General features: G+C 68.4%; 32 protein-coding genes and 7 pseudogenes. 24 read left to right on the top strand and 15 right to left on the bottom strand.

The features are described 5' to 3' along the window. Positions 1–341: 341 nt before the first annotated feature. Positions 342–516, bottom strand: a pseudogene (locus AB0L56_RS29390) (IS5/IS1182 family transposase); the annotation flags it as partial. A gap of 435 nt (positions 517–951) precedes the next feature. On the opposite strand from AB0L56_RS29390, the gene pqqB reads away from it, so the two are divergent. The 6 genes and pseudogenes from pqqB to AB0L56_RS29360 form a co-directional block, all read left to right on the top strand. Continuing rightward, complete coding sequence (pqqB, locus tag AB0L56_RS29385; RefSeq protein WP_365428574.1) at positions 952–1848, top strand: pyrroloquinoline quinone biosynthesis protein PqqB; 897 nt, start codon at positions 952–954, stop codon at positions 1846–1848. After that, complete coding sequence (pqqC, locus tag AB0L56_RS29380) at positions 1845–2540, top strand: pyrroloquinoline-quinone synthase PqqC (protein ID WP_019524875.1); 696 nt, start codon at positions 1845–1847, stop codon at positions 2538–2540. The genes pqqB and pqqC overlap by 4 nt, the downstream gene beginning before the upstream one ends. Beyond that, positions 2540–2815: a pyrroloquinoline quinone biosynthesis peptide chaperone PqqD gene (pqqD, locus tag AB0L56_RS29375; RefSeq protein WP_365428571.1), complete on the top strand. Its 276-nt coding sequence runs from the start codon at positions 2540–2542 to the stop codon at positions 2813–2815. Before pqqC ends, pqqD begins: the two co-directional genes overlap by 1 nt. Then, positions 2812–3936 (top strand): pyrroloquinoline quinone biosynthesis protein PqqE, encoded by a 1125-nt coding sequence (gene pqqE / locus AB0L56_RS29370; RefSeq protein WP_365428568.1) that lies wholly within the window; start codon positions 2812–2814, stop codon positions 3934–3936. Before pqqD ends, pqqE begins: the two co-directional genes overlap by 4 nt. A gap of 24 nt (positions 3937–3960) precedes the next feature. After that, on the top strand, positions 3961–6483 hold the full coding sequence (gene pepN, locus AB0L56_RS29365; RefSeq protein ID WP_365428565.1) for an aminopeptidase N: 2523 nt from the start codon (positions 3961–3963) through the stop codon (positions 6481–6483). A 111-nt stretch (positions 6484–6594) separates the two neighbouring features. Next, a pseudogene (locus AB0L56_RS29360) lies at positions 6595–7388 on the top strand (IS481 family transposase); the annotation flags it as partial. Positions 7389–7644: 256 nt separating this feature from the next. Here the strand turns inward: AB0L56_RS29360 and AB0L56_RS29355 are convergent. The 3 genes and pseudogenes from AB0L56_RS29355 to purU form a co-directional block, all read right to left on the bottom strand. Further along, a complete protein-coding gene (locus tag AB0L56_RS29355; protein ID WP_365428562.1) occupies positions 7645–8274 on the bottom strand; it encodes an MBL fold metallo-hydrolase in 630 nt (209 codons plus the stop codon). After that, a complete protein-coding gene (locus AB0L56_RS29350; RefSeq protein ID WP_365428586.1) occupies positions 8274–9359 on the bottom strand; it encodes an S-(hydroxymethyl)mycothiol dehydrogenase in 1086 nt (361 codons plus the stop codon). The genes AB0L56_RS29355 and AB0L56_RS29350 overlap by 1 nt, the downstream gene beginning before the upstream one ends. Before the next feature lie 69 nt (positions 9360–9428). Then, positions 9429–9612: pseudogene (purU, locus tag AB0L56_RS29345) on the bottom strand (formyltetrahydrofolate deformylase); the annotation flags it as partial. Positions 9613–9790: 178 nt separating this feature from the next. Here purU and AB0L56_RS29340 point away from each other — a divergent pair. From AB0L56_RS29340 to AB0L56_RS29315, 6 genes and pseudogenes are all read left to right on the top strand, one after another. After that, positions 9791–9990: pseudogene (locus AB0L56_RS29340) on the top strand (hypothetical protein); the annotation flags it as partial. Between the two features lie 576 nt (positions 9991–10566). Beyond that, the gene (locus tag AB0L56_RS29335) at positions 10567–11556 is read left to right on the top strand and encodes a LysR family transcriptional regulator (RefSeq protein WP_365428559.1); all 990 of its coding nucleotides are present in this window, start codon (positions 10567–10569) and stop codon (positions 11554–11556) included. Between the two features lie 98 nt (positions 11557–11654). Then, positions 11655–12632 (top strand): class I fructose-bisphosphate aldolase, encoded by a 978-nt coding sequence (locus AB0L56_RS29330; RefSeq protein WP_365428556.1) that lies wholly within the window; start codon positions 11655–11657, stop codon positions 12630–12632. A 216-nt stretch (positions 12633–12848) separates the two neighbouring features. Then, positions 12849–13811 (top strand): class II fructose-bisphosphatase, encoded by a 963-nt coding sequence (gene glpX / locus AB0L56_RS29325; protein ID WP_365428583.1) that lies wholly within the window; start codon positions 12849–12851, stop codon positions 13809–13811. Between the two features lie 123 nt (positions 13812–13934). Beyond that, positions 13935–14996 carry an HAD-IIA family hydrolase gene (locus AB0L56_RS29320; RefSeq protein WP_365428553.1) on the top strand — a complete coding sequence of 354 codons (1062 nt, stop codon included), beginning with the start codon at positions 13935–13937 and terminating at the stop codon, positions 14994–14996. 147 nt (positions 14997–15143) lie between these two features. Next, the gene (locus tag AB0L56_RS29315; protein WP_365428550.1) at positions 15144–15614 is read left to right on the top strand and encodes a ribose-5-phosphate isomerase; all 471 of its coding nucleotides are present in this window, start codon (positions 15144–15146) and stop codon (positions 15612–15614) included. Between the two features lie 614 nt (positions 15615–16228). Here AB0L56_RS29315 and AB0L56_RS29310 read toward each other — a convergent pair. From AB0L56_RS29310 to AB0L56_RS29300, 3 genes and pseudogenes are all read right to left on the bottom strand, one after another. Next, positions 16229–16366, bottom strand: a complete 138-nt coding sequence (locus tag AB0L56_RS29310) for a hypothetical protein (protein WP_365428589.1) — start codon at positions 16364–16366, stop codon at positions 16229–16231. 218 nt (positions 16367–16584) lie between these two features. After that, positions 16585–16820, bottom strand: a pseudogene (locus tag AB0L56_RS29305) (ISKra4 family transposase); the annotation flags it as partial. A 118-nt stretch (positions 16821–16938) separates the two neighbouring features. Further along, positions 16939–18846, bottom strand: coding sequence for a GAF domain-containing protein (locus AB0L56_RS29300; RefSeq protein ID WP_365428547.1), 1908 nt, complete (start codon positions 18844–18846; stop codon positions 16939–16941). Positions 18847–19004: 158 nt separating this feature from the next. On the opposite strand from AB0L56_RS29300, the gene AB0L56_RS29295 reads away from it, so the two are divergent. The 12 genes from AB0L56_RS29295 (at position 19005) to AB0L56_RS29240 (ending at position 32587) form a co-directional block, all read left to right on the top strand. Continuing rightward, complete coding sequence (locus tag AB0L56_RS29295; protein ID WP_365428544.1) at positions 19005–20120, top strand: FAD-dependent monooxygenase; 1116 nt, start codon at positions 19005–19007, stop codon at positions 20118–20120. Between the two features lie 65 nt (positions 20121–20185). Next, positions 20186–21385 (top strand): FAD-dependent monooxygenase, encoded by a 1200-nt coding sequence (locus AB0L56_RS29290; RefSeq protein ID WP_365428541.1) that lies wholly within the window; start codon positions 20186–20188, stop codon positions 21383–21385. A gap of 54 nt (positions 21386–21439) precedes the next feature. Next, positions 21440–21889 carry a cupin domain-containing protein gene (locus tag AB0L56_RS29285; RefSeq protein WP_365428538.1) on the top strand — a complete coding sequence of 150 codons (450 nt, stop codon included), beginning with the start codon at positions 21440–21442 and terminating at the stop codon, positions 21887–21889. Positions 21890–22039: 150 nt separating this feature from the next. Further along, on the top strand, positions 22040–22924 hold the full coding sequence (locus AB0L56_RS29280) for a xanthine dehydrogenase family protein subunit M (RefSeq protein ID WP_365428535.1): 885 nt from the start codon (positions 22040–22042) through the stop codon (positions 22922–22924). Next, positions 22921–23487, top strand: a complete 567-nt coding sequence (locus AB0L56_RS29275; protein ID WP_365428532.1) for a (2Fe-2S)-binding protein — start codon at positions 22921–22923, stop codon at positions 23485–23487. The genes AB0L56_RS29280 and AB0L56_RS29275 overlap by 4 nt, the downstream gene beginning before the upstream one ends. Beyond that, positions 23487–25925, top strand: a complete 2439-nt coding sequence (locus AB0L56_RS29270) for a xanthine dehydrogenase family protein molybdopterin-binding subunit (protein WP_365428529.1) — start codon at positions 23487–23489, stop codon at positions 25923–25925. The genes AB0L56_RS29275 and AB0L56_RS29270 overlap by 1 nt, the downstream gene beginning before the upstream one ends. Continuing rightward, positions 25925–27046, top strand: coding sequence for an XdhC family protein (locus AB0L56_RS29265; RefSeq protein ID WP_365428526.1), 1122 nt, complete (start codon positions 25925–25927; stop codon positions 27044–27046). Before AB0L56_RS29270 ends, AB0L56_RS29265 begins: the two co-directional genes overlap by 1 nt. A 39-nt stretch (positions 27047–27085) precedes the next feature. Beyond that, on the top strand, positions 27086–27763 hold the full coding sequence (locus AB0L56_RS29260) for an SRPBCC family protein (protein WP_365428523.1): 678 nt from the start codon (positions 27086–27088) through the stop codon (positions 27761–27763). Next, positions 27753–28649 (top strand): MoxR family ATPase, encoded by an 897-nt coding sequence (locus tag AB0L56_RS29255; RefSeq protein ID WP_365428520.1) that lies wholly within the window; start codon positions 27753–27755, stop codon positions 28647–28649. Before AB0L56_RS29260 ends, AB0L56_RS29255 begins: the two co-directional genes overlap by 11 nt. 26 nt (positions 28650–28675) lie before the next feature. Beyond that, the gene (locus AB0L56_RS29250; RefSeq protein WP_365428517.1) at positions 28676–29863 is read left to right on the top strand and encodes a VWA domain-containing protein; all 1188 of its coding nucleotides are present in this window, start codon (positions 28676–28678) and stop codon (positions 29861–29863) included. Positions 29864–29921: 58 nt separating this feature from the next. Then, positions 29922–30908: a GTP 3',8-cyclase MoaA gene (moaA, locus tag AB0L56_RS29245; RefSeq protein ID WP_365428580.1), complete on the top strand. Its 987-nt coding sequence runs from the start codon at positions 29922–29924 to the stop codon at positions 30906–30908. 11 nt (positions 30909–30919) lie between these two features. Next, positions 30920–32587, top strand: coding sequence for an MFS transporter (locus AB0L56_RS29240; protein ID WP_365428514.1), 1668 nt, complete (start codon positions 30920–30922; stop codon positions 32585–32587). Between the two features lie 350 nt (positions 32588–32937). On the opposite strand, the pseudogene AB0L56_RS29235 reads toward AB0L56_RS29240, so the two are convergent. The 8 genes and pseudogenes from AB0L56_RS29235 to AB0L56_RS29200 form a co-directional block, all read right to left on the bottom strand. Continuing rightward, positions 32938–33260 (bottom strand): annotated as a pseudogene (locus tag AB0L56_RS29235) (transposase); the annotation flags it as partial. 29 nt (positions 33261–33289) lie between these two features. Further along, positions 33290–35167: pseudogene (locus tag AB0L56_RS29230) on the bottom strand (DUF1998 domain-containing protein); the annotation flags it as partial. Beyond that, positions 35164–36624, bottom strand: a complete 1461-nt coding sequence (locus AB0L56_RS29225; protein ID WP_365428511.1) for a helicase-related protein — start codon at positions 36622–36624, stop codon at positions 35164–35166. The gene AB0L56_RS29225 and the pseudogene AB0L56_RS29230, both read right to left, overlap by 4 nt. Then, positions 36621–38252, bottom strand: a complete 1632-nt coding sequence (locus AB0L56_RS29220) for a hypothetical protein (RefSeq protein ID WP_365428508.1) — start codon at positions 38250–38252, stop codon at positions 36621–36623. The genes AB0L56_RS29225 and AB0L56_RS29220 overlap by 4 nt, the downstream gene beginning before the upstream one ends. Continuing rightward, entirely contained in the window at positions 38222–40624 is a 2403-nt protein-coding gene (locus tag AB0L56_RS29215; protein ID WP_365428505.1) for a DNA methyltransferase, read from the bottom strand. The genes AB0L56_RS29220 and AB0L56_RS29215 overlap by 31 nt, the downstream gene beginning before the upstream one ends. Then, positions 40621–42150, bottom strand: coding sequence for a helicase-related protein (locus AB0L56_RS29210; RefSeq protein ID WP_365428577.1), 1530 nt, complete (start codon positions 42148–42150; stop codon positions 40621–40623). Before AB0L56_RS29210 ends, AB0L56_RS29215 begins: the two co-directional genes overlap by 4 nt. 1069 nt (positions 42151–43219) lie before the next feature. Then, positions 43220–43810: a hypothetical protein gene (locus AB0L56_RS29205; RefSeq protein WP_365428502.1), complete on the bottom strand. Its 591-nt coding sequence runs from the start codon at positions 43808–43810 to the stop codon at positions 43220–43222. 405 nt (positions 43811–44215) lie between these two features. Beyond that, entirely contained in the window at positions 44216–46630 is a 2415-nt protein-coding gene (locus AB0L56_RS29200; protein ID WP_365428499.1) for a Helicase associated domain protein, read from the bottom strand. Positions 46631–47305: the final 675 nt, after the last annotated feature.

The following is a 47305-nucleotide window of genomic DNA, read 5'->3' as shown; positions in this document are numbered from 1 at the left end:
GCCACCGAGCACAAGATCGGTTACCAACCCTCACAACAATTGCCCACCACCCAAAACCCGGCAACACCCCGCGTCATGCAAAAGCACAATCCCGTGATGCGCACAATAAATAGCCACCCATCACCGTCGGCTGAGTTTTCCGTTTGGATCGCGTGCGGCCGCAGGGCGGGGGAAAGCAGCTTGTCGGATGCCGGCAGCCAGCGCTCCTGCGATGAGCCTTGTTCAGCGTTGGTGTGGGGTGGTTCGCCGCCGGGTGACCGTTTAAGCCCGGTGGTGACCTGGGGCCGGCGCCCTGTTGGGCGCGGTCGGGCCAGGCGGGGACGCCCTGTTGCTCCCGGCCGGCTCGCGTCGCGCGCGAGGGTGTGGTGACGGCGCAGGTGGACCAGGCCGACGAGGGCATGCTGGTGCGGCGGGAGCTTGCAGCGCCGCACCACCCTCACTGGCGACGCCGATGAGCATTGTGACCCACTTGACCAGCGCATGCGGCAGGTCGAGTGCGGCAAACCAGGGGACCAGCCAGGCTCCTGGGCCAACAGACTGAGGCTTCGAACCCCTCACCCATCGGCGTGGGAGCCCTGTGCGTTGCGGGCACCGCGGTCATCACCCGGTCGGTGGCCACGCTGAAAACGCTCAGTGTTTGCAGCAGTCCGCTCGTGGCGGCACGGCAGCCGTCCGTCAGCGGTTCGGTGCCGTTCGTTCGCAGTCGGTTGTCAGGTAGGCGAGGACGAATAAGCTGTGAAAAGAAAAAGGTGAGTCCAGGCCGACTGTAACCGATGGTCGCCCTGACTAAACCCTCGACAGGCAACGGTGCTTGTTGTTGTACGGCCACTGTCGATGGTCGAACTTGAGGAGGACGCCATGAGGTGGGAAACGCCTGTTTTTTCGGTAGTCGATGCGTACTCTGAAGCTGGCGAACGCCTGCGCCGGCGTTAACGGATTGTTTTTCGCGCTGTGTTTATTCATTGCCTCGGGGCGGCGGCAGGCGGAGGTTATCCGCAGTGGAATTGCGCTTGCGCGGGGTGCCGAAAGGCCCGTGTCAAGCCTGAAGTCGCGACGACACACGCAGGGATTGCGGTTTCCGGAGACGGCGAGCGGTGGCTTCTGTTGAATGCCACCCCGGACGTCCATCATCAGATAGCGGCGGATCCCTCTTTGCATCCGGGTCCCGGTATTCGGACGACGCCGGTTGCCGGTGTGCTACTGACGGACGCAGAGTTCGATCACACGATCGGCTTGCTGATGCTGCGTGAGGAGTCGTCGCTGACGGTGTACGGGACGGACCCCGTGCTGGAGGCGCTGACCCGGCGGTTCCCGGTTCGGGAGTTGCTGAGCGACTACGCGGATCTCTCATGGTCTCCGGTTGACATCGGCAAGCCGGTTGACCTGGACGATCGGTTGCGCGCGACTGCCTTCCTGACCGGATCCAAGCCGCCTCGCTACGTAGGAGGTTCAGGGCTTCGCGGGTCGGAGTGGGAGGTGGGCTTCCGCTTGGAGGACAAGGTGACGGGCGGGACCCTGGTGTACGCGCCGACGCTGCCCCGGTGGGACGAGAAGTTCACCGAGCAGGTTGCGTCGGCTGACTGCGTCTTCTTGGACGGCACGTTCTGGACGGACGACGAAATGTCCTGCCAAGGGGCAGGAAGTCGCACCGGACGCTCCATGGGGCACATGCCCATCAGTGGCGACGACGGTTCTGCCCGCGCTCTGGCTGCGCTTCCTGCGAAACGGAAGATCTACACCCACATCAACAACACGAACCCTATCCTCGACGAAGATTCCAAGGAGCGGCGCTGGCTGACGGGCTTGGGTATCGAGGTTGGTCGAGCCGGCTTGGAGGTGGAAATATGAACGCTTGGTCTGCTGAGGAATTCGAAGCGCAACTGCGGTCGATCGGAGAAAAGCGGTACCACCATCTGCACCCGTTCAACGAGCGAATGCACGCGGGCTTGCTGACCGAGGAGGAGTTCCGAGGTTGGGTGCGGAATCGCTTCTATTATCAGGTGAACCTGCCGGTGAAGGACGCTTTCATCCTGACCAAGCTTCCCGGTCGGGAGGACAGGCGCCAGTGGATTCAGCGCATCATCGATCATGACGGGCGAACGGGAGACGAAGGCGGTATCGAAAAGTGGGTCCGCCTCGGTGAAGCTGTCGGATTGACCCGTCGAGAATTGTTCGACGGCGACTCGGTGCTGCCCGGAGTGCGGTTCGCCGTGGACGCCTACGTGGATTTTTGTCACCGGAAGCCGTGGCTGGAGGCCGTGGCGTCGGCCCTGACCGAACTGTTCGCGCCAGATCTGCTCAGCCGTAGGATTGCCGACGTCCAGCAGCACTACCCATGGATCGCAACGGAAGGTTTGGAGTACTTCCGTGCGCGACTGACCCAGCAGCCCAAAGACATTGCGCATCTGCTCGACCTGGTGATCAACCACGCGAAGTCCAGGGAGCAGCAGGACGCCTGCGTACGAGCGCTGGAGTTCAAGTGTGATGTCCTCTGGAGCCTGCTTGACTCCGTGCAACTCGCGTACAGCAAGAAGCCGTGATGGACGAATCCGATCTGACGGCCATTCCTCGGTTGGCGACCAAGGCGATGCTCAGACACGACAGCGTCCGAGACGTGGAGTTGCTGTTGTTGCCGGAGAGGGTCGTGCTCCTGAACAAGTCTGGGGCAGCGATCTTGGGATTGTGCGACGGCAGCCGAACTGTGCGGCAGGTGGTCACTCAGCTTGAGCAAGATTTCGAGGTTGCCGATCTCACGAACGACGTAATGACATTCCTTCATGATGCGCGTGAGCGGGGCTGGGTGGTGGTCACATGAACGGTATGCCGCATCCGTACGCCCTGCTGGCCGAAGTCACGCACCAGTGTCCGTTGCACTGCGTCTACTGCTCGAACCCGTTGGCGTTGCTCGATCGGCAGGATGAGCTCGCGACCGAAGACTGGTTGCGGGTGATCCGCGATGCAGCCGGCCTCGGGGTCGTACAGGTGCACTTTTCAGGCGGTGAACCGCTCGTTCGCGGCGATCTGGAGACGCTGGTCGCCGAGTGTCGTCGCCTCGGCCTGTACACGAACTTGATCACCAGCGGCCTCGGGCTTACGGAGAGTCGTGCGAGGTCGCTCGTTTCGGCGGGGCTCAACAGCGCCCAGCTGAGCATTCAGGGCGACGCCGCTGAGTCGACGAACTTGGTGGCAGCGAGCAAGCGATTCGACAAAAAGGAGGAAGCTGCGCGCATCATCCGCGAGGCCGGACTGCCGTTGAACATGAATGTGGTTCTGCACCGGATGAACCTGCCTCGTCTGGACGCGATCATCGACGTCTGTGTGTCGTGGGGCGCCGAGCGACTGGAGCTCGCCAACACCCAGTATTACGGCTGGGCTCTTCGCAACCGCGACCTGCTGCTGCCGACCAAGGCGCAGCTGGAGGAGGCTGTGGGCGTCTACAAACGCCGGAAGGCCGAGCTGGGGGAGCACATGGAACTCCTCTGGATCCTCCCTGACTACTACGAGCCCTATCCGAAGCCGTGCATGGGCGGATGGGCGCAGACGGCACTGACCGTGGCACCCGACGGCACCGTGTATCCGTGTCCGGTGGCTGCGGAGATCACGACGATGAACTTCTCCTCGGTTCGCGACCACGACCTCGCGTGGATCTGGTCGAAGTCCGAGGCGTTCGAGGCATTCCGGGGAACTGAGTGGATGGCTGATCCGTGCCGTAGCTGTCCTCGCAAGGAGATGGATTTCGGCGGATGTCGGTGCCAGGCCTTCGCCTTGACCGGCGATCCGGCGCGCACCGATCCGGTTTGCATGCACTCACCCGACCACCACTTGGTGCAGGACGCTCTCGTTCGCGCCAATCAGGCGGATGTCGCGGCAGACGGCGAAACGATCCGCGAGGAGCTCGTCTACCGCCGCCCGCACGGGGCGGCGCGCGGTAACTGACGTATGCCAGGCGAAGGTCGTGTCGTGTCCAGAAACGTGCTGACGAAGGGAGAGGCGGCAGCGCGTTCGGCCGAGATCTCCGACGTGCACTACGCGGTGGAACTCGACCTGACCGTGGGTGACCGGAAGTTCGCGACGAGTACTGTGGCTCGCTTCCAGGCCTGTTCGGGGGATGCGTTCATCTTTCTCGACTTCGCGGGGGAGGTCGAATCGGTCGAGTGCAATGGCCGTGCGCTCGGGCCGGACGCGCACGACGGGACGCGTGTCCGGCTCGACGTGCGACCTGGTGAAAACACGGTTCGAGTGGTCGGTTCTGCTTCATATTCGCGAACGGGTGAGGGGCTGCACCGTTTCCGCGACCCGCTTGACGGACAGGTCTACGTACACACCAAATTCGAACCCTTCGCGGCGCACACGGTGTACGCCTGTTTCGACCAGCCCGATCTGAAGGCAACGGTCGACCTGACCGTCACCGCTGACACTCACTGGGTCGTGGTTGCCAACACCGACCACGAGGAGCCGCTGTCGCCCACAGGCGAGGAGCGTTCGACGTGGCGCTTCGGACGCACGCCACCGCTGCCGCCGTATCTGGTGGCCTTCGCCGCCGGCCCGTTCCGGCGACTGCGTTCCAGTCACAGCGGAGTGCCGCTGGCGCTGTACGCGCGGAACTCGCTCTTCGAGGAGCTCGCCGGCGAAGCGCCCGAACTGTTCGACGTGATCGGCCGTGGCCTCGACTACTACAGCGAGTTGTTTGACCTTCCGTACCCGTTCACCAAGTATGACCACGTCTTCGCGCCCGAGTACGCGTTCGGAGGAATGGAACATCCGGGCTGTGTGACGCTCAACGAGGGACTCCTGTTCCGGCATCGTGTCACTGAGGACGCGCGGCGAAGACGAGCCGACGTCTTGCTGCACGAGATGGCGCACATGTGGTTCGGCGACTACGTGACGATGCGCTGGTGGGACGATCTGTGGCTGAATGAGGCCTTCGCGACGATGATGGCGGTCGTCGCACAGGCTGAAGCGACGCGGTACGGGGAAGGCTGGACCGCCTTTGCACACCACGCCCTGCCAATAGCTCGACATGCCGACCAGTTGCCCACCAGCCACGCGATCCGGGTGGAAACCGCCGACACCGATGCTGCGCGGTCGAATCTCGGCCCGATCGTCTACCTGAGAGGCGCAGCGGTGCTGCATGACCTCGCGGAGCGCTTGGGTTGGGAATCTTTCGTCGCCGGTGTGCGGACGTATCTGCGGACGCATGCGTGGGGAAACGCCGGCCTCGATGACTTTGTGGCGGCGCTGCGGCAGGTGTCGAACGAAGATGTGGACCGGTGGGTGGACGAATGGCTGCTGCGCCGCGGTGTCAACACGGTGGAGGTGGTCCGCCATGCGGGTGGCGATCGGGTAGTGCAGTGTCCCGATCCCGACGTTCCGCCGCGTCACCTGAATCTGCGGATCGCTACGTTCGACGACCACGATGCCAAGTTGGTGCTGCGGCAACGCACGCATGTGTCGCTCAGTCCCGGTAGGCGCGAAGGCGAACTCGCCGTCTTCGACGCGAGCCCGGACCTGCTGGTGCCCAATGACGATGCGGTGAGTCATGTCAAGGTCAGGCTGGACCCACGATCTCGACGGACGGCCTTGTGCAGCCTGTCCGCACTGGATGATCGACGAGCGCGAGCAGTCGTCTGGGGAGCGTTGTGGGACGACGTGCTCGACGCACACTTGCCCGCGCGGAGTTACGCAGCCGCGGTTCTCACGCATGGAGTGCTGGAGAGCGATGTCGGCGTCCTCCAAGTGCTCTTGGAGCGGGCGGTGCAGGCGGTGCGGGTCTACGGGGACCCGTTCAGCAGTTGCCGAATGCTCGAGGTCTTGGCGCGCCAAGTACGTGAGCAGTTGGACGGCGCCGCTGCGGGTACCGATCACCAGCTGGTCCTTGCCCGCATCCTCGTGGGTGTCCTCCAGGCCGACGGCCACGCTCTGCTGAGCGAAATAGTGTGTGGGCGGTCCCCCTGGGCAGGACTAGAGGTGGACCGAGATCTGCGGTGGCGGGGATTGCTCCGCCTCGCGTCGACTGGAGGCGACATCGACGGGCTCTTGGACGTCGCGACGGAAGCCGACCCGGGGGACAGCGGCCGCCGGAACGCCTTGTTGGTGGAGGCCGCACGCCCCACCCGTGCCGCCAAAGAAGAAGCGTGGACCCGGTTGTTCAGCGATGGATTTTCGCTTGCGGAACGGAAAGCCATCATGGCGGGGCTGCGGCAACCGGGACAGGAGGCGTTGCTCACTCCGTACGCGGACCGCTACTTGCGGGCCTTGCAGAGCATGGCAGGAACCGCCGAGCCCGAGTTCGTGTTGGCGTTCGCTCGCGCGCTCTATCCTCATTTCACCTACGTTGAGCAAAGCGTGCTGGCGGGTACGGATGACCTGCTGGACAACAAGCTGCTCTCCGCAAACGTGCTGAAGGCCGTCAGAGAGGAGCGAACCGAGCTTCTCATCATGCAGGCAGCACGAGCGTGCGACGCGGCGCACAGAACGGGCTAGGTGTGTTGTGCCGGGACGTTGGTGACACGCGTGCTGGTTGCTTGAACGGGTGAGGGCATTCTGGGTTCGGTGTGGATTGCGACATCTACAACCGGCGTCCAGGAGGCCCTCGTGTGCCGTCGCAATGCCCCGCTGACTCCGACCGGCCGACTACGTCTGGCCCGGTGTGTCGTGGACGACGGCTGGCCGCTGCGCCGGGCAGCGGAACGCTTCCAAGTCAGCCGCACGACACCGGCCCGCTGGGCGGACCGTTACCGGCAGCTGTGCACCGAGGGCATGCATGACCGTTTCAGCCGTCCGCACCACCAGCCGCGCCGCACCCCGGCCGCCGTGGAGCCACGGGTCGTACACCTGCGGCGCGAGCACCGCATCGGACCTGTGCGGTTGGCGGCCGGTGTCGGTATCGCATCCTCCACCGCCTACCGCATCCTGCGCCGCCAAGGCCTGCTTGCGCTTGCCGTGCTGAACCGGCCCACCGGCGACCCCGTCGACGCTACGAACGCGCCCGTCCCGGCGAGCTGGTCCACATCGGCGTCAAAAAGCTGGCCGCATCCCCGACGGCGGCGGCCACAAGGTCCTCGGCCGCCAGGCGGGTCGCGCCAACCGGAAGCGGTCCATGGCCGGCTACGTCTACCTTCCTTCCTCACCCGCGCCACGGCCTGGTTCGCCGACCAGGGCATCAGCCCTCACTGGACCCGGCCCTGGCGGCCGCAGACCAACGGCAAGGTCGAGCGTTTCCACCGCACCCTGCTCGAGGACGGGCCTACCAGCGGCCCTACACCTCCAAGACCGAACGGCAGGCAGCGGTTCCTGACCGGCTGGACCGGTACAACCACCACCGGCCCCACACCGGCATCGACAGCCAGAGCCCAGCCGGCCGCGTCACCAACCTGTCCGGACAACACACCGAGGGCGGGCTGCCACCGGCAGGCGACGCCGAGCTTACGAACAGCAACGACACCGCTACGTCACGGTGTCGCCCCCTGTTCTACTCGCCGGGCCCCTGCCCGGACGGGCCCACCGGCCAACCCGCGTGCCTGTCAGGCGTGGCCTCGCCGCCGCCTCACCCTGCTACAGGAAGCTGGCGACTCGCCACGTGAGACATCTTCGTATTGGGTCTCGCACGGACGGGCCCGTCCCCCCGACACGGGAGGGGCTCAGTCAGGAGCCCTTGGCGAGCAGCTCCCTCAGGTGGGGCGCCTCGGCGGCGAGTGTGGTCGTGTCGCCATGACCCGTATGGACGACGGTCTCCCCCGGCAACGGCATCAGCCGGTCCTGGATGGAGGCCAGGATGGTGTCGTAGTCGCTGTAGGAGCGGCCCGTGGCTCCGGGGCCGCCCTGGAAGAGGGTGTCGCCGGAGAAGAGGGCACGCAGCGCCGGCGCATACAGGCAGATGGCGCCGGGTGCGTGGCCCGGGGTGTGGATGACCGTGAGAGCGGTGCCGGCCACCTCCAAGACGTCGCCGTCGGCCAGGGGGCGATCGGCGGGGCGGTCGGGGTGGGTCATGCGCCACAGCACCTCGTCCTGGGGATGGAGGTGGACCGGGGCGCCGGTGAGGTCGGCGAGGGCGGGGGCGGCGTTGACGTGGTCGTTATGGCCGTGGGTGGCGACGATGGCGGTCACCCGACGGTCGCCGATGGCCTTCTGGACGGCCTGGGCGTCGTGGGCCGGGTCGATGACCAGGACCTCGTCGTCGTCGCCGATGATCCAGACGTTGTTGTCGACGTCCCAGGATCCGCCGTCGAGGCTGAAGGTGCCGGAGGTGACGAGGCGTTCGATGCCTGCGGTCATCACAGCACCACCACCGAGCGCAGCACGTCGCCGTCGTGCATCTTCTCGAACGCCTTCTCCACCTCGTCCAACTTGATGGTCTCGGTGACGAAGGCGTCCAGGTCGAGCCGGCCCTGCTGGTAGAGGTCGACGAGCATGGGGAAGTCGCGGGAGGGCAGGCAGTCGCCGTACCAGGAGGACTTCAGCGCGCCCCCGCGTCCGAAGACGTCCAGCAGCGGCAGTTCCAGCTTCATCTCCGGGGTGGGCACGCCGACGAGGACGACGGTGCCGGCCAGGTCGCGGGCGTAGAAGGCCTGCTCGTAGGTCTGCGGGTGGCCGACGGCGTCGATGACGACGTCGGCGCCGAAGCCGCCGGTCAGCTCCCTGATGGCCTCGACTGGGTCGGTCTGGCGGGAGTTGACGGTGTGGGTGGCGCCGAAGTCCTTGGCCCAGTTCAGCTTTCTCTCCTCCACGTCGACAGCGATGATCTTCGCGGCGCCGGCGAGGCGGGCGCCGGCGATGGCCGCGTTGCCGACACCGCCGCAACCGATGACGGCAACGGAGTCGCCGCGGCCGACGTTGCCGGTGTTGATCGACGCTCCGAGGCCGGCCATCACGCCGCAGCCGAGCAGGCCGGCGGCCGTCGGCGCGGCGCTCGGATCTACCTTGGTGCACTGGCCGGCGGCGACCAGGGTCTTCTCCACGAAGGCGCCGATGCCCAGGGCCGGCTCCAGCTCGGTGCCGTCCTCAAGGGTCATCTTCTGTGTCGCGTTCTGGGTGCTGAAGCAGTACTGCGGGCGTCCGCGCTTGCAGGCGCGGCACTGGCCGCACACGGCGCGCCAGTTGAGGATGACGTAGTCGCCGGGAGCCACCTCGTCGACGCCCTCGCCGACGGCCTCCACGACCCCGGCCGCCTCGTGGCCCAGCAGGAAGGGGAAGGCGTCGTTGATTCCGCCCTCCCGATAGTGCAGGTCGGTGTGGCATACCCCGCAAGCCTGGACCTTCACCAGCGCCTCACCGGGACCGGGGTCGGGGACCAGGATCGTCTCCAGCGACACCGGCGCCTTCTTGCTCCGGGCGACGACGCCGCGCACCTCGTGAGTCATGTCGAAGTTCCCTCTTTCGCGTGTTATGTCGGTACGGTCAGCGGAGGACGACCGTACCGTTGCCTTGCGCAGTACCCGGTGTCCCACGTGCCACTGCACGGCGTGGGCCAATGCCACACACTCCACGTCACGGCCGGCGGGCGACCATCTCCTCAAAACCGAGGGCGTGGTCCATCCGGACCACCTCCTGCACGGTGATGGGCCCTTCGTCGAGATCCGCGGTGACATAGTGCGTCGTGGCGCCGATAGGTTCCCGAAGGCCTGCAGGCATGAGGTGAGGGTGCCCAAGGTCCCTTTGTGGCGACGCACTTGACTACCCTCGTAACCGCACTGTACTCGCAGTACTGGGCGCGGACGTGCCTTGCTGCAGAAGCCGAGCAAAACCCGCGTGACGGCCGGGCACGGCAACTCCGGGTGACTCAGTCGCGGTGGAGGGTGACCGGCGGTGTGGCTTCCACCGCACCGGCGTGCGCTGGACGCCCTGGTCCACCTGCGCCGTCACGACACCCCCCCCGCGCGACGCGGGCCGGCCGGGCAGCACCCGTGGCCCGACCGGCCCGCGGCCCGGATCATTTGGATCTGCGGGCAACAGGGCGTCCCCGCCTGGCCCGACCGCGCCCAACAGGGCGCCGGCCCCAGGTCACCACCGGGCTCAAACGGCCACCCGCGGCGAACCACCCCACACCACGCAACCGTCAACCGCGCACTGGCCCAGGACCGAGCGCCCCGTCGAACGCGGCACGGCACGGCCGGAGTCCGCCCCGATCAGCCCGACCGCACAACCGTCATCATCAAGGCCGTCCCCACCCTGCGGAGGCACAACGCTGAACAAGGGCTTATGGCCCGCAGGTAACCATGTGGACACCGTTCATACGCGCTCGGCGCGCGTTCGTGGCCAAGAGATTGACCACTCATTCAGGTCCGTTGCAGGCTTCTTACGCACCGTCTCAGGTGCAGCCGACAACTGTGAGCTCGAGACAGGGAAGGCGTAGCAAGCGGATTTATGCGCTTGGTGTGACCAGTTGTGCTGCTGCAGCAATGCGGCACAGCTGTACTCAACCGGTGGACCGACAGTCTCGTCTGGCGTTTCTTTGCGGGACTTGAAAGCGTCGCAGGACGCCTGATTTCGGCACGCTTCGCATGCCGCGCATGCTGACGAACAGGTCAGTCTGGAGCGAGAGGTGAAAACATGGTGCTTCCATCAAAGATGCCTCAGCTCGCCGACCTCGATTTGCTGCTGTCGGTCGAGAGCTATGGCAGCGTAGGAAAGGCCGCTCAAGCGCATAACCTTTCACAGCCAGCCGCCAGTATTCGGATCAGAGCGATGGAACGTCGCCTTGGTCTTCGGCTGCTGGACCGCTCTCCTGCCGGTTCGAAGCTCACCGAGGAAGGAGAAATACTGGCCAAGTACGCCCGTAATCTGATGCATGCAGCACGAGAACTGCTGGAATTTGGACCCGGGTCCCAGTCCTCCAATGTGAAACGTCTACGGATTGCGGCCAGCCCGGCTGTCTCGGAGCACTTGATCCCTGAATGGTTGAACCGTTCCGGGTTCTCGTTCGGCGAGGCACGTGTCGAGGTGCAGACCGGCAGTGTCGACACGCTCCACCAACTGATCCTTGCGAGCCATGTCGACCTCGCGTTCATTGACGGCTGGTGTCAGGCCGGAAGCCAAGTGCAGAAGAGTTATCGCGAAGACCTGGTCACCCGGTACATATGCGACGACAAGCTGGCCGTGGTGGTCGGCTCAAGGCACCCGTGGGCCATGAGGCCCAGTCCCCTGTCGGTGCAGGAGTTGGCAGACGCTCAACTCGTCCTGCGCGAGCGCGGCTCAGGACTCCGGGAGTTCACGGACGAGCTACTGGGAGCTGCACGCGCCCCGCGAAATTACATTGAGCTTCCCTCTAACGCTGCGATCAAGCAAGCAGTTGCTACAAGCCAGCGGGTGACAGTGCTGAATATTTCCACCGTGAGGTCCGAACTCGCGGAAGGTCGGCTGCATCAGGTGGCCGTTGACCAAGAGATGCCGGCAAAACCCATTTATGCGGCTTGGAGTGAACGCCGGGGTCTCCCGGAGTATGCGCGAGAACTTGTGGAGACTGCAGCGTCGAAGGGTAGTCCGATGCGAGTCGTCAAGACTGGACAGAAAGTCCAGGGTACTCAACTCGCGGAGGCGAGCATCACCACAGCGATCTAGCATCACGGTCTATTCCCACCGAGTCGATGACCGGATTGTCGAACCAATCACGAACATGCCACACCGTTCGGTGCCGAGCACAGGAGGATTAACGACAGATGTCAGCTCTGAATGAAATTGCGCGTACACTTGTCTCTAACAGGCGCGGAATCCTTGCTGCCGATGAGAGTATCGGGACGATGTCCTCCAGGCTGGAGAAGGTGGGGGTCGAGGCAACGGAGGAAAATCGTCGGGTGTACCGTGAGCTGATTGTTACGACCCCTCGGCTCTCGGAATCGATCAGTGGCATTATTCTCGCGGACGAGACGTTCCGTCAGAAAGTGTCCAACGGGCGCACGTTTCCGGAGTTCCTCGCCGATCTCGGGATTCTCACCGGAATCAAGGTCGACACCGGAGCAAAGCCGCTGGCGGGAGCCCCGAACGAGACGATCACCGAAGGTCTCGACGGGCTGCGCGAGCGAGTGAAGGATTATGTGCGCCTCGGCGCGACGTTCGCCAAGTGGCGCGCGGTGATCAAGATCGGTGACAATCTACCGTCGGACCGTGCAGTGCGAGCGAACGTGCACGCCCTGGCGCGGTATGCCGGCCTCTGCCAGGAAGGAGGCCTGGTGCCCATCGTGGAGCCCGAGGTGCTGATGGACGGTGCCCACTCGCTGGCGCAGTGCCAGAAGGTGACGACTGCCGTGCTGGAGTCGCTGTTCGACGAGCTCAACCTGATGCAGGTGCAACTGGACGGCATCGTCCTCAAGCCCAACATGGTGGTTGCTGGGACCGACAGCTCGGAGCAGCCCTCGGTGACAGACGTCGCCCGGGCCACGGTGGACGCCCTGCGGGAGACTGTGCCGGCGTCCGTACCGGGCATCGCCTTCCTTTCCGGTGGACAGAGTCCGGAAGTAGCGACGAAGCACCTCGGGGCGATGCAGGATCTCAGTCCGCTTCCCTGGGAGCTCACCTACTCGTTCGGAAGGGCACTGGTCGGGCCGGCTCTGGAGACATGGCGGGGCGACAACGCCAACTGGGATGCCGCCCAGAAGGCGCTCTCCGAGCGAGCCATCGCGAACGCCGCCGCCCGCTGACGGGTCAGCCGGCCCGATGCTGCCGGCTCCGTTCTTCGAGCCGGCATCCCATCGATGCCTGTTGCTGCACTTCGCCGGCGGCCTGTCTCGATGAAGAGGGCGACCGGATCGGCCACGTGAGTCGCCGGTCCGGCCTCCCGCAGCTTGATGTCCATGGTCGTCGTGGCCGAGTACGTTGCAGACCCTTCGTACAGTCTCCTGCCGGAATGGATGCCGATGAGAACTCAGGAATGTGGCGCAGTGTCATCCGCCGGCACCGGGGGACCCGATCACACTCTTGCTCTCGAACTCGTACGTGTCACCGAGGCCGCCGCGATCGCGGCCGACAGGTGGGTCGGACGCGGCGCCAAGAACAGCGGCAAGGTCGCTGCCATCGATGCGATGCACAAGCTCATCATGCCGGTGCCGATGCGCGGCGTTGTGGTGATTGGTGAGGGCGAGAAGAGAGATACGCCTGTCCTGTTCAAGGGGGAGTGCGTCGGCGATGGGGACGGGCCGGCATGCGACATCGGCATCAGCGCAGGCGACGGCACCCTTTCGATGGCCGCGGTAGCCGAGCGCGGTGCAATGTACGACCCGTCGCCCGTTCTCCACATGGAGAAGCTGGCCGTCGGCCCCGACTACGTCGACGTCGTCGACATCAGCCGTCCGGTCGTGGAGAACCTGCGAGCGGTTGCCACGGTCAAGGGCGTTCGAGTGTCGGATGTCATCGTTGCCGTTCTCAACCGGCCCCGGCATCAGGAACTCGTGCGCGAAATCCGCGAGGCAGGTGCGCGGGTCCACTTGATAGAGGGAGGCGACGTCGCGGGCGCGATTGCCGCGGCGTGTCCCGAGAGCCCCGTGGACATGCTGTTGGGCACAGGGGGAGCAGCGGAGGGAGTCATCGCCGCGGCTGCCCTGTTCTGCATGGGTGGGTCGTTGCAGGCCCGGCTACGACCCCAAGGCTTCGAGCAAGGCGAAAAGAAGCCCGAAGCCGGCCACGACGCCGACAACGTTCTCTGCACCGGCGACCTGGTGCGCGGAGAGAACGTCTTGTTCTGCGCCACCGGAGTGACCGGCAGCGAACTGCTCAGCGGTGTACAGCACCACTCGGGCCGCACTACTACACAGTCCCTTGTGATGTGTTCGAGTCCGCACACAATGCGGTTTGTCAAGTCCGAACACCGGCACGCCAGGTGACGCGACCACCTCGGATGGATTCGGGTGAGTAGAAAATGGCTGGCTTCCTGCACTTCGTCCCCGGAAGCCGAGTAGCTGCCACCCCGACGATGGCGAGGCCGACGAAGAGGAGTACCGATTCGAATGATGGGTGAGATCACCACGACGTCCGTCCGGGCCGAACCCGTCATCACGGGCTACCGCGGACTGATCTGTGATCTCGACGGTGTGGTTTACCGCGGCGCAACCGCTGTTCCTCATGCGGTGGAGACCTTGAACCGGGCCACGGCGCACGGCGTACCGGTCGTGTTCGCCACCAACAATGCATCCCGCTCTCCCCGGAGCGTGGGCGACCACCTCCGCGGGCTGGGCCTCGTACAGCAGGGCTGGTCGGTGGTCACTAGTTCCCAGGCGGCCGCGGCACACCTGGCGGAGCGTCTGGCTCAAGGAGCGCCGGTGTGTGCGGTGGGAGGGCCGGGTGTCGCTGAGGCACTCACCGAAGCCGGGTTGACCCCGGTCCGCGTCGCGGATCTGGGCGACACACCGGTCGAGGCAGTCGTTCAGGGACTGGGAACCGACGTCTCCTGGAGCGAGCTCGCGGCCGTGGGCTACCTCGTCGAAGCCGGAACCATCTGGGTAGCAACTAACGTCGACCTCACGTTGCCCACGCCGTACGGGCAAGCGCCTGGCAACGGTGCGCTGGTCGCGCTGGTGCAGACGGCAACCAGCGCATCACCGCACGTGGTCGGCAAGCCGCAGTCAGCCTTGTTCGACCTGGCACGTTCCCGGCTCGGCACCGCTCAGTCGGAGACCCTTGTGTGCGGGGACAGGCTGGACACCGACATCAAGGGCGCCAACTCGGCCGGCCTCGACTCGCTCTTCGTCCTGAGCGGGGCCTCCCGCCTGCGGGACCTGGCATTCGCTGAGCGGCCTTCGCGTCCAACGTATGTCGCCGCCGACCTGAGCGGACTGCTCGCGCCCGGACTGCCACTGCACACCACCTCACCCGACCACCTCGTCGAACTCGGGCCGGACGCCGTACCACGTGTGCCGAGTGTCGGCGACAACGGCACACGGTTGCAATCCGTTGTCACCATGGTGTGGGCCGCTCGCGACGACGGTCGTGCGGTCTCCGACCATGCCGACCTGTGGGCAACGATCGAACGACAGCTCGGACTTGTCCAGCCGAAACAAGCCACGCAATAGACGAGCCGATCAGTAGCCGGACATTGAGGCTTGCCGTGCCTCCCGTGAGCCTGAATCAGGACCCCGACACCCCCAGTTCTCCCGACCTGCTTCCCACGTCAATCCACCGAACACCCACCGATCCGCGAAATTAGGAGCACTGCCAGCGTGCGCATCTACCTTGGCTCTGATCATGCCGGATTCGAACTCAAGAACCACCTTGTCAGTAGGCTTTCCGACCTCGGCTACGAGGTGACCGACGTCGGTCCCACCGTCTACGACGCGGACGACGACTACCCACCGTTCTGCGTCGAGGCGGCGCGGCGCGTTGTGGCAGACATGGGCAGCCTCGGTCTCGTCATCGGCGGCTCCGGCAACGGGGAACAGATCGCCGCGAACAAGGTCCCCGGCGCCCGCGCCGCGCTCATTTGGAGCGTGGACACCGCCAGACTGGCCCGCCAGCACAACAACGCACTACTGGCAGGTATCGGCGCTCGAATGCACACGGTCGAGGAGGCCGAGCGCATCGTGGACGCCTTCCTCACCATCGAGTTCGAGGGCGGCCGTCACCAGCGCAGGATCGACCTGCTGTTGGACTACGAGCTCTCCGGTGAACCGCCCGCTCTGCCAGGAGAATGACCTCCCAGGCAATGGTGCATGGTGAACGCCGAGTTCGCCGAGCACGGCGCCGCGGCTTCCAAGGACGAAAGGGGTCGTGGGCTGCATCCCCACCTCCTGCCACACGATGTGACTGCTGCGGTCGTGCACGGCCACCGGTAGGCATCACAGGCGCGTGGGGGGACGGTTTTCGGCGGCTCACGGCCTGCACCGGCAGCAGTTCGAGGTAGTCGCTGCCGCTCAAGGGGAGGGTTACGTAGCCGGCCACGGCGATGAGAGCGGCCCACATCTGGTTCGGGGTGAGCGCCTTCCTGGGCAGGCAGGTCCTCGTGGAGGCGGTGGTGGTACGAGCCATTCGTCGAGCAGGTCCTGCAGTTGGGCGACGCTGAAGCAGGCCTCGGTTTCGGCGTCCGGCCCGCGGCGGGTGACGTCGGAGCCGGTGTGGCCGGGCAGGTGCTGGCACAGCAGCGCGTTGATGGTGCCGAAGGTGCGCGATCCCCCGCCCGGTCCCGGCTTGGGCGCAGGACGGCGGCGAGGATGGCGCGGGTGGCGACGTCGACGGCGATCGTGAGTTCGGGGCGGCCGGTGGTGCCGTCGTCGAAGACGGCCAGGACGTCCAGGCGGGGTGGTGCCGATCACAGCACCACGGTCGGAGTGAACGCCCGCCTGCCGGTGGGGGAGGGCAGCGTGCGGGCGGGGCGGTGGGGGTGTCCGGCGGGCCCGGCGAGTTGGTGGACGAGCCGGTGGAAGGTGGCCTGGGACGGTACGGGCACCGTGCCGCGCCCGTACCGGCGTCCGGGATCCGCGTGTCCAGGGGCTCCAAGCGCTTGATGGTGCCCTTGGAACGGCCGCGCCGGCGGCGCGGGGCCTCCTCGATCGCGGTGACGACGCGTTCGTCGGTGCGCCCGTGGGGCTGGCGCGGAGCGGGTCGCCGAGGCGCTCCGCCGCCTGTCCGGGGGGTGTTGCGCGGTGGCGGCGTACCGGGCCACAGCGGGATCTGGTGCTGGTAGAAGGCGTCGATGTCCCGGGCTGCCTCGGTGACGAGGTGTTCGGCCTGGCGTTTGCCCAGCACCTTCCCGCACCGCCTCTCGATCGACGCCTTGGCCTGGTCGTAGGAACCACGGACGGCTTCGGCGACCGCCGGCCGGCGCAGGCCGTGCGACCTGCGGGCAGGGACAGGGCCCGGTCGGCGGGGTGGACGCTGGGCAGCCCCTTTTGCCGCCAGGCGCGCACCGCTCGGCCGGCACGCTGTGGTGGAAGCCGGGATCGTCCAGGTCCATGGCCGGCGCGTATGTGGAATCGAGGCGGCAGCGGACCGCTTCCGCGTCGTGTCGGTCCGACGGAGTCAGGCTGAGCCGCCGGTCTTGGACGGAGCAGGAGCCCTGCGGTCGTAACGTGCGGCGTTGTCGCCGAGCTGTTGGGCGTGCTCGGGCCAGGCGTGGCCGAGCACGTCCTCGGTCATCAACGCGGCCTGGGCCTGCAGGAGTGTCTCCGGGTGTGAGAGTGGCGACCCGAGCAATTCTTCGATCCGCTTGAGCCGCAGGCCGACGGTGTTCGGGTGTACATACAGCGCGGCTGCCGTGCGGGCGGTGTTCAGCTCCTGCTCCAGGTAGGTCCGCAGCGTCTCGATCAGAGCGGCGTCCCGGCGGGAGTCGTATGCGCGCAAGGGTGCCAGGACTCGATCAGCGTAGCGGATGAGCTCGCCGGGGTCGTCGAGTTGGAGCAGCAGGCCGTATACGCCCAGCTCGGACAGGGTGACCGTCCGGTTCCGCCCTCCGCGCAGCTGCGCGAGTTCCAGGGCGCCACGGGCCACCCGGAAAGCCGCGGCGTAGTCGCGTAGTTCGGAGCAACTCGCCCCGACCGCGACGGATACGGTGGCATCGTTCAGCGTCCGGCTGATCGCCCGGCGGATCATGTGGCCGGCAGTCACCGGGTCGGCCTGCTGGTTCTTCGACGTGTCGTCGGGCCACAACACCACCACGGACTCACCCCAGTTGGTGACGAGCGGGCGCGGCCTGACACCGTCAGTCGCGCTGTGCACGATGCCGAGCAGCCGCCGTACGTCGGCCGGACCCGTACCAGCCGCGAGATTCGCCCCCGCCGTGCCTGCGGTGGCGGTGTCCGCCTTGATCACCAGCACCGCGTGGGGCCGGGAGAGGTCGTGGCCCAGCGTCTGGGCGCGCGAGCCGAGTGTCCCGGACGCGACGCCGGAGAGCAGATCACTCAGCAGGTCCCCCCTCAGCCTCCACTCCACCTCCAGCGCGGTGCGGCGGCGGAGCAGTTCGAGGGCGGCCACAGTGGCCCCGTGTTCCACCGCGCGGTGGCCGAGCGGCCCGAGGTCGATGAGCCGGCCCGGCAGCCAGATCCGCGCCACGAGCTCTCCGCCGAGCAGCACCGGCGCCACGATCCGTGGGCCGCCTTCCGGGTCGGGCAGCTCCGTGAGCCGTTCGGAGCCGGTCCCGTCCGCCTGCTCGACGTGCGGGACCTCCAGTCGGGTCCCGTCCTTCTCGGCGCTCCCGAGCGGGTGCCCAGCGGGGTCGGTGATCAGCACGGGGCGGGCGAGGAGTCCGGACAGGGCGGCGGCGACACCTTGCACACCGGCCGCGCGCAATGCAACGGACGTCAGATCCCGGTGGATCTGCTCGGCCTCCTGCAGCAGCCGGTGCTGTGCGGTCAGGGACTCGTTCAGCTCCTCGAGGTCGGCGATGGTGTCGCGTTCGCGGTCCCGGAGCCGGGCGGTCTCGATGGCGATCCCCGCCTGGTCGGCCAGCGTGATCAGCAGGTCCAGCTCGTCGGCGGCGAAGGTGTGGACCTGGGTCCGATAGCAGTTCAATGTACCGGCCGGTGTCCCGGCGACCCTGAGCGGTACGGACACCATGGACCGGTAGCCCTGCTCGCGCGCCACCTCTTCCCAAGGCCGGAACATCGGTTCCACCGTGATGTCCTCGATCGGCAGGGGTTTGCCGCTGTTGAACGCCCGGCTTGACGGCCCCTCTCCCAGCGGCCCGGGCCCGAGCCGGATCGGGTGGTCGGTGTTGACGCGAGCGACGTACTCGGGGGTGAGGCCGTACGAGCCCTCGATCACCAACGCGTCCCGCATGTCGTTGGCCAGCAGCACGGCGCAGAGCTCATAACCCATGAGGGTGCAGGCCTTTTCGGCCACCAGATCCAGGAGCACCGGCAGTGGTACGGGTTTGTTCACCGCGGTTGCGATCTCGGCGACGCCCGCAAGCCATCGCCGCACATCGTTCATGCCGTCATCGTTAGGGCTGCATATCGCTTCGCGCACGGCCCTCACTGTGCCGACACACAGCGAATCCGGCAAGGGGGGTGCCGGCACACATTGAGGGAGTGGGAGGCGCCCCGGAACAGTGGAGGCACACACTGTTACCGAATCGCCAAGGAGTGCCCGTGCCTCCACGTGTCGTCGTGATCGGTGGCTCTCTCGGCGGGCTCAATGCAGCACTCCACCTGCATCGGACGGGTGCCGACGTCGAGGTGTTCGAGCGCAACGGGCACGAACCGCGTGACGACGGCGCCAGCGTGCTGCTGCCTCCGTCGACCGAACGGCTGCTCGCCGAGTGCGGCACTTTCCACATCGGCGTGGCGCGAACGGTGCGCCATTTCAACGCCCAGGGCGTGCTCCTTCGTGAAGAGCCACGCGCCCACCGCTTCGCGTCCTGGGCCGCGCTGCACCGGGCGCTGCTGACGGCATTGGGCCGGGACCGGGTGCAGCGAAACCACGCTGTGGTCGGTCTCGAGCAGGACGGTCGATCCGCTGCGGCCCTCTTCCGCGGCGGGCGAATCGAGCGGGCTGACCTGGTGGTCTGCGCCGACGGCACCGGCTCGACGAGCCGGCGGCTGCTGCTTCCGCGATCCTTCCCGCGCTACGCCGGATATGTGGCCTGGCGTGGCCGAGTCCACGAGAGCTCTTTGTCGCCGTCCGCGGCCCGGGCCCTCGCCGGTGCGGTGAGCTTTCTCCAGCTGCCGGACAGCCATGTGAGGGTGAGCCCCGCACCAGGGCACCTGCTCGACTTCGTCTGGTACCGCGACCTCCCGGACGGCCGGGCGCTCACCGCGACGCTCACCGACCGCACCGGTACCCAGCGCTCACTGACGGTGCCGGCGGGCATGGTGCCCGACGCATCCGTGCAACGGATGCGGCAAGCGGCGGCGGAGATGATGCCGCCGCCCTTCGCCGAGCTGGTGTCACGGGCACCGGAGCCGTACGTCGAGCAGATCGTCGACGTCACGGTGCCCCGGATGGTCGTCGGGCGGATCTGCCTGATCGGCGACGCGGCCTTCACTTCCCGTCCTCCCGCGACGGCGGGCGCGGCGAAGGCGGTCGAGGACGGCTGGTCCCTCGCCGCGGCGGTCAGCCGTACGGGCACTGATGTGCCAGACGCTCTCGCGGAGTGGGAACCACCCCGGCTGGAGCAAGGGCGTCGGCTGGTCGCCGGAGCACGCGCCCTCGGCCGTTCCGCAGGACTGTGGGAGTCCACAGCAAAATGGCCTTTCATCGTGTAGCCACACATGTTCCGCCCGAGCCTCGAAGGCCAGTCTGTTCAAGGCCAGAACAGACCTGGAGGCAGATGATGAACGAATGCGGTCCGCTGCGAGTGGCGGTGGTCGGCGGGTCCATGGGCGGCCTGACTGCCGCCCTGGCCCTGCGAGAGCTCGGTTGCCAGGTGGATGTGTACGAGCGGTCGCCCGAGTTGCTCGACGGGCGCGGGGCGGGCGTGGTCCTGCAGCCCGACACCGTGCGCTGGTTCCAGGAGCACGGTGGAATCGCCGCGGTGGAGAAGGTCAGCACCGGATCGTCCACGCTGCGCTACCTCGGACGGGGCAACGAGGTCATTCATGACGAGCCCAGCGCATGGCGGTTCACCTCGTGGACGGCCACCTACCGGGCCCTCCTCGACGATTTCGGAACCGAGCGATACCACCTGCGTGAGCATGTGGCAGGGCTCGACCAGGACGCCGACCAGGTGACGCTGAGGTTCGTCAGCGGGCGGCGGGTCCACGCCGACCTGGTGGTGTTCGCGGACGGCATCTCCTCGACCGGTCGGCGGCGGCTGCTGCCGGAGGTCCGGGCGCAGTACTCCGGCTATGTCGGATGGCGCGGCACCGTGCTGGAGAGCGAGGTCAGTGAGGAGACATTCGAACTGCTGCACGACTCGCTCGCCTACTCGGTCGGACCGAGCACGCACATCTGCATGTACCCGATCCCCGGTCCGGCCGGAGAGCTCGAGATCGGCAAGCGGCATCTGAACTACGTCTGGTACCGCAATGTCGCCGAGGGGCCGGAGCTGGACGAGCTGCTCACCGACAAGCGGGGCTTGCCCTGCGCGGTGTCGGTACACCCCGGGATGGTCCAGGACCGTTACGTCGAGGAACTGCGCGCCGCGGCACGGGAACTGCTGGCACCGGCCGCGGCCGAGCTCGTGGAGCGCACCGAGGAGCCGTTCATCCAGCCCGTCCTGGACATCGAGGTGCCCAGGATGGCCTTCGGCCGGGTCGCTCTCACGGGTGACGCCGCCTTCGCCGCGCGGCCACACGCAGCCGCCGGCACCGCGAAGGCCGCCGCCGACGCGTGGGCTCTGGCCGCCGCGCTGCGCGAGACCGGCGGCGACGTGGTCTCCGCCCTGGAGACGTGGGAGCCCGGCCGGCTGGAGCTCGGCCGCAGCCTGCTGAGCCGGGTCCGCGCCATGGGCACCCGCTACCAGGTCGACGGCACCGCCGATCCTCGCGACCGTTCGCTGCGATTCGGGCTGTACGGCCCGGACCGGTGAAGCCGACGGCCGTCAGACAGTAGACATCCGTACGACAGGAAGGAGATCCACGCCATGCCTGAGGTTCCCGAGGTACAGGTGGTCCGGCACGAGGAGCTCGACGACGACACCCCGCAGACGCCGGGTCTGCAGCGCTTCGAGGCGGTGTCCGCGAAACGTCTCGGCTCCAGGGAGCTGTGGATGGGCCTGTCCGTGCTCCCGGCGGGCGCGAAGACGGGCGTCCACCATCACGGCGAGTCGGAGACGGCTCTGTACGTGCTCAGCGGCGTCGGCCGCTGGTGGGTGGGCGACCGGCTGGACCAGGCCCGCGAGGCGCACGCGGGGGACTTCGTGTTCATCCCGCCGGGCGCCGTGCACTGGGAGGAGAACGGCAGCGACACCGAGCCGGTACGGATGATCGTCGCGCGCAGTACGCAGGACGCCATCGTCGTCAATCTCGATCACCACCCGCACGCTCCCGCGCACAGCTCAGACCCCGCCCAGGACCGGGCGTCCCATGGTTGAGAACACATGATCCGCCCCACACCCTGTGGAGCACCACAGTCACCTACCGGACGGCCCGCCGTAATCTCGGGGTAACCGCACCCCCGCCGACCTCGGCCCCGGGCCCCCGGTCACCCGCCCTTCCGCAGGAGCCGCACCGAAGGACAGGCAATGAAGCCGCCCGCATTCACGTACTGCGATCCCGATTCCGTCGACGAAGCCGTCGCGCTCAAGAGCGAGTACGGCATCGACTCCCTCGTCCTCGCAGGAGGACAGAGTCTCCTCCCCATGCTGAACATCCGGCTTGCCAGGCCGGAGGCACTGATCGACATCAACAAAATCAGTGACCTGCAGAAGATCGAGCGCTGGTCCGACGTCCTGGAGATCGGCGCAGGGGTCCGGCAGTACCAGCTCGAGGACCACCCTCTCGTCCAGGAGCTGGTGCCGCTGCTGCCCCAGGCCGTCAAATTCATCGGCCACATCGAGAACCGCCACCGCGGCACCGTCGGTGGAAGCATTGCGCACGCCGACTCCGCCGCCGAACTGCCGTGCACGGCGGTGGCCCTCGACGCGACGCTGGTCGTGCGCGGCCCGTCGGGCTCGCGCACCATCGCCGCCCGGGACTTCTTCGAGGGCTGGATGACCACCGCCCTGGAGCCCGAAGAGGTCCTCGTGGCGGTCCGCTACCCGGTCATGCCGTGGACCGCCGGCCACGGGTTCGTCGAGGTCGCCAGGCGGGAGGGCGACTTCGCGCTCGCCGGTGCCGCCGCGGTGGTGAACCTCGGCGAGGACGGCCGCTTCGCCTCCCTCGCCGTCAGTGCCGCCAGCATCTCGGACACCCCCGTCCGCGCCACCGCGGTCGAGCAGGCGCTGGCCGGCGAGCTGCCGACCAAGGAGAACATCGCCAGGGCCGCCAAGGAGATCGTGCCCTCGGTGACCTCGGGAGACGACATGCACGCCACACGCGCGTACCGACAGCACCTGGCCACCGTCGTGGTGCAGCGAGCGATCACCGCGGCCGTCGCCCGCGCCCACGAGAGGAGCAACCCCCAGTGACGACCTCCACCGGCAGCAACTACAGCACCGACCAGCGGACCGTGACCGTGCGCATCAACGGCCGGGACGTGACGCGCGCGGTATCGACGCGCACCACACTCGCCGACTTCCTGCGCGACGAGCTCGACCTTGTCAGCGTCCATCTCGGCTGCGAGCACGGCGTGTGCGGATGTTGCACCATCCTCCTCGACGGCCACTCGGTGCGCTCCTGCCTGATGCTCGCCGTCCAGGCGGACGGGCACGCGATCGAGACCGTCGAGAGCCTTTCCGCCAACCCCGCGGAGCTGCACCCCATCCAGGAGTCCTTCGCCGAGGAACAGGGGCTGCAGTGCGGCTTCTGCACGCCCGCGATGGTGCTGCGCACAAAGGAGATCATCGAGACCGGTCGTGAACTGACCGACGCCGAGGTGCGCCACGAGATTTCCGGGATCCTGTGCCGCTGCACCGGCTACCAGAACATCGTCAACGCGGTCCAGTCCGCCAGTGCCAAGCTCCGCTGCGGTGCGGCCGGGGCCGGCTGCGGCGCGGCGGCGACCGACGACAGCACGGGAGGTCGTCACTGATGGCCACGGAGCACGCGAACACCGTGGAGAAGTCCGGCTACAAGTACCTCGGTACGGACCGCAAACGGGTCGAGGACCCGCGGCTGCTGGTCGGCCGTGGCGGGTACATCGCCGACCTCAAACTGCCCGGACTGCTGCACGCCGCGATCCTGCGCAGCCCCCTGCCGCACGCGCGGATCCGGTCCATCGACGCCACCGAGGCGCTGAAGCTGCCGGGAGTCGTCGCCGTGGTCACGGGCGAGGACTGCAAGGCGAAGATGAACCCCTGCATGAACTTCGGCCCGGCCTCGATCGCCCAGTACCCGCTTGCGGTGGACAAGGTCCGCTACGTCGGCGAGGCCGTCGCAGCGGTCATCGCGGAGAGCAGGTACATCGCCGAGGACGCCGTGGAACTGCTCGAGGTCGACTTCGAGGACCTCCCGCCGGTCACCGACCCGATGGCGGCGATGGAGCCCGGGTCCGCCCTGCTGCACGAGGAGCACGGCAGCAACATCGGCTACGAGCGGACCTTCGAGTTCGGCGATGTGAACGCCGCATTCTCCCAGGCCGACTTCGTGGTGGAGGACACCCTCCACTGGGGCCGCTCGGCAGGCATGCCGATGGAGACCTCGGGCGCGGTGGCCCACCCAGGGCTCAACGGCGTGCTGGAGATCTACTGCAACTCGCTCAACTTCAGCTACTTCTCCTTCCTGATCGCCTCAGCACTGAAGCTGCCGTCCAACAAGCTGACGATGAAGCCGGTCCCGGCCGGCGGCAGCTTCGGCAGCAAGTTCACCGCGCACAAGGTGCCCACCCTCACCGGCTTCCTGGCCCTGCAGGTGGGACGCCCGGTCTCGTACATCGAGGACCGGATCGACCACCTGATGAACTCCGACCACCACGCCTCCGACCGCTACTACGACGCCCGCATGGGCTTCCGCGACGACGGCACGATCGTCGGACTCGACATCGACGTCGTCGACGACTACGGCGCCTACATGCAGTTCGGCGTCGGCACCCACGGCAACGCCTTCTCCCAGATCGTCGGCCCGTACCGGTTCCGGGACGTCAAGTACCACGTGCGTGCCGTCCTCACGAACAAGTGCCAGCAGGGCGCCTACCGCGGCTTCGGCTCCGAGGTGCACAACTGGGTGCTGGAACGGCTGGTCGACAAGGCGGCGCGCCGGCTCGGGCTCACCCCGGAGGAGATCCGCCGCCGCAACTTCATCCAGCCCGACCAGTTCCCGTACAAGATCCCCGGCGGCAACGTCTACGACAGCGGCAACTACCCGGCGGTGCTGGACAAGGCGCTGTCGATGATCGACCTGGACAAGTGGCGCGCCGAGCAGAAGCGGCTGCGGGAGGAGGAGGGCCGCTACATCGGCATCGGCCTGGCCACCACCCAGGAGCGAAGCGTCTTCAGTGCCACCGAGTTCTGGGCACTGATGGACAATCCGGCATTCCCCCTCACCTCCAGCCCCGAGAGCGCGACGGTGACGATCGACCCCACCGGCGAGTTCCAGCTGCTGCTGCACTGCCAGTCGATGTGGGGCAACAGCCCTGAGACGGTAGGCGCCACCGTGCTGGCGGAGGAGTTCGGCATCGCGCCGGAGAGCGTCAACATCCGGTACGCCGACTCCGCTCACGCGCTGCCGGGCACCGGCCCGGGCGGCAGCCGCTACACCGTCATGCTGGCCGGTGCCGTACGAGGCGCGGCGCGCAAGCTGCAGAAGAAACTCATCGACATCGCCGCGCACACCCTCGAAGTGGCCGCGGAGGACCTCGAGCTCGTCGACGCACGCGTCCAGGTCAAGGGCGCACCGGAGCGGGGGCTGACGCTGGCCGAACTGGCGGGGACCGCGTACTTCTTCGCGCTCAACCTGCCCGAGGGCATGACGAGCGGACTGGAGGAGTCGTACACCTACGACCACCCGTACACGACGCTGCCGTCACCGGACCGCTCGGACCTGGGCGTCTTCTATCCGATCATGGGCCATGCCTGCCACATCGCGGTCCTGGAGGTCGACCCCGACACCGGGATCCTGTCCTTCCTCGACTACGTGGCGGTGCACGACGCCGGGACAATCGTGAACCCCAAGAGCCTGGGCGGCCACGTCACCGGCGGCGCCGCACAGGGGCTCGGGTCCACGTTGTACGAGGAGCTGGCCTACGACGAGGACGGGCAGTTCAAGTCCTCGACGTTCATGGACTACCTGATTCCCACGGCCAACGAGGTTCCGGCGTTCCGCATGGCACACGTCGAGACGCCCTCGCCCTTCACCGAGTACGGCATCAAGGGCGGCGGCGAGGGCGGCCGCATGGTGACCCCGTCGGTCGTCTCCGCAGCCATTGACGACGCGCTGCGGGACTTCGGGATGCGGGTCCGGGAGCTGCCGGTCAAGCCCTCGGAGATCGTGGCGACGGTGCAGGCGGGGCGCGCTGCGGCAGGGTCCGCCTGATGTCAGCCACCGCCGCGGAGCTCCTCGCGGTCCTCGGTGGGCTTCGGCCCGAGGACCGCGAGGGTCGGCCTCGCCCGATCGCCCTTGCCACGCTTGTCGCCGTTCGCGGCTCGTCCTACCGCCGGCCCGGAGCCCGGCTGCTGGTACGCGAGGACGGCAGTACGGCCGGCAACCTCACCGGCGGCTGCCTCGACGCCGAGGTCGTCGAGGCAGCCCGTGACGTCGAACGGACCGGGGCCGCCCGGATCGTGACGTTCGACCTCACCGCCGAGGAGGAAGCCGTCCTCGGCTGGGGCATGGGATGCAACGGCGTGCTCGACATCCTCGTCGAACCGGCCGAGTCCGCGCGGGCCGCGGGACACGTGCTCGCCGAAGCGGTGTCGGCCCGCCGCAGGACCACGCTGCTGACGCTCGTCTCGGGCGAGGCCGTCGGCCGGCGCTGGTGGCAGGCGGACTCCGCGGAGCCGACCGGCGGGGCCGACGCCGGGCCCCCGCCGAGCGCGGTCCGGTCCGCGCTCGCCGCAGGCCGAAGCGGCCTGGTGACGCTGCCCTCCGCAGCGGGTGAGGTGCGGGCGTTCGTCGAGGTCCTGCAACCGCCGCCGCGGCTCGTGGTGTGCGGTGCGGGCGTCGACGCGGTGCCGGTGACCCGCCGCGCCGCGGAGCTCGGCTGGGATGTCGTCGTGGTCGACGACCGGCGGCTCGTGCTGGACCCCGACCGCTTCCCGCCGGGGACCACCTTGGTCCTCAGCGCTGCGGGCACGGCCCGTGAGCTGCCGGTGGACGACAACACCTATGTCGTCGTGATGAGCCACAACTTCCTGCGGGACCGCGACTACCTGGGCGCGGCTCTCCGCACGAACGCCCGGTACATCGGGGTCCTCGGCCCCCGGCTGCGGCTCCAACGGCTGCTCGACGACCTCGGCCGCGACGGAGTGCTGCCGACCGAACGTGACGGGCTGCGTCTCCATGGCCCGGCCGGGCTGGACCTCGGCGCGCAGGGGCCGGACGAGATCGCCCTCTCGATCGTCGCCGAAGTCCTGGCCGCCAGTCGCGGACGCTCCGGCCAGGAGCCCGTCAGCCGCCCGTACGCGCTGGATCTCGCAGCAGAGCCCGCTGCCTGAAAGAGACCGTTGCCCGAACGCAATCGATAGGAACACACCGTGCAACTCCAGAACTCATTCGTGGTGTCCTCCCCGGTCGAGAAGGCCTGGGACTTCTTCCTCGACGTCGAGAACATCGTCCCCTGCATGCCGGGGGCGGAGCTCGTCGAGACCATCGACGACAAGACCTGGCGCGGTCGGCTGAAGATCAAGTTCGGTCCGGTGGCGATGGCTTTCGAGGGCACCGTCGAGATGGTCGAGCGCGACGACGCCGGGCGCCGGATGATGTTGCGCGGTGCGGGCAAGGACCAGCGCGGCCGCGGCAACGCGTCGGCCGACATCCATGTGGTGGTCGAGCCCGGCCCGCAGCCTGACACCACGTCGGTGTCGGTGTTCACGGACCTCAAGGTGAGCGGTCAGATAGCCCAGTTCGGACGCGGCATGATGCAGGACGTCTCCGAGCAGATGACCAAGAAGTTCGCCCGCTCGCTGCAGACCCGCCTGCAGCAGTCGCAGCCGGCCCTGGTCGCGGAACCGCGGCAGGAGCCGAGCGGGGAGTGGGGTGCGTCGGCCCCCGTGGAGGGAGCTCCCGCCCCGGCGCAGGCGCCGGCCCGGCCCGCCCCCCAGGAAGCCGAGGCAGTCGCCGGGTTCCGGCTGCTGATCGGCCTGCTCGTACGCGCCCTTCTGCGGCAGTTCGGAAAGCTGCGCGGATCCGAAGGAGCACGGCGTGGCAACTGATGTCCAGCCGGCGACGTCCGGCGGCCGCAACAGCATCTCCTCGGTCGCCGAGGTCAAGGAGCGGCTCGGGCAGTTCCGTTACCTCGCCGACGACGGACTCGCCACGGCCGCATACCTGGCCCTCGGCCTGGAGCGCCCGCTCCTGCTCGAGGGCGAGAACGGTGTCGGCAAGACCGAGATCGCCAAGGCGCTGTCCGGGCTGCTGGGCCGCGAGCTGATCCGCCTGCAGTGCTACGAGGGCATCGACACCAGCCAGGCCCTCTACGACTGGCACTACGGACGCCAGCTGCTCGCCGTGCGAGGCGCCGGCGACGGCGGGGCGGAGAACGTCTTCACCCGGGACTATCTGCTCACCCGCCCGCTCCTGGACGCCTTGGAAAAGGGCGACCGCGCCGTGCTGCTGATCGATGAACTCGATCGTGCGGACGATGAGTTCGAAGCATTCCTCCTGGAACTGCTGTCCGACTTCGCGGTCACCATCCCCGAGGTGGGCCGGATCGAGGCGGCCTCGCGCCCACTGGTCGTCCTCACCTCCAACCGCACCAGGGATCTGCACAACGCGGTGCGTCGGCGCTGCCTCTACTACTGGGTGGAGCACCCGGACACCGAACGCGAATTCCAGATCCTCAGGCTGCGCGCACCGGAGGTCCCGGAGCCGCTCGCCAGGGAGGTCGCCGCAGCCGTACGGCGGGTCCGCGGGCTCGGCCTCGGCAATCCGCCAGGAGTGGGAGAGAGCATCGACTGGGCCAACGCCCTGCACATGCTGGGTGTTTCCACGCTCTCGCCGGAGACGGCCGCGGCAACCCTGAGCGCCCTGGTGAAGGACGTGGACGACCAGCAGGTGGTGCGGGGCCGGATCGCCGACGTCCTGCCGACGGCACCATGATCGCGCCCTCAGCGTCCCCCACCGAAGTGACCGGCCGCGCATGCGTGGAGTTCGTCGCACTGCTCAGGGACCGGGGCCTGCAGCCCGGACCCGAGCAGACCGTGGCGTTCTACACGGCGCTGCACCTGATGGGCGCGGACTCCGCAGGCCCACCCGGCATACGGCAGATGTACTGGGCCGGTCGCGCGGTGCTGGTCAGCCACCGGCACCACTACCCGGTGTACGACCGCGCGTTCGCCGACTTCTTCGGGGGCTCGCCCACCGATGCGCAGGAGGGGCCGCCCACGCCCAAAGCTGTGCCGACGAGCATCCACGAGCGGGAGGACGCCGCGCCCGGCACGCCGACCCCCCGGGCCGCCGACGCCGACGACGAGCAGGCCGACAATGCCCGGCTGGTCCCCAGCGAGGTGCAGCTGCTGAAGGAGAAGTCCTTCGGCGCGATGACCCCGGAGGAACGGCGCCGGGCCGCCGCGCTGATCCGCCGGCTGCGCCCGGACCTCCCCCGGCGACGCAGCAGGCGGCAGCAGCCGGCGACTGTGGGCCGGTATCTCCACGTCCGGGGTCTGCTGCGCGGATCGCTGCGGACCGATGGCGAGCCGATGCGGCTGCCCCGCCGCCGGCAGCGCTTCCGGGAGCGTCCGCTGACCCTGGTGATCGACGTGTCCGGGTCCATGGCGCCCTACGCCAAGGCGCTGCTGCGCTTCGGCCATGCGCTGATGCACGCGGGACACCGCGTAGAGGTGTTCACCTGCGGGGTGCATCTGACCCGTGTCACCGACGCTCTGCGCAAGGTGTCGGTGGACGCCGCTTTGCGCCACATCGGTGATGTCGTCCACGACTGGGACGGCGGCACTCTGCTCGGCACCTCGATGCGTGAGCTCGTCGAGCGCTACGGCGGGCACTCCGCGGTGCGTGGCGCGCTGATCGTGGTGTGTTCCGACGGCCTGGACCGGGACGATCCAGCGACGCTGGGCGAGGCGATGCGCAACCTGTCGCGCCGGGCTCACCACGTCGTGTGGCTCAACCCCCTGAAGGGCGATCCGCGGTACCGGCCGCTCGCCCGGGGTATGGCCGCCGCACTGCCTCATATCGACACCTTCCTGCCCGGTCACAACCTTGCAAGCCTCGAGAACATGTGCCGGGCGATCGCCACGCGGCACATGCCGCGACGGAAAGCCGTGTCCCATGCCCCAGCCCACGCCACAACCGATTGACCTCGGCCTGCCCCGTACCAGGCGAGCCCCCGACCTCACGGGCCGCCCGGACACCCCGCTGCTGGTCGACCGCTTCGGCCGCTCGGCCACGGACCTGCGGGTCTCGCTCACCGACCGCTGCAACCTGCGCTGCACCTACTGCATGCCGGCGGAAGGCCTGGACTGGATGCCCGGGCCCGACCTGCTGGACGACGACGAGGCCATCGCCCTCATCAAGGTCGCGGTGCACCGGCTCGGCGTCACCGAGGTCCGGTTCACCGGTGGCGAGCCGCTGCTGCGACGGGGGCTGGAAAAGATCGTCGCGGCCACCGCCGCCTTGTCGCCGCGGCCCCGGATCTCGCTCACTTCCAACGGCGTCGGGCTGGCCCGGCGTATCGACGCGCTGGCAACCGCCGGTCTGGACCGGGTCAACATCTCGCTCGACACCGTGCGCGCCGACCGGTACCGCATGATCACCCGGCGGGACCGATTCAACGACGTCCTGGCCGGACTGGCCGCCGCCAAGGCCCACGGCCTGGAGCCGGTGAAGATCAACGCGGTGCTGCTGCGGGGCGTGAACGACGACGAGGCGGTACCTCTGCTGCGTTTCTGCCTCGAACACGGTTACCAGCTGCGCTTCATCGAGCAGATGCCGCTCGACGCACAACACAGCTGGGACAGAGCACAGATGGTCACCGCCGCGGAAATCCTTGATTCACTCAGTGCCGCCTTCACCCTGGCCCCCACTGCCGACCAGCGGGGGGCGGCACCCGCCGAGCGCTGGCTGGTGAACGGTGGCCCGGCGACGGTGGGTGTGATCGCGTCGACGACCAGGCCGTTCTGCGACGCGTGCGACCGTACCCGGCTGACCGCCGACGGCCAGGTGCGCAACTGTCTGTTCAGCCGGACCGAGACCGATCTCCGCGGCCCGCTACGAGCCGGAGCGGACGAGGAGACCCTGGCCGACCTATGGCGGGGCTCGGCGTGGGCCAAGGCGGCCGGCCACGGGATCAACGATGCGGGGTTCACGCAGCCGGGGCGCTCGATGAGCGCCATCGGTGGATGAGGGGGACACGGGTGCACTCCATCGCCGAACGCGCCGGACGGCGCGCGTACAGCGCCGGCTTCTGGTTCGTGGCATGTGGCTTTGCGACCGTGATGTCGTTCGGCACGGTGCCCACGCCGCTGTACGTGCTCTATCAGGCCCGTGACCACTTCTCAGCGACGACGGTGACTGTGGTGTTCGCAGCCTACGCGGTGGGCGTACTGCTCAGCCTGTTTCTGCTGGGCCACTTCTCCGACGTGCTCGGCCGGCGGCGGGTGCTGCTGCCCGCGGTGTACGTCGCTGTCGTCGCCGACTTGTGCTTCCTCTTCTGGTCGTCACTGCTCGGACTGTTCGTCGCGCGGGTGCTCACGGGCGTCTCGGTCGGACTGATCACCACGACGGCCACGGCCCACCTGGCCGAGTTGCACCGCGCCGCCCATCCCGGGGGAAGCATGCGGCGGGCGGAGGTGGTCGCGACCGCGGCAAATCTGGGCGGTCTCGGCCTGGGCCCGGTTGTCGCCGGTGCGCTCGCGGATCTCGCGCCCCGTCCGCTGCAACTGCCCTACTGGATCTATCTGGTCCTGCTGCTGGTCATGGCCGGGCTGATGAGCCTGGTTCCCGAGACCGTCGACGTTCCCGAGTCGCGCCCGCCGTACCGCGTGCGGCGCATCGACGTGCCCGCCGCACAGCGCCGCCGGTTCCTCGCCGTAGCCGCCTCTGCGTTCGTCAGCTTCGCCCTGTTCGGACTGTTCGCCGCGTTGGGGCCGTCGTTCGTCCTCGACATCCTGCACGAGCCGTCGCACACCGTCGGCGGGCTCGCCGCCACGACCGCGCTGGGATCTGCCGCTGTCGCGCAGGCCCTGGTGCGTGAGCGGGACACGACCGCACGCCGCACAGTCGGGCCGGCATTCGCTGCCTTGCTGGTCGGGCTGGGCATGGTGGTCGTCGCGGTATGGTCCGGCGTTCTGGCCATGTTCCTGGCCGGCGCGGTCGTCGGTGGTGCCGGCGCGGGACTCGCCTTCGCCGCGGCGGTCAAGGCCGTGGCTGACAGTGCCTCCTCGCAGAACCGGGCAGACGCGTTGTCCGGGCTGTTCCTGGCCGCTTACCTCGGAATCACTCTGCCCGTCGTCGGACTCGGTGCGGCGACCCAGCTCGTCTCTCAGCCGCTCGCTCTCACCGCCTTCGCCGTGGTGATGGCGGCGGCGACGGTGGCTGCCGGGCTTGTTGTAGTCAGCGCAAGGGCTGTGTCCGACGTGCAGTCAGGTGACGTACCTTCAGATACCGATTGCTATTGCCGCCTGACCGACCATCCCCTGAGCGTGGACGAGGTGGTGAACGCGGTTACCGGGCCGGGCCAAGGCGGCACCGTGGTCTTCATCGGCACTGTGCGGGACCACAACAACGGCAAGTCGGTGACGCGTCTGGAGTACGAGGCGTTTCCGAGTCTGGCCATGAAGGTGCTGACCGACATCATCCGCCGCTGCGAGGCCACCGCACCTGATGTCCGCGTCGCTGTCGCGCATCGAACCGGCCGGCTCGAGATCGGAGACTCGGCCGTCGTCCTCGCCGCGGCGGCTCCCCATCGAGCCGAAGCGTTCGAGGCCGCCCGCGCGTGTATCGAGCTGCTCAAGGAAGAAGTCCCGATCTGGAAGAAGGAGATCTCCCCCGATGGCGTCGAGTGGATCGGAACAGGACCGTGAAGCCTGATCGTCGCGCGGCACCATGGTGATGCCTGGGCCGCCGGAATTAGGGAGCGCGTTGGGCACTGGGCGTCGGGCGAGTACTCTCCGGCCTGAGAGGAGCACTCGAGCGGAAGCGGTCGATGTGGCGATGATCGCCAGGACGAGCAAGTAGCGACGTCTGGGCGAGTTGGGACCACGGTCGGCGCCGGACGGCGCCAGCCGCACCCACCGCGGCCGGCTCCGCACCGACCGCTGCCCTGTCGGGCGGAGCCGCGGCCCGGCGTCGGCGTTTCGCGAGCGACAGGCGGCGACAAACCGCCGACAGAGCCGGGTCTGTGTAGTGAACGGTGGAACTCGGTCGGTTTTGTTCAGCGGCGTCCGGCGGTGAGCCGGCCGTCGGAGGTGATGTCGAAGGCGTGGAGTGCGGCCTTCCAGCGCATGGTCCGGCGTTTGCGTCCGGTGCCGGTCGGGTCCAGGCTCATGACGGCCAGGTAGACGCATTTGGGGCGGCCTGCTCGGTGGGGAAGTGCCCCCGGGCCCGGACGGCCTTGCGGATCCGCGCGTTGATGCTTTCGATCGCGTTGGTGGTGCAGACGATCTTGCGGATCTCCACGTCGAACCGGAGGAAGGGCACGAACTTGGCCCAGGCCGCCTCCCAGAGCCGGACGATCGCCGGATACTTCCCGCCCCAGGCGTCGGTGAACTCACCGGGTCCTGCGGCGTGCGGGTCGCACAGATCGGGTCCGAGGAACACCGAGCCGCGCGGTAAAGGGCTCGGGAAACGACCCCTTGCAGACGCGCCGGCTCGCTCAGCTGCACCAGTCCGCCGAGCGTGCCGTCGCTGTCGGAGGCGGTGGTGCAGATCAGCAGGCCGGCGGCGGCCGCTCGTTCCTCGGATTGCGGCCAGGCGTACAGGCGCTCGCTCAGGCTGGCTGCAGAGTAGCCGCAGGTCATGGCCAGTTCGCGGATCAGGGCGTGGGCGAGGGTGTGGACGAGCCAGTAGCGCGGCGGCCTCAGTCGGGTGTCCGGGTCGACCTGGTCGGCGGTCTCGGAGAAGCGGCGGTAGAAGTTGCGTCGGTGGGCGTCACGGTGCGCCTGCCAAATGTCGGTGGTGGAGACCTGCTCCTCCCACGCCGCGACTGCCTGGTCGTCGAGTTGCAGGAAGATGCCCTCCCCGCGGTCCTCGGTGGCGACGGTCCAGGGCGGGCGGGCAGTGCGGGTCAGCGGGGCGAGTCGGCGCGGCAGGTCCCCTACGCGGTCCATGGCGTCGATCCGGGTGAAGCCGATCAGCGCGTTGACCTTGCGCAGCCTCTCGACCGCGAGCACGCGGGTGATCTGCGGCGGCAGGTCGGGGTCGCGCTCCCGTTTCGAAAGGGTGAGACCGCTTGCGGGGTCCTCGACCCCGGGTCCGAGCACGTCCTTTTGTAGGTAGAGCCATTCGGGGACGAGTAGGTCGACGGGGTCCCACGTGCGGATGCGCTCTTCCTGTTCCGCCTCGGAGACCGGTGGCGCGCCGGCTGCCGCCACGGCCTCGGCCAGCTCCGCATCCGACAGGCCGGTGACGTTGACCTTGCCGTCCAGCACGTCTCGCAGGGTGTCGAGGTCGTCGCGGTATTTCGCCAGCTTCTCGCCCAGGGCGGTGCGGATCTGGTCGGCGAGGTCGCTCTTGCGTTCCTCGGAGGACTCCGGCATAACGATGATCGAGTGCGTGGCCGGGAACCACAGGTTGGAGGCGCCGACGAGCATCAGCCGGGTCTCCTTGCCGCATCCGCCCGGCTCGAACGCGTCCAGGTGCGGGTGGCGCCCACGGCAGCGCGGCAGCTTTGACCGCCCGGCCTCGCCCTGGGCCTCGTTCATCGGCCTCCGCGCGCCGCAGGACTCGCAGCGGATCACGGCCGACGCGCCCTTGCCCGCCGTGCGGTCGACCATCTTCAGCGCTGGGAACTCCGCCTTGTCGCACCGCTGGCCCTGATGGCCCCACCGGTCGTAGGGGAACTCGTCGAGGTGGCCGTCTACGCAGGCCAGCAGGTAGCGGGCGGGCACCGCCGTGCGGCGGGTCGGCCTGCGGGTGCGGTCACCAGCACGCCCGGTGCACCGGGCGTGCTCGAAGCAGGCCAGGTCGGTGCGGTAGGGGTGGGTGTTGCGGTAGTCGAACTGGGCCAGGGCGCCGAGCATGTCGCAGCCGGTGCAGCGCAGCCACTGGGGAAAGACACGCGCTGGCACGCCCAGGTCGTTTCCCTCGGTGGACAGACTCATCTTCTTCGCCTGCCACGGATAGGGCCGAAGCTGGATGTCCCGGGAGCGCAGCAGCATGGCCACGGCCTGACGCAGCCGCGGGGCGCGGATCTGGGGGATGCCGTCGCGCCGGCGCCAGATCCGGTCCCAGTCGTCGAGGCCGGAGGGCATGATCGTGAACTGTGGCAGGTCCATGATGGCGCCCGGACCGTAGGTGTACAGCAGGGAGGAGGGTCGGCCCGAGCCGACCTTGGCCCGGTTGTGCTTGCGGCCCTCGTCGGACTCCCGTTCAGCGTCGCCCAGCGGATCGACAGCGTTGGACGCGTCGTAGAGGAACCGCGTCTCGGTGAGTTCGGCGGTCACGCGTCCTCCTTGGGCGGAGTGAAGTCCCAGGCCGGGGCACCGGGCGGCTCTATAAAGATCAGGTTCTCCTTGATCGGGCTGACCAGGAGGTTGATCTCCGGCTGCACCTCGCGCATCGAGTTGGCCACGACGAACGGCGGCGCATCCTTGCTGTCCGCCACGGAACGGGCGTTCTCGGCGCTGATCATGAGCGGGCCGAAATGGGCCTCGTCCAACATCCGCTCGTAGACCAGGCTCTTGTGAAGGCCCGCCAGGTACGTGCGCCGCTTCTCCCACTGGTCGAGCCGGTTGCGCAGGCGTTGACGCGCCCGGTCGGCCGCGTCCTCATCCGACGCGCGCTGCACCCGCGCCACGAGCTTGTCGATCAGCGCCTCCGCGAAGTCACGCTCGGCTGCGATCCGGCCCGCGCCTTTTTCGGGCGACAATCCGTCAGGGCGGACGGCGTCGAGCACCCGGGCGGCGCTGGCCAGTACGCCGTCCAGCCCGCGCTCCAAGGACGTCACCGAGAACGGGGTGATCGATAGTGCCTCCACCCGGGCGTAGAAGGTCTCGTGGTAGTGCCGGAACTGCTCGAAGTGCGCCAGGTCGCGCGGCCGGGCCCAGTTGCCCAGCGTGACGACCAGCCCGGGCTTGTCCGCGACACGTCCCACGCGGGAAGACGCCTGGATGTACTCCGCCGTGTTCTTCGGCTGCCCGACCACGAGCATCAGCCCGAGCCGGGTGACGTCCACGCCCACCTGCAGCATCGACGTGGCCAGGATCACGTCGTAGGGGTTCACCTCGCGGGTGGGAGTCCGTTTTCCTGCCTCGCGCAGCGCGTGCCGCTCCCGCTTTCCGGAGGCGGAGTCGAAGGCGGGGTCGAAAGGCACCGCCATCTGGTCCAGCGTGGTGGTGATGTCGGCGCTTGCCACGCGGGAGGTGAGCTCCGCGGTGTTCAGCGCCCCGTACTCGGTGCCGGTGCGGCGGGGCAACTTCGACCACGGCCGCCGCTTGGCGAGCGCGGTCTGGATGTCGTCGCCCATGTAGCGGGCCATGCCGGCCAGTTCGCGGGTGGCGCTGAAGTAGCCGACCAGGGTCATGTAGGGGTCGGCGGCCGTGCCGGACCGGTCGAGCAGCAACTGCGCGCCGGCCATGAGGACCTCGGCGGCCCGGATCTCCGCGGTGGTCAACCGGACCCCGGTCGTGCTGACGCCCACATAGCGGCGACCGGGAAAGGCCTCCGAGACGGGTTCCTCCTTGGAGAAGAACGTCTTCCCGGCGTCGAGCACCTGCGGCGGGAAGATCGTCACATCACGCCCGTAGAGGGCGCGTACCTGGTCGGCCGCGTTGCGGGCGGTCGCGGTCGAGGCCACCAGCAGCGGCCGGACCGCCCGGCCCTGCGCGTCGCGCCAGGCCGTCATGACGTCGATCGCCACTTCGAATAGGCCCACCGTCGTACCGAGCGCGCCGGTGATCAAGTGCAGCTCGTCCTGGTGATCAGGTCCGGCGGACGCAGCCGTCCCACCGGGCGGAGCCCCTCCGCAGGTCGGTCGTTCTTGATGGCCGGGTGCTTGCCGTTGTCGGTCAGCTCGCAGTACCGGGAGTCCAGGTGCACGTAACCATGCCGCCCGCAGTACCGGGACACGTAGCCGAACAGGGAGGCAGTCTCGCCCTCTCGCGCGAGCCGGGCGAACTTGTCGACGGTGGCGATGACGAACGCCGGAGCAAGACGGTAGATCTCCTCATCCACCGTCAGCACCGGCAGCCCCTCGACCGCCTCGCCGCCCTCCGCGAACGGGCAGCCTGCGAGTTCGTCCCCGCAGTACACGTGCACCCGACGGGTCGCCCTAACGGCCTTGACCTCCCGGGCGGTAATCTTGCTGCCGCACCAGGGACATCGCTGGATCTGGAGCACCGTCAACCGGTAGCCAGACCGGTTGTTGGCCTTCTCCAGCTGCCCCGCCGCCTCCTCGAACCGCTTCGGGCTCACATCCGTGCCCACCCACAGCCCGATCCGAAACGGCTCCTTGCCCCACATCTCCTCATCCGCGCTGCGCGCCAGCTCGGCCGCGCACACCAGCGCCGTCGCCCGCTGGAACTGCTGCGCCGTGAGCAGCCGCAACGTGTAGCGCATCAGCACGGCCACACCCGCGCCCCCGTCCAGCACGCCGTCCGGGGTCGCCACGACGCCCTGCCGCCGCCGAATCGCAAACGTGTACGCGGCAAGACCCAGATACGCCTCGGTCTTGCCACCGCCGGTCGGGAAGAACAGCAGCTGCGCCTTCGCCAAGTCACCGGAGCGCTTCTCCGCCGCCGGATCAGTCAGCAGCGGCAACTGCATCAGGATGAAGGCCAACTGGAAGGTACGCCACGAATGCGCCTTCGCACCCTTCTCGGCGAGCACGACGGCACGAGCCTGCTTGACGCTCACCTGCGGGTGCTTGGCCCGATACTCGGCCACCTGTGTGTGGACGCGCTGGTCCGCCATCACCTTGTTCATGAACCGGAAGCAACGCAGCGCCTCCTCGTCGCCGAGCAGATGCTCCAAGCCCTCGGCGAGCTGGCGCTGCACCTTGCGCGCCTCACTGACCGCGTCCAGCCCCTCCTGCCGCAGTTGCTCCAGCAGAGCCTCGGCGTGCTGCTCCTCGCCATCGAGCCAGGCCGTGTACCCGCGGACGATCGGCTCCAGGCCGGCCCGCAGCTCCTCCCGGCTCGCCGTGGCGAGCGCGGTCATGTCCAGCAGCGCATCGCCGATCTCCTCCGCCGTGATCTGCGGCGTCTGACAGGACGGCAGCCACGTCGTCCACACCTCGCTGGCCCGCCGCGCTCCCGCTGCCACCTGCCAGTCCACCGAGCACGTACGCCCGACGGCGAACTCCAGCCGGTCGCGGTACTGCAGATTCAGCCGCCGCAGCTCGTTGTCCCGCTCGTAGCGGGTGTCCTCCAGCGGGTCGGCGACGGGAAGGAACACCTCGGCGCCACCGGCGTCCACGGTCAGCTTGGTCTGGTACAGCCAAGCCTCGACCGGGATCTTGCGCGGCGTCTCCCGATCGTTGCACAGCGCCACCTCGACAATCAGGCAGCCCCGCGCTGGTACTCGCGCCACTGCCGTCGCTTGGTGGCGGCCGAGCGCTGCGGGTCGTCGTCGTTGACCTCGCTCGCCAGGCTTCGGCGCAGCCTAGCTGCCCGGGTGAGTACGCCATCGATGTCGAGGTGGCGGATCGTCTCGGTACCCTCGCGGAGGTCGAAGAGCGGTGTGGCTGCTGCCTTAGCTGGGGTGATGTGGAGCGCACGGAGCTGTTCGGCGTCGGTGAGGCCGAGCAGGGAGTTGCCGTGCAGAACCTTGTCGTCAACGAAGGAGAAGGGCAGCTTGGGGTCGAGGGAGACCAGCCATAGCGAGAGCTTGCACATCTCCACGGCCATGGCGTTGATGTCCGCGCCGTAGAGGCAGGTCGCGACTGTCGTCCTTATCGCGTGGACGTACAGGTCGTGCGCGGTCCCGCTTGCCACGCCCTCGCGGCGCCATGCCTCGACCAGCCGGGCTGCCAGGTACCGGGAGGCGGCCACGAGGAATGCACCGGAGCCGCAGGCGATGTCGGCGACCTTGAGATCGAGGATGTCGTCGGAGGAAACGGGCCGCCAGGCGTCCCGGTCGGCGGTCTGGTGCGGCCCGGGGTTGAAGACCAGCGGCTCCAGCGCGTGCTGGACGACCTCCTCCGCGAGCTTGCGCGGGGTGTAGTGGGCGCCTGCCGTGGCGCGGGAGGGGGTCTCGACGAGCAGCACGCCGCCGGGCTCGACGACGAAGGGCCGGTTGCGCAGGGCTCGCCGGATGATGCCGATGAGGGGCCGCAGCCGGTCGCGCAGGGCCTCGTCGGTGGTGATCGCGCGCAGGGCGCGTTCGGCGTCCTCGACCTCGCCGCTGGTGCGGATGGCCTTGGCCAGCGCGGCCTTGGTCGGTGGCTTGGCGGCGGGCTGGCCGTCCTTGACCCAGGCGAGAATGGCGTCGGCCAGCTTGGCCGGGTCGCGGTACCGGGCGGCCGTGGCCTCCAGCTCGGCGAGTGGTATCTCGGGCTCTTCGCCGGGCTTGCCGATGAGGCCGACGGTGACCTCGTCGACCTCTTCGCTTCGGTAGCCGAGCAAGCCTTCGTAGATGTAGCCGATCTGCTCGACGTCGATGTCGCGGAAGGAGATCCGCCGGGCCGGCTCGCCGCGCAGCTGGGCCATCTGCACCGAGCGCAGCACCTCCAGCATGACCCGGTTGCTCACCGTGATCGCCAGGGTGCCGCGCGGGCTGCGGGTAGTGAGGAACGGGAAGCGGTCGGGGTCGAAGAGTGAGCCGCCGTACGAGGGCAGGCGCAGGTCCTCGAACGACGCACCATGCGAGAGCGCCTGAGACGTCGCCAGCAGCCGGTGCCAGGTGAGGTGGGTGCCGTCGAGGGCCTCGCTGCCCTCCTCTCGTTCCCGGCGAGCGAGGGCGTCCAGTTCGTCGCTGATGCCGTAGCCCATCGCGAATAGCCGGGTCTGCGGGAGTAGGCCACGCTCCTCGGCGAAGAGCAGGAAGACTACCCGCATCATCACCGTCACGGCGGCCTCGTAGACCTCCGACCGGTCTGCCGGCAGGGGGTCGGGCTCGCCGTGGCGGACGGCGTCCAGCGCGGCCTCGGACAGGGCCTGCACGAGCAGCTCGACCGCCCGGCGCACCTGTACGCCGAGCGCCTCGGTGATCTCTTCGGCGGCGGCGACCGATTCTCCGAACAGCTCGGTGAGCCGGTCCTCAGGGCGTCCGCCGAGCAGCCGCCGGAGCCGGAGCAATTCGACGAAGGCGTTGCGGGTCTGCGGTTCCTCAGTCCAGGTCTGGGCATCGACGACGCCGGAGGCGACCATCGTCTCCTTGCGGGCGCTGACGATCGCCCACCAGCGCCCATCGGTGACGACGCCGACCGGGACCTTCCCAGTGCGCAGCAGCTCTTCCATGCGGTCGATCGGGCAGGTAGCCCAGCCGTCATCCAGCGGATCACGCAGCGAGTCGACCGGGTCGACGACCAGGACCAGCACGCCGATCGTCTCACCGTGGGCGAGCGCCCCGGTGGGCGTGACCGTCACGGCGTGATTGGGCGAGCGGACACCGCCGGCCACCTCCGCGAACAGCGCCCCGGTCAGGTCGGTGGTGTAGTGGTCTCCCCAGCCAAGGATGTTCCGCAGGACCAACTCGACCCAGGAGTCGCGGGCCTCGCGGTAGCGGTCGAGCCCCGCCGAGTCGTCCCGGTGCAGGTCCCAGTCCTCCCACGCCTTCTCGACCGCGGGCTTGGCTTCCTTGAGCAGGGCTACCTGGTCGGCGCCGAGCTGCGGCATCCCCTGCGGCCAGACGCGTTTGAGGGCGGGCACGGAAAGGAACGGCCCGTCGGCGTCCACCAGTTCCAGCCACTCGCGGTGGAGGTCGGCGGCGGAACACGCCGGCCCGGCGGACTTGCGCCTCATGACTGCACCTTCCCTGCTTCGGCGTCGGCCGGGGTCAGCGCGAAGACCACGGCCGCTGCGGACACGTGCGGTTTGACGTTGGCGTACCGCTCGCCGATCGCGGTGATCTCGCGCTGCTCCTCCTCCTGGAGGTTGGTCAGCCGGTCCTCCATCGCCCGCAGGTCTCGGCGCTGCGCCTGCTGGTCGTCGGCGAACAGCAGCTCTTCCTGGGCCTGGATCTCCCGCGCCAGCCGCTCGCGGGACTCCTCCAGGTTGAGCCGGAAGGCGGAGAAGATTTCCCGGGCCCGGGCGATGTCGGATTCCCGGCGCTCGCGCAGGGCCTCGGTGACTCGCTCTTGGTGGGACTCGGCCCGGCGCGCCACCGCGTTGAGTAGCCGGGTCCGCAGCCGGGAGTCCTCCGCGTTCCACAGGCGGGCGAGGGCGGCGCGCACGCTGTCGTCAGCCAGGTCCAGGTGTTCCGCGTCGAGGGCCTGGTCGAGCACCTCTTCGACCTTGGCCTCGGCCATGGCCTGGCCCCGCAGGCGGAGGCCGGTGAGGAAGACCTCCTCGTGCAGCCGCAGGCCACCGCGCCCGACGAGGACCAGCCGGGAGACGGCGGCCACGCACGACTGCGGCAGGTCCTCGACCACGACCGCGGTGACCCGGTGCACCGGGGAGTCGACGCCGAACAGCGCGCTGCGCAGCAGTCGGGCCGACCGCTGCATCAGCGCGTGGCCGAGGTGGACGTGGACCAGGTCAGTGCGGTTCTGCGCGGCCTGGTCGTCAAAGGTGATCGGCCGCAGGACGCCCGGGTTCAGTCGGGTGTCGAGCCCCTCGAGGGCGTGCTGCCAGGCCGACCCGAGCGAAGGGATCTGGAACACCTTGGCCTCGGTGCGGTCGTCGCCGACCTCGGTCAGCGGCGGTTGGGCGGTGAGCGCCAGGGCCGCATCCACCACCCGGCGCGCGTTGCCGGGCGTGAGGTGCATCTCCAGCTTGCGCTGGTCGTAGGTGCGGGACAGCTCGGTGAGCCGGCGGTTGAGTTCCATGCCGCCCGCCAGTGCCCTGGTAATGATCGCGTCGCCGCTGTCGTGGTCAGTCGACCTGGTCTTGCGGGTGGCCGTGGTCGGGCTGAAGTGCTCCTGTAGCTCGGCGTCGATGATCTGGTTGACCGAGCCGAGGTCGTGGGCGACGTTGCCGACCTTCTCCGCTATGCGGCGCATGAAGTCCATGTCCGCGGCGTAGGTCGCGGAGGTCGAGTCGGGCTGGAAGTGGTAGATCTCTGGCGTGTGGTGCTGCCCGTAGCGGTCGATGCGCCCGATCCGCTGCTCCAGCCGGGAGGGGTTGAACGGGATGTCGAAGTTAACCAGGCGGTGGCAGTACGCCTGTAGGTCGATGCCCTCGCCGGCCGAGTCGGTGGCGACGAGCACGCGCACGCGCTCCTTACTCGGGTCCTCGGTGAAGCGGGCGCGTATCTCCTCCCGCTCCTCGGTCGGCGTCGACCCCTGGATGGTGGCCACCACCTCGCCGTAACCGCGCTGGGTGAGCACGCCGGCAATCCAGTCCAAGGTGGCGGCGTACTCGGTGAACACCACCACCCGTTCGTTGGTCCAGGTCTGCCGTCCGGGCGGCAGATCGCGTCCAGGAAGCGAATCAAAGCCTCGAGGCGGGAGTCCGGCCGGTGCTCGAAGCGGCGGCCCCACGCGAGCAGGGCGGAAATCTCCTGGCCCGTTGCGGCTACCAACGGATCAGAGCCCTTGCTCTGCCGCAGGGCGGTGAACTCCGGCTGGTCCGCCTGGCCCTCCTCCTCATCGGACTGCCGGCTGCCGAGAACCTCCTGGTAATACTCGTCCTCGTCATCCAAATCCGGCAGCCTGCCGGTGACAGCGGCCTGCTCATAGAGCTCCAGCGTGCGAGCGAACGACCACGGGCTGGACAGGAAGCGCTTCTTCAGCAGCATCGCCACGATGTCGCCTGAGCGCTTCTTGCCATTGGCGCGGGCGCTTTCGGCCAGGAGGCGCTCCAGGACCACGAACTGCTGCTGCTCGTCACCGTCCGGAGTGAAGTCGATCGTCTTCAGCCGACGTGTCTGGAAGCCCTTGTCCTTCAGCTCCGTCTTCAGTCGACGCACCGTCACCTCACGTAGCGCCCGCTCGTCGAGGAGAGCACCGCGGCTGAACCGGCGGCCGTCGATCATCTCCAGCAACGCGGTGAACGACTCCGGATAGCCGTTGTGCGGGGTGGCGGACAGAAACAGGCGGTGCTCGCACCGCTCGGCCAGCTCCCTGGCGGCGGTCGTACGCTGGCTGTCCACGGCGTATCCGCGGTGCCCGTCCGCCGCGCTGGGGCTGGCAGGCGCAACGTGGTGGGCCTCGTCGACGACGAGCACGTCGAACGCGAAGCGCCGGGCCGTGGCCGTGTCCCGAGCGTCGGCGTAGATCGCGCGCAGCAGACGCTGCGCGCGCACCGTCGGCAACCACGACATGCTCACAATGACCCGCGGGAAGAGCCGGAAGGGGTTCGCGTTCAGCCCGTGACTACGCCGTACCTGCGCCATGAGCTCGCTGTTGACGATCACGAAGTCCAGGCCGAACTTCTCCCGCATCTCGTCCTGCCACTTCAGGGCAAGGCTCGGCGGGCAGACGATGACGACCGAGCGGCCCGGTGCCGCAGCAGCAGCTCCTGAATGACCAGGCCGGCCTCGATGGTCTTGCCCAAGCCGACGTCATCGGCCAGGAGCAGGTTGGTACGCGAAGACTGCAGCGCGCGGCGCAGCGGCTCCAGCTGATACGCCTCAACGTTGGCGCCGCTACGGAACGGCGCCTGATAGGAATCGGCGTCGGCCGAAGTGACCGCACCCCAGCGCACCGCGTCCACAAACGCCGTCAAGGTGTTGGGATCGTCGAAGCCGTCCACCCCGATGGTCTCCGGCAACCCCTGATCGGGGGCGACGGTGTGTCCGACCTCCAGCTCCCAGACCACTGCCAGCTCCTCGCCCAGGCGGTCCTCCTCCAGCGACTGGAGGCTGACCACGTGGGTGAGCTGCGCGGTGCCCTCATCGGCGGGGCTGCGCGGCAACCCCTGCTGGCGCACGTCCGTCACCGCCCAGGTAGAACCCCGGACATTGACGACCTGTCCTGGCTCAGGGACCGACGGCAGATTCGGCGCCGTGGGCGCACCAGTCGACTCCGCCTCGACGACATCAGGCATCCCTGCAACCCCCAAAACCCTGAAGCGGTTTGCCCCCCGACATCCCTGAGGCCGCGTCAATTCGATTACCCGCTAGATCGCTTGTGGAGGCATCGTAGAGGAGTTACAACGACCTGCGGCAGGGGGCAAGCTTCGTGCCGGCGCTGCTCAGTGGCGGCCTTGGCGGAACCGGCCGTACGCCTCGAAGAGGGTCCTCGTCGGTCTCTCCACGCCGACAGCCTCGGCTTGGTACGCAGCCCACGCGAGATCCCCTGCCGCGGCACTAGGGCAGGCGCCGCCACAGCGCGAACTGCATGCGGCCCCTGGCTCGCCAAGGCCCGCACCAAGAAACGTGCCGGGCACCAGGGCCGACAACCTGTACCGAACACAGGCACACCCCGTCGGTCTGGTTCGCGCACCGGCTGATCAAGACCAGCGTATGCCCAGCGTCGACAGTTCCTCGAGCCGTTCGGGGGCAAGGCCGGCTTTGCGGCTACGGGAGTTGGCGATGAAGACACCGAGCGCCAGCTCGGCCCCGTCAACGGTTTCGATGTGCGATCGAGGCACGTTCAGATGTCCCTCCCGGGTGCGGTACTGGCGGGCCGCCGCCAGGTTCGCCTCCCATTTCTGCGCCCGGCTGCGCCGCGGTGCAGCCACCGGGACGGCAGGCTGTTCAGGGAAGGGCTCGATGCCCAGCACCTCGCCGAGCAGCCACTGCTGCGCGGTGCTCAGCATCTCCCACTCCTGTTGCTGGGCCCGCACCCAGCGTCCGATGTCCTCGCCCTGCAGGATCAGCACGCCCTCCCGGTCCGGAAGCGCACCCTCGGCGTGCAGGTGCGTACGGGCGAGGTGGAAGCACCGCTGCCACGCCACCGGCCATACCGGACACCAGGCGGGATCGATCTTCTCCAGGGCCCGGCGCCGCTCCCTGCTCAGTACACCGGCATCAGAGTCCGTCTCCTGCCCCGCCGCCGGGCGATTGTCGGCCCGCCGGGCAGCAGCACGCTGGTTCTTCAGCCAGACACCGACGGGATAGTTCTCCCAGGTGGCCTCGGTAGGGGCTAGCAGATGGCCATGCTCGGCGGCCCAGCCGCGGGCCGCGGCCAGACCCTCGTCGAAGGCGACGGTGAAGTGGGACCACACCATGCCGAGCTCGTCCAACTGCGCGACTCGTTCCGGGCTGAGTGCGCCCTGGCGGTGCAGGCGCCGCTGATTGGAGATCCACACCCCCAGCGGGAAGCCGTCGGGCGCCGCGTGGCCGTAGGGAACGCGCAGATGCCCGTGGTCACTGCGAAAGGCGAGCGCCGCTTGCAGGGCGCGCCGCCAGAACTCGCCCTCCGGCTTCAGAACCCGCGCGCTGATGAAAGCCGCCAACTGAGCCGGATCCCGGCGCGTCGAAAACGACAGCAGCCCCTGCGCCGCCGTCCCGATCCCACCGCTGGAACCCGCGGCAGCTGAGGCCGACACCGACCGGCTGGGAGCCTGCGGGACGGCCAATTGCTCGACCGTCTCGGCGTCATGCGCCCGCAGCGCGCTCAGCAGCTTCGCCAGATCCTCATACGCCTTCGAGGCGAGCATCTCGTCCGGCTCCTCGCCCGGCCCCAGGAACACAGGCACCACCAGTGAAGCGATCTTGCCCTCACCCGGCTGCATCCGCAAGGCACGCCCCACGGCCTGGACCACGTCGGGCACCGAGCCCCGCACGTCCGCGAAGACCACCGCGTCACAACCCGGGGTATCCACCCCCTCGCCCAGCACCCGCACCGACGACAGCACGCACCGCTCCCACGCCTGCCCATCCGCCGCACGCCCCGAGGAGAACTCCTCCAGCACCCGCCGCCGGTGCCCCATCTTGTGCTCTCCGCACAGCCACTCCGCCCATACCGCCCCCGGTTCCGGGTACGCCCCCTCACCGCTCTTCCACAACGCCTTCGCCACCCCACCCAGCCCGCTCGCGAAGGCCTCCGCCTCACTCGTGCGGTAATGGAAGGTCAACAGCCGCCCCAGCCCCTGCTCGGCCGCCGTCTTCAAAACCGCCGTCTGCAATGCGGCCAACCGCAGCCCCCGCACCGCATCACTGCGCGCATCCGAGCCCACCAGCTGTACCGCCTGCACCTGTGGATCAGCGATGTCCACGCACACCACCTGATACCGAGCGACCAGCCCCCGCTCGATCGCCTCCGACAGCGTCAACCGGTACACCACCGGCCCAAACACGCTCTCGTCGTTCATCGAGGCAACCAGCCGCCCCATCCCACCCTCAGACGAGGCGTCCCACAGCCTCGGCGTCGCCGTCATGTACAAACGCCGCGCCGCCGGCACCTTCCCCTGGTCATGCACCGCCGCCCACGGCTTCCCCAACACCCCCGAGGTCCGGTGCGCCTCATCCACCACCACCAGATCCCACCGCCCCAGGCCACCAGCATGAGCCCGCTCCAACACCCCCAACCCCAAAGCCGCATACGTAGCGAACACCGTCACCCGCTCACGACGCGCCCACACCACCAACTGGTCCGCGTCCGTTGTGCACCGCACTCCCAGCGCCCCGCCCTCACGCGGCGAGCACACCCCGAACAGCGGCCCCGCACGCCCCGCTGCCCGCCACACTCCCACCATCTGCCCCAGCAGATCGAGCGTGGGAACCAGCACCAACACCCGCCCCGCACGCAACTCCAGCGCCGCATACACTCCAACCAGGCTTTTGCCCGCCCCTGTGGCCGCAACGACCTGGGCCCGCAACCCGCCCTCAGGCCACATCTCACCCGTCGGCCGCGCCAGCGCCCGCACTACCGCATCCACAGCCTCGATCTGATGGGGGCGAAGCCGATGCCGACCCGACACGAGATCTTCCTGCCTTCCCTGCCCGACCAACGGGGGCAGTAGCCCCTAATTACAGAATCTATCCCGGACCGTTTTGATGCAACCACTCTTCCGGGTGACTGCAGAGCCGCCCCCCGAAAGACACACCCACAACTGTCCCGCCCAAACACATGCTCTCCACGGGCTTGACTGTCCTTCTCGACGCGGCCGCCGGAAGTGGGACAATGCTCGCCTACACCTTCCGCCGGAACCCACTGAGCAACCCCAGCAGTCGGGACCATCCTGAAAGTCCATCAGACTGCCCTTCTGACAGGGCATAGAGGTCTCGTGCGACTGGAAGTTCATATCCACTCCTCAGCGAGCCCCCCGCCTATTTTGCTGCCGACTTCGGGCCGCGCGGAGCGTGGCCCGTGCCTTGCGCGCAGCGCGAGGCCTGCGAGTCGGAGCGCAGCGGAGACTGCACGGTCCGGGCTCAGCCCGGACCAGCTCCTGGAGCGCAGCGGAAGGAGCATCAAACCCTCGGGCGAAGCCCGAGGGTTGGGCGGTAAGCGCAGCGCGCCGCCGGCGCTCACGCGGAGCGTGAGCGAACACCCGCGCGCAGCGCGGGTGTTTCGTTTTCATCGCGCGCAGCGCGATGGGACCCGCTCCGCGCGGCCCGAACTCGGCAGCACAATAGGCGGGGGGCTCGCTGAGGAG

The organism is Streptomyces sp. NPDC052079, from assembly GCF_040680275.1.
Classification (GTDB): Bacteria; Actinomycetota; Actinomycetes; order Streptomycetales; family Streptomycetaceae; genus Streptomyces.
The sequence above is the reverse complement of the archived record's forward strand: the minus strand, read 5'-3'. Positions and strand labels throughout refer to the sequence as shown.

Bases quoted from the DNA above. Each gene is read 5' to 3' on its own strand.
- AB0L56_RS29290 (WP_365428541.1), top strand. From the start codon at position 20,186: ATGATGAACGAATGCGGTCCGCTGCGAGTGGCGGTGGTCGGCGGGTCC.
- AB0L56_RS29320 (WP_365428553.1), top strand. From the start codon at position 13,935: ATGATGGGTGAGATCACCACGACGTCCGTCCGGGCCGAACCCGTCATC.
- AB0L56_RS29300 (WP_365428547.1), bottom strand. From the start codon at position 18,846: ATGAACGATGTGCGGCGATGGCTTGCGGGCGTCGCCGAGATCGCAACC.
- AB0L56_RS29355 (WP_365428562.1), bottom strand. From the start codon at position 8,274: ATGACCGCAGGCATCGAACGCCTCGTCACCTCCGGCACCTTCAGCCTC.
- pqqC (WP_019524875.1), top strand. From the start codon at position 1,845: ATGAACGCTTGGTCTGCTGAGGAATTCGAAGCGCAACTGCGGTCGATC.
- AB0L56_RS29285 (WP_365428538.1), top strand. From the start codon at position 21,440: ATGCCTGAGGTTCCCGAGGTACAGGTGGTCCGGCACGAGGAGCTCGAC.
- AB0L56_RS29270 (WP_365428529.1), top strand. From the start codon at position 23,487: ATGGCCACGGAGCACGCGAACACCGTGGAGAAGTCCGGCTACAAGTAC.
- AB0L56_RS29330 (WP_365428556.1), top strand. From the start codon at position 11,655: ATGTCAGCTCTGAATGAAATTGCGCGTACACTTGTCTCTAACAGGCGC.
- AB0L56_RS29350 (WP_365428586.1), bottom strand. From the start codon at position 9,359: ATGACTCACGAGGTGCGCGGCGTCGTCGCCCGGAGCAAGAAGGCGCCG.
- AB0L56_RS29335 (WP_365428559.1), top strand. From the start codon at position 10,567: ATGCCTCAGCTCGCCGACCTCGATTTGCTGCTGTCGGTCGAGAGCTAT.
- pqqE (WP_365428568.1), top strand. From the start codon at position 2,812: ATGAACGGTATGCCGCATCCGTACGCCCTGCTGGCCGAAGTCACGCAC.
- glpX (WP_365428583.1), top strand. From the start codon at position 12,849: ATGAGAACTCAGGAATGTGGCGCAGTGTCATCCGCCGGCACCGGGGGA.
- AB0L56_RS29215 (WP_365428505.1), bottom strand. From the start codon at position 40,624: ATGAGGCGCAAGTCCGCCGGGCCGGCGTGTTCCGCCGCCGACCTCCAC.
- AB0L56_RS29205 (WP_365428502.1), bottom strand. From the start codon at position 43,810: ATGCCTGATGTCGTCGAGGCGGAGTCGACTGGTGCGCCCACGGCGCCG.
- AB0L56_RS29265 (WP_365428526.1), top strand. From the start codon at position 25,925: ATGTCAGCCACCGCCGCGGAGCTCCTCGCGGTCCTCGGTGGGCTTCGG.
- pqqD (WP_365428571.1), top strand. From the start codon at position 2,540: ATGGACGAATCCGATCTGACGGCCATTCCTCGGTTGGCGACCAAGGCG.
- AB0L56_RS29280 (WP_365428535.1), top strand. From the start codon at position 22,040: ATGAAGCCGCCCGCATTCACGTACTGCGATCCCGATTCCGTCGACGAA.